This is a genomic window from Streptomyces sp. NPDC059002 (assembly GCF_042740435.1).
Lineage (GTDB): Bacteria > Actinomycetota > Actinomycetes > Streptomycetales > Streptomycetaceae > Streptomyces.
In genome coordinates, this window is record NZ_JBHYJI010000029.1 from 1 (window position 1) to 57,671 (window position 57,671).

The window sequence follows — 57,671 nt, forward strand, 5'->3', positions numbered from 1 at the left end:
ACCAAAAAACCCCGGGGGGGGGCCGGGGCCTTTCGGGCGCCCCCCCCCCCGGCGGCACGTTTCTGCTGAAGTCTGTGTCAGCGGGTTCAGACCTCTTCGTGGGCGACGGCGCGACGCGCGTCCGCGTCCAGGACGCCCCAGCTGATCAGCTGCTCGGTCAGCACCGAGGGGGACTGGTCGTAGATGACGGCGAGGGTGCGCAGGTCGTCCTGGCGGATCGACAGCACCTTGCCGTTGTAGTCGCCGCGCTGCGACTGGATCGTGGCCGCGTAGCGCTGCAGGGGGCCCGCCTTCTCCTGCGGGACGTGGGCAAGGCGCTCAAGGTCGAGGACGAGCTTGGGCGGCGGCTCGGCGGCACCGCCGGGCGCGGTGCCCGGGAGGAGCTCCTGCACGGGAACGCCGTAGAAGTCCGCCAACTCGGCGAGGCGCTGCACGGTCACGGCACGGTCGCCGCGCTCGTACGACCCGACGACGACCGCCTTCCAGCGTCCCTGGGACTTTTCCTCGACACCGTGGAGGGAAAGGCCCTGCTGGGTACGGATCGCGCGGAGCTTGGCCCCGAGCTGCTTGGCGTATTCGCTGGACATATAGCTCCCCGGACGCTGGAACATTTTGCGGCTCCGCCGCGTGGCTGGTAACTCACTGTGAGGTTACGCAGCGTTACTTGCTTGCGTCAAGCCGAATGGTCCGTACCGCCCCTTCGGTGGAGGGTGATGACGTGCCCGGTCATCAGTACTGGTACCGTGGATGGCGCAATTTCGACGTCCTTTAAAGTCCGTCCCGTGAGGCGGAGAAGGAGGTCCGTTTCATATGGACACGCAGGACCCAAAAGACTCCACCGTCGCGCGACCCGTGCTCGAAGGCCCGGACATCGCACGGGTGTTGACCCGTATCGCCCACGAGATCGTCGAACGCGCCAAGGGCGCCGACGACGTGGTTCTCCTCGGCATTCCGACCCGCGGCGTCTTCCTCGGCCGCCGGCTCGCCGAGAAGCTCGAAGAGATCACCGGCCGCAAGATCCCGGTCGGCTCCCTCGACATCACCATGTACCGCGACGACCTGCGCATGCACCCGCCGCGTGCGCTGGCCCGCACCGAGATTCCCGGTGACGGCATCGACGGCCGCCTGGTCGTCCTCGTCGACGACGTGCTCTTCTCCGGCCGCACCATCCGTGCCGCCCTCGACGCGCTGAACGACATCGGGCGCCCGCGCGCGGTGCAGCTCGCCGTCCTCGTCGACCGCGGCCACCGCGAACTGCCCATCCGTGCCGACTACGTCGGCAAGAACCTCCCCACGTCGCTGCGGGAGACGGTCAAGGTTCAGCTGGCGGAGGAGGACGGCCGCGACGCCGTGCTGCTCGGCGCCAAGCCCGCTTCCGCTTAGGACCGGCTTCCCCCCTCCACGGGCCCAGGGCACACCCCTGCGCGCCCGCGTGCCCGCAGACCTCCACACACCGGAGTACACCCAGATGATGCGACACCTCATCTCGGCCGCCGACCTCTCCCGCGACGACGCCGTCCTCATCCTCGACACGGCCGAGGAGATGGCCCGGGTCGCCGACCGGCCGATCAAGAAGCTGCCCGCCCTGCGCGGCCGCACGGTGGTCAACCTCTTCTTCGAGGACTCGACCCGCACCCGGATCTCCTTCGAGGCCGCCGAGAAGCGCCTCTCCGCCGACGTCATCAACTTCGCCGCCAAGGGCTCGTCGGTCTCCAAGGGCGAGTCCCTCAAGGACACCGCCCAGACCCTGGAGGCGATGGGCGTCGACGCCGTCGTCATCCGCCACGGCGCGTCCGGCGCGCCCTACCGCCTGGCCACGTCGGGCTGGATCGACGCCGCCGTCATCAACGCGGGCGACGGCACCCACCAGCACCCCACCCAGGCCCTGCTCGACGCCTTCACCATGCGCCGCCGCCTGGTCGGCCCCGACGCAGGCCTCGGCAAGGACCTGGCGGGCAAGCGCATCACGCTCGTCGGCGACGTCCTGCACAGCCGCGTGGCCCGCTCGAACGTCGACCTGCTGCACACCCTCGGCGCCGAGGTCACCCTCGTCGCGCCGCCCACGCTGGTGCCGGTCGGCGTCGGCAACTGGCCGTGCGAGGTCTCGTACGACCTGGACAGCGTGCTGCCGAAGTCCGACGCCGTGATGATGCTGCGGGTGCAGCGCGAGCGCATGAACGCCGCGTTCTTCCCCACCGAGCGCGAGTACTCGCGGCGCTACGGCCTGGACGGCGAGCGCATGGCGAAGATGCCCGAGCACGCCATCGTGATGCACCCGGGGCCGATGGTCCGCGGCATGGAGATCACCGCCGAGGTCGCCGACTCCGACCGCTGCACGGTCGTCGAACAGGTCGCCAACGGCGTCTCCATCCGCATGGCCGTCCTCTACCTGCTTCTGGGCGGCAACGAGCCCGCCGTCACCCACACCCGTACCGAGGAGAAGTAATAAACATGAGCAAGATTCTGATCCGTGGTGCGAAGGTGCTCGGCGGCGAGGCGCAGGACGTCCTGATCGACGGCGAGACCATCGAGGCCGTCGGCACGGGGCTCTCCGCCGAGGGCGCCACCGTCGTCGAGGCCGGCGGCAAGGTCCTCCTGCCGGGCCTCGTCGACCTGCACACCCATCTGCGCGAGCCGGGCCGCGAGGACTCCGAGACCGTCCTCACCGGCACCCGCGCGGCCGCCTCCGGCGGCTACACGTCCGTATTCGCCATGGCCAACACCTTCCCCGTCGCCGACACCGCGGGCGTCGTCGAGCAGGTCTACCGGCTCGGCCAGGAGTCCGGCTACTGCGACGTGCAGCCCATCGGCGCCGTCACCGTGGGCCTGGAGGGCAAGAAGCTCGCCGAGCTCGGCGCCATGCACGAGTCGGCCGCCGGGGTCACCGTCTTCTCCGACGACGGCAAGTGCGTCGACGACGCCGTGATCATGCGCCGCGCCCTGGAGTACGTGAAGGCCTTCGGCGGCGTCGTCGCGCAGCACGCGCAGGAGCCGCGGCTCACCGAGGGCGCCCAGATGAACGAGGGCGTCGTCTCCGCCGAGCTGGGCCTCGGCGGCTGGCCCGCCGTCGCCGAGGAGTCGATCATCGCGCGTGACGTGCTGCTCGCCGAGCACGTCGGCTCGCGGGTGCACATCTGCCACCTGTCGACCGCCGGGTCCGTCGAGATCGTGCGCTGGGCCAAGTCCCGCGGCATCGACGTGACCGCCGAGGTCACCCCGCACCACCTCCTCCTCACCGACGAGCTCGTCCGCTCGTACAACCCCGTCTACAAGGTCAACCCGCCGCTGCGCACCGAGCGCGACGTGCTGGCCCTGCGCGAGGCGCTCGCCGACGGCACCATCGACATCGTCGCCACCGACCACGCCCCGCACCCGCACGAGGACAAGGACTGCGAGTGGGCCGCGGCCGCCATGGGCATGGTCGGCCTGGAGACCGCGCTCTCCGTCGTCCAGCAGACGATGGTCGAGACGGGCCTGCTGACCTGGGCCGCGGTCGCCGACCGGATGTCGTTCAAGCCCGCCCGGATCGGCGGGGCCACCGGCCACGGCCGACCCGTCTCGGCAGGTGAGCCCGCGAACCTCGTCCTGGTCGATGCCGATTACCGTGGGGCAGTGGACCCCGCGGGCTTCGCCTCGCGCAGCCGCAACACTCCCTACGAGGGCCGTGAGCTGCCGGGCCGCGTCACGCACACGTGGCTCCGGGGTCGGGCCACGCTCGTCGACGGGAAGCTCGCGTGACATCTCTTCTGGAACTGGCCGCCGAGAAGGAATCGGCGGACGTGACCGACTGGGCCGCACGGATCGGCTGGGTCGTCGGACTGCTGCTCTTCATCGCGCTCGTCTACTGGCTCATGCGCGAGGGCTGGAAGTGGCGCGGCACGCTCCAGAGCGATCTGCCCGAGCTCCCCAGCGCGCCGAGCGAGCCGGGCCCGGCGAAACTTGAGCTGAGCGGCCGCTACCACGGCTCGACGACCGCGGGGCAGTGGCTCGACCGCATCGTGGCGCACGGTCTCGGCACCCGCAGCCGGGTCGACCTCACGCTCACCGACGCGGGGCTCGACGTCGTACGCCCCGGGGCGGCCGATTTCTTCATCCCGGCCGGTCAGCTGCGCGAGGCCCGCCTCGACAAGGGCATCGCGGGCAAGGTCCTCGCGGAGGGCGGTCTGCTGATCGTCACCTGGGAGCACGGCGGCAAGCTGCTCGACTCCGGATTCCGCTCGGACCACGCGGCCGAGCAGTCCGACTGGGTCGAGGCCATCAACAACATGATCAACACCAGCACTACGGAAGGCACCGCACGATGACGACCTCCAATCAGGGGCGCCCCTCGGAGAGGACAAAGGTGTCTCCCGCCGTACTCGTCCTGGAGGACGGCCGCATCTTCCGCGGTCACTCCTACGGGGCCGTGGGGGAGACCTTCGGCGAAGCGGTGTTCTCCACCGGCATGACCGGCTACCAGGAGACCCTGACCGACCCCTCGTACGACCGTCAGATCGTGGTCGCCACCGCCCCGCAGATCGGCAACACCGGCTGGAACGACGAGGACGACGAGTCGAGCCGGATCTGGGTGTCGGGCTATGTGGTCCGTGACCCCGCCCGCATCCCCTCCAACTGGCGCGCGAAGCGCTCGCTCGACGAGGAACTCGTCAAGCAGGGCATCGTCGGCATCTCCGGCATCGACACCCGCGCCCTCACCCGCCACCTGCGCGAGCGCGGCTCGATGCGCTCCGGAGTCTTCTCCGGCGAGGCGCTGGCTACCGACGCCGAGCTGGTCGCCCGCGTCCAGGCGCAGCCCCAGATGAAGGGCGCGAGCCTCTACGAGGAGGTCGCCACCAAGGAGGCGTACGTCGTCCCCGCGATCGGCACCAAGCGCTTCACCGTCGCCGCCATCGACCTCGGCATCAAGGGCATGACCCCGCACCGCATGGCCGAGCGCGGCATCGAGGTGCACGTGCTGCCCGCCACCGCCACCGAGGAGGACGTGTACGCCGTCGCCCCCGACGGTGTCTTCTTCTCCAACGGCCCGGGCGACCCGGCCACCGCCGAGGGCCCGGTCGCGCTGATGACCGCCGTCCTGGGCCGCAAGACGCCGCTGTTCGGCATCTGCTTCGGCAACCAGATCCTCGGCCGCGCGCTCGGCTTCGGCACGTACAAGCTGAAGTACGGCCACCGCGGCATCAACCAGCCGGTGCAGGACCGCACCACCGGCAAGGTCGAGGTCACCGCGCACAACCACGGCTTCGCCGTGGACGCGCCGCTCGACAAGGTCAGCGAGACGCCCTTCGGCCGCGCCGAGGTCTCCCACGTCTGCCTGAACGACGACGTCGTCGAAGGCCTCCAGCTGCTCGACCAGCCGGCCTTCTCCGTCCAGTACCACCCCGAGGCGGCCGCCGGCCCGCACGACGCCGCGTACCTCTTCGACCGCTTCGTATCCCTGATGGAGGGCCAGCGTGCCTAAGCGCTCCGATATCCAGTCCGTCCTGGTCATCGGCTCCGGCCCGATCGTCATCGGCCAGGCCGCCGAGTTCGACTACTCCGGTACGCAGGCGTGCCGCGTCCTCAAGGCCGAGGGCCTGCGCGTCATCCTCGTCAACTCCAACCCGGCGACGATCATGACCGACCCGGAGATCGCCGACGCCACGTACGTCGAGCCGATCACCCCGGAGTTCGTCGAGAAGATCATCGCCAAGGAGCGCCCCGACGCGCTCCTGCCCACCCTCGGCGGCCAGACCGCGCTCAACACCGCGATCTCCATGCACGAGCAGGGCGTCCTCGAGCAGTACGGCGTCGAGCTCATCGGCGCCAATGTCGAGGCCATCAACAAGGGAGAGGACCGCGACCTCTTCAAGGGCGTCGTCGAAGAGGTCCGCAAGAAGATCGGCCACGGCGAGTCCGCCCGCTCGTACATTTGCCACTCCATGGACGACGTCCTCAAGGGCGTCGACGAGCTCGGCGGCTACCCCGTCGTCGTGCGTCCCTCCTTCACCATGGGCGGCGCCGGTTCCGGCTTCGCGCACGACGAGGAGGAGCTGCGCCGCATCGCGGGCCAGGGCCTGACGCTCTCGCCGACCACCGAGGTGCTCCTCGAGGAGTCCATCCTCGGCTGGAAGGAGTACGAGCTGGAGCTGATGCGCGACAAGCACGACAACGTCGTGGTCGTCTGCTCCATCGAGAACTTCGACCCGATGGGCGTGCACACCGGCGACTCGATCACCGTCGCGCCCGCGATGACGCTGACCGACCGCGAGTACCAGATCCTGCGGGACGTCGGCATCGCGATCATCCGCGAGGTCGGCGTCGACACCGGCGGCTGCAACATCCAGTTCGCGGTCAACCCCGACGACGGCCGCGTCATCGTCATCGAGATGAACCCGCGCGTCTCGCGGTCCTCCGCGCTCGCCTCCAAGGCCACCGGCTTCCCGATCGCGAAGATCGCCGCCAAGCTGGCCGTCGGCTACACGCTGGACGAGATCCCGAACGACATCACGGAGAAGACCCCGGCGTCCTTCGAGCCGACGCTCGACTACGTCGTCGTCAAGGCCCCGCGCTTCGCCTTCGAGAAGTTCCCGTCGGCGGACTCGACCCTGACGACCACCATGAAGTCGGTCGGCGAGGCCATGGCGATCGGCCGCAACTTCACCGAGGCGCTGCAGAAGGCGCTGCGGTCCCTGGAGAAGAAGGGCTCGCAGTTCACGTTCGTCGGCGAGCCCGGCGACAAGGACCAGCTCCTCGCGGAGGCCGTCCGGCCCACCGACGGCCGTATCAACTCCGTCATGCAGGCCATCCGCGCGGGCGCCACCCCGCAGGAGGTCTTCGACGCCACGAAGATCGACCCGTGGTTCGTCGACCAGCTCTTCCTGATCAAGGAGATCGCGGACGGTCTTGCCGCCGCCGAGAAGCTGGCCCCCGAGCTGCTCGCCGAGGCCAAGCGGCACGGCTTCTCCGACGCCCAGATCGCCGAGATCCGCGGCCTGCGCGAGGACGTCGTCCGCGAGGTGCGCCACGCGCTCGGCGTGCGTCCGGTCTACAAGACGGTCGACACCTGCGCGGCCGAGTTCGCCGCGAAGACGCCGTACTTCTACTCCTCGTACGACGAGGAGAACGAGGTCGCCCGGCGCGAGAAGCCCGCAGTGATCATCCTGGGCTCGGGCCCGAACCGCATCGGCCAGGGCATCGAGTTCGACTACTCCTGCGTCCACGCCTCCTTCGCGCTGAGCGACGCGGGCTACGAGACCGTGATGGTCAACTGCAACCCCGAGACCGTCTCCACGGACTACGACACCTCGGACCGCCTGTACTTCGAGCCGCTCACGCTCGAAGACGTCCTGGAGATCGTCAACGCCGAGGCGCAGGCCGGGCCGATCGCGGGCGTCATCGTCCAGCTCGGCGGCCAGACCCCGCTGGGTCTCTCGCAGGCGCTCAAGGACAACGGCGTGCCGGTCGTGGGCACCTCGCCCGAGGCCATCCACGCCGCCGAGGACCGCGGCGCCTTCGGCCGCGTGCTCGCCGAGGCCGGTCTCCCCGCGCCCAAGCACGGCACCGCCACGACCTTCTCCGAGGCCAAGGCCATCGCCGACGAGATCGGCTACCCCGTGCTCGTCCGCCCGTCGTACGTGCTCGGCGGCCGCGGCATGGAGATCGTGTACGACGAGGCCCGCCTCTCCGCGTACATCGACGAGTCGACCGAGATCAGCCCCTCGCGTCCGGTCCTCGTCGACCGCTTCCTCGACGACGCCATCGAGATCGACGTGGACGCGCTCTACGACGGCACCGAGCTCTACCTCGGTGGCGTCATGGAGCACATCGAGGAGGCCGGCATCCACTCCGGCGACTCGGCGTGCGCGCTGCCCCCGATCACGCTCGGCGGCCACGACATCAAGCGCCTGCGCGCCTCCACGGAGGCCATCGCCAAGGGCGTCGGCGTGCGCGGACTCATCAACATCCAGTTCGCGATGGCCGGGGACATCCTGTACGTCCTGGAGGCCAACCCGCGCGCCTCGCGCACCGTCCCCTTCACCTCGAAGGCGACCGCGGTGCCGCTCGCCAAGGCCGCCGCGCGCATCTCGCTCGGCACGACCATCGCCGAGCTGCGCGCCGAGGGCATGCTGCCCGCGACCGGCGACGGCGGCACGCTGCCGATGGACGCGCCGATCTCGGTCAAGGAAGCCGTCATGCCGTGGTCGCGCTTCCGCGACATCCACGGGCGCGGCGTCGACACCGTGCTCGGCCCGGAGATGCGCTCCACCGGTGAAGTCATGGGCATCGACTCGGTGTTCGGCACCGCGTACGCCAAGTCGCAGGCGGGCGCGTACGGTCCGCTGCCGACCAAGGGCCGCGCCTTCGTGTCCGTCGCCAACCGCGACAAGCGCACGATGATCTTCCCGGCACGCGAACTGGTCGCCCACGGCTTCGAGTTGCTCGCCACGTCCGGCACGGCCGAGGTGCTCAAGCGCAACGGCATCAACGCCACGGTCGTGCGCAAGCAGTCCGAGGGCGAGGGCCCCGACGGCGAGAAGACCATCGTCCAGCTGATCCACGACGGCGCGGTCGACCTCATCGTCAACACGCCCTACGGCACCGGCGGCCGCCTCGACGGCTACGAGATCCGTACGGCCGCCGTGGCCCGCTCCGTGCCGTGCCTGACCACGGTCCAGGCGCTCGCCGCGGCCGTCCAGGGCATCGACGCGCTCAACCGCGGGGACGTGGGCGTCCGTTCGCTCCAGGAACACGCGGAACACCTGACCGCGGCCCGCGACTAGCAGCCCACAAGGGGGACACCGGACACGGTGTCCCCCTTCTGGTGAGGACACCCGAGGACACTCATGTACAAGCTCTTCTTCCAGCTCGTCTTCAAGCGCATGGACCCGGAGCAGGCCCACTACCTGGCCTTCCGCTGGATCCGCCTCGCGGCCCGCGTCCCGGTCCTGCGCACCTTCGTCGCGGCCGTCCTTGCGCCCCGCCACAAGGAACTGCGCACCGAGGCCCTCGGCCTGCGGATGCACGGACCCTTCGGGCTCGCCGCGGGCTTCGACAAGAACGCGGTCGCGATCGACGGCATGTCGATGCTCGGCTTCGACCACATCGAGATCGGCACCGTCACCGGCGAGCCGCAGCCCGGCAACCCCAAGAAGCGGCTCTTCCGCCTGATCCTGGACCGCGCGCTGATCAACCGCATGGGCTTCAACAACGAGGGCTCGGCGGCCGTCGCGGAGCGCCTCGCCTCACGTACGCCCGTCTTCAAGACCGTCGTGGGCGTGAACATCGGCAAGACCAAGGTCGTGCCCGAGGAGGAGGCCGCCGCCGACTACGTGAAGTCGACCGAGCGGCTCGCCCGGCACGCCGACTACCTCGTGGTCAACGTCTCGTCCCCGAACACCCCCGGCCTGCGCAACCTCCAGGCCACCGAGTCCCTGCGGCCCCTGCTCACCGCCGTGCGCGAGGCCGCCGACCGCAGCGTCACCGACCGCCGCGTACCGCTGCTCGTCAAGATCGCCCCCGACCTCGCGGACGAGGACGTCGACGCCGTCGCGGACCTCGCCGTCGAACTCGGCCTGGACGGCATCATCGCCACGAACACCACCATCGCGCGCGAGGGACTCGGTCTGCATTCCGAACCCTCCCTCTACGGAGAGACCGGCGGACTGTCCGGCGCTCCGCTCAAGGAGCGCTCCCTGGAGGTCCTGCGCCGCCTCTACGCGCGCGTGGGCGACCGCATCACGCTCGTGGGCGTCGGCGGCATCGAGAACGCCGAGGACGCCTGGCAGCGCATCCTCGCGGGTGCCACCCTGATCCAGGGCTACAGCGCCTTCATCTACGAAGGACCCTTCTGGGGCCGCGCGATCCACAAGGGCCTCGCCGCACGCCTGCGCACCAGCCCGTACGCCACCCTCGCCGACGCCGTCGGCGCCGACGTGAGGAAGCCCGCATGAGCGCCCTGGAACCCTTCGGCACCCGCCTGCGCCACGCCATGGACACGCGCGGCCCGCTCTGCGTCGGCATCGACCCGCACGCCTCGCTGCTGTCCGCGTGGGGCCTGAACGACGACATCGCGGGCCTGGAGCGGTTCACCCGGACCGTCGTCGACGCGCTCGCGGGCACCGTCGCCGTGTTCAAGCCGCAGAGCGCGTTCTTCGAGCGCTTCGGCTCGCGCGGCATCGCGGTACTGGAGAAGGCGGTCGAGGAGCTGCGGGCGGCGGGCGCCCTGGTCGTCATGGACGCCAAGCGCGGCGACATCGGCTCGACCATGGCCGCGTACGCCGAGACCTTCCTGCACAAGGACTCGCCGCTGTTCAGCGACGCCCTGACCGTCTCGCCCTACCTCGGATACGGGTCCCTGAAGCCGGCCGTCGACCTGGCACGCGAGAACGGCGCCGGGCTCTTCGTGCTCGCGCTCACCTCCAACCCCGAGGGCGCCGAGGTGCAGCACGCGGTGCGCGAGGACGGCCGTACGGTCGGCGCCACGGTCCTCGGGCACCTCGCCGCCGAGAACGCGGGAGCGGCGCCCCTGGGGTCCTTCGGAGCGGTCGTCGGGGCCACGCTGGGCGACCTGTCCTCGTACGACCTGGCGATCAACGGCCCGCTGCTCGCCCCCGGCATCGGGGCACAGGGAGCCACCCCCGCCGATCTGCCGGGCGTCTTCGGCGCCGCGGTGCGCGACGTCGTGCCGAACGTCAGCCGTGGTGTGCTGCGGTACGGCCCCGACGCCGCCGCGCTGCGCGAGTCCGCCGAGCGCTTCGCGGAGGAGATCCGTCAGGCGGTGGCCGCCGCCTGACGCGGGGCGCCGCCGTGTGACGCATGTGCCCGCTGCCCCGGTTCCGGACTTCCGGAACCGGGGCAGCGGCGTTCTCGCGTTGCCGCGGCACGGATGTCGGGTTCCTCCGGAACCGTTTCGCGTTTCTCCGGAGCCGCCGCGGAGCAGATTCTGCGGCTTCGGACGACGCGGCAGGTCGTACGCATGTCGTCCGTTGATGGTCCGTTGATGGCTCACCAGGCCAAATCCGAGGCGAAATGCCCGATATGTACGGCTCGACAGAGGCTGACCAGGACTTTTCGTCTGTTCTCGCTGACTCCAGCGGCCATGGCCGCTAGTCTCCGACGAGTGGGGGCACCTCCCACACCCTTCGAGGTAGTGGGGGACAACGGGCAAGCGCGTTGCACGTTGCTCCCCAGGTGTGGGGCGACTAGGTTCCTCACCGGTCCGTATCCGACAGTTCGACATCCGAGGTGACGTAGGCGTGGCTCTTCCGCCCCTTACCCCTGAACAGCGCGCAGCCGCGCTCGAAAAGGCCGCCGCGGCTCGCCGGGAGCGGGCCGAGGTCAAGAATCGACTCAAGCACTCCGGCGCCTCCCTTCACGAGGTCATCAAGCAGGGCCAGGAGAACGACGTCATCGGCAAGATGAAGGTCTCCGCCCTCCTGGAGTCCCTGCCGGGCGTGGGCAAGGTCCGCGCCAAGCAGATCATGGAGCGTCTTGGCATCTCCGAGAGCCGCCGTGTGCGCGGTCTCGGCTCCAACCAGATCGCGTCACTTGAGCGTGAGTTCGGCGGTGGCGCCGCCTGACGTTCTCAGGCACTCCTGAGAACCTGGATAATCGCTGCATGAGTGAACGTCCGCGGCTGACCGTGCTCTCCGGCCCCTCTGGGGTCGGCAAGAGCACGGTCGTCGCCCATATGCGCAAGGAACACCCCGAGGTCTGGCTCTCCGTCTCGGCCACCACTCGCAAGCCGCGCCCCGGTGAGAAGCACGGCGTCCAGTACTTCTTCGTCTCCGACGACGAGATGGACAAGCTGATCGCCAACGGCGAGCTGCTGGAGTGGGCCGAGTTCGCGGGCAATCGCTACGGCACCCCGCGTCGCGCGGTGCTCGACCGCCTCGAGGCGGGCGAGCCCGTCCTCCTGGAGATCGATCTGCAGGGTGCGCGCCTGGTGCGCGAGTCGATGCCCGAGGCGCAGCTGGTCTTCCTCGCCCCGCCGAGCTGGGACGAGCTGGTCCGTCGGCTCACCGGCCGCGGGACCGAGGCGCCCGAGGTCATCGAGCGCAGGCTCGCTGCCGCCAAGGTCGAGCTCGCCGCGGAGGCCGAGTTCGATACGACCCTGGTCAACACCTCCGTCGAGGACGTGGCCCGTGAGCTGCTAGCCTTGATGAAGGTTCTTTGATCTTCACCTAAGTTTGATCTTCAATCCCCATCGGAAGGCAGAGAGTGTCCTCTTCCATCACCGCGCCCGAGGGCATCATCAACCCGCCGATTGATGAGCTGCTCGAAGCCACCGACTCGAAGTACAGCCTCGTGATCTACGCCGCCAAGCGCGCGCGCCAGATCAACGCGTACTACTCGCAGCTCGGTGAGGGCCTCCTGGAGTACGTCGGCCCGCTGGTGGACACGCACGTCCACGAGAAGCCCCTGTCGATCGCGCTCCGCGAGATCAACGCCGGCCTGCTGACCTCCGAGGCCATCGAGGGCCCGGCTCAGTAAGCGGTTCGTACCCTTCACCACAGGCCCGGCAGCACGGCTGCCGGGCCTGTGGTGTGTCATGGAGTAGTACGCATACTCGGGTGCAGCCGAGTGCGGAGACGAGCGCGGGGAGACAGAAGCAGTGGCCGAGAAGCCGAAGGTAGTCCTGGGGGTCAGCGGTGGCATCGCCGCCTACAAGGCGTGCGAGCTGCTGCGGCGCCTCACCGAGTCGGGCCACGACGTACGCGTCGTACCGACCGAATCGGCGCTCCACTTCGTCGGCGCGGCCACCTGGTCCGCGCTCTCCGGCAACCCGGTCTCCACCGAGGTCTGGTCCGACGTCCACGAGGTGCCGCACGTCCGCATCGGACAGCACGCCGACCTGGTGATCGTCGCCCCCGCCACCGCCGACATGCTCGCCAAGGCGGCCCACGGCCTGGCCGACGACCTGCTCACCAACACGCTCCTGACCGCCCGCTGTCCGGTCGTCTTCGCCCCGGCCATGCACACGGAGATGTGGGAGCACCCGGCCACCCAGGAGAACGTCGCCACGCTGCGCCGCCGCGGCGCCCTGGTCGTCGAGCCCGCCGTCGGCCGCCTCACCGGCGTCGACACCGGCAAGGGCCGCTTCCCCGACCCGGTCGAGCTCTTCGAGGTCGTACGCCGTGTCCTCGCGCGCGGCGATCTCGCGCAGGACCTCGCGGGGCGCCATGTCGTCGTGAGCGCGGGCGGCACCCGCGAGCCGCTCGACCCGGTCCGCTTCCTCGGCAACCGCTCCTCCGGCAAGCAGGGCTACGCGCTGGCCCGCAGCGCCGCGGCGCGTGGTGCCCGCGTCACACTCGTCGCGGCGAACGCGGCGCTGCCCGACCCGGCCGGTGTGGACGTCGTGCCCGTCGGCACCGCCGTGCAGCTGCGCGAGGCCGTCCTGAAGGCAGCGGCCGACGCCGACGCCGTCGTGATGGCGGCCGCCGTCGCCGATTTCCGACCGGAGACGTATGCGACGGGAAAGATCAAGAAGAAGGACGGCCAGGAGCCCGCGCCCATCGCGCTCGTCCGCAATCCGGACATCCTCGCGGAGATCTCGGGGGGCCGGCCGCGCCCCGGTCAGGTGATCGTCGGCTTCGCCGCCGAGACGGACGACGTTCTCGCCAACGGCCGGGCCAAGCTCGAACGCAAGGGGTGCGACCTTCTCGTCGTGAACGAGGTCGGGGAGCGCAAGACCTTCGGATCCGAGGAGAACGAGGCCGTGGTGCTCGGAGCCGACGGGAGCGAGACCCCGGTGCCGTACGGTCCGAAGGAGGCGCTCGCGGACACGGTGTGGGACTTGGTGGCCGCTCGTCTCACCTGATGAGACGAGCGGGGGGCTCGGGGGCGCCGAACCCCGTCCTCCCCGCCTCTCTGTCCCATCTCTTTCATTTCTTTCGCCTCTCGGCGGAACTTGGCCACATTCCGACGTATGTCTTGACGTGGTCTCCATCGCCAAGGCTGAATGTCATTTTCGCCCCACCGGGCGCCTCAAATCCGGGAAAAACGGACGAGAGGCACCCTGGCGGGGACTGATCGTCGTACCGCACAATGCTAGTGCCGCAGGTCACAGGGCTCCCAAGTGGCGAGACATGTGGTCCGGCGGACGAGTGTGACCGATAAACTGGTCACGGACGACGCCGAGCGCAGCTCTCGGCCCGTCCACCAATGATCAGCCAGCAGCCGCTGCAACCACAGGGAGCGATGTGTCCCGGCGCCTCTTTACCTCGGAGTCTGTGACCGAGGGTCACCCCGACAAGATCGCTGACCAGATCAGCGACACCATTCTCGACGCGCTTCTGCGAGAGGACCCGACGTCCCGGGTCGCCGTGGAAACGCTGATCACCACCGGCCTGGTCCACGTGGCCGGCGAGGTCACGACGAAGGCGTACGCGCCGATCGCGCAGCTCGTGCGCGAGAAGATCCTCGAGATCGGTTACGACTCCTCGAAGAAGGGCTTCGACGGCGCCTCCTGCGGCGTCTCGGTGTCCATCGGCTCGCAGTCCCCCGACATCGCGCAGGGCGTCGACACGGCGTACGAGAAGCGTGTCGAGGGCGACGAGGACGAGCTCGACAAGCAGGGCGCGGGCGACCAGGGCCTGATGTTCGGCTACGCCTGCGACGAGACCCCGGAGCTGATGCCGCTCCCGATCCACCTCGCGCACCGCCTCTCGCGCCGCCTCTCCGAGGTCCGCAAGAACGGCACGATCCCCTACCTGCGCCCCGACGGCAAGACCCAGGTCACCATCGAGTACGACGGCGACAAGGCCGTCCGCCTCGACACGGTCGTCGTGTCCTCCCAGCACGCCTCGGACATCGACCTGGACTCGCTCCTGGCCCCCGACATCCGGGAGTTCGTGGTCGAGCCCGAGCTGAAGGCCCTCCTCGAGGACGGCATCAAGCTGGAGACCGAGGGCTACCGCCTCCTGGTCAACCCCACCGGCCGCTTCGAGATCGGCGGCCCGATGGGCGACGCGGGCCTGACCGGCCGCAAGATCATCATCGACACCTACGGCGGCATGGCCCGCCACGGCGGCGGCGCCTTCTCCGGCAAGGACCCGTCCAAGGTCGACCGCTCCGCGGCGTACGCGATGCGCTGGGTCGCCAAGAACGTCGTCGCGGCGGGCCTCGCGGCCCGCTGCGAGGTCCAGGTCGCCTACGCGATCGGCAAGGCCGAGCCCGTCGGTCTCTTCGTCGAGACCTTCGGCACCGCCACGATCGACACGGACAAGATCGAGACGGCCATCAGCGAGGTCTTCGACCTCCGCCCCGCCGCGATCATCCGCGACCTCGACCTGCTCCGCCCCATCTACTCGCAGACCGCCGCGTACGGCCACTTCGGCCGCGCGATTCCCGACTTCACGTGGGAGCGGACGGATCGGGTGGAGGCGTTGCGGAAGGCTGCGGGGCTGTAAGTCTCCGCTTCCGGCCTCGGGCCCGGCTCTCCCCTTGGGAGGGCCGGGCTTTGCCGTATCACAGGGTGTGGTCCGGTGGTGCTGACTCATCGCCGTTGGGCTGGGAGGACTGGAAGCGCCGCCTCACCTCGTCGATGACGTCTGTTTTGCCGTGAGCCCGCGCCAGGTCGATGAACCTCTTGGCGAACAGCTCCAGGTCTTCGTCGTCGGCGGAGAAGCCGAACCAGGACAACAGGGAGTCGAGCGGCGAATCCTGTGCCTCGTCGTCGGGCAGCGCCGACAAACCGATGTCGGGCGACGGTTCCCACGTGGGTGTTGAACGGTAGCCACCTTCCTGAACGGAAGAGACGAACGCCGGCATCGTCGGGGTCACCAGGTGTTCGAAAGCGGGCGCGACACGTTCGTTGTTGGCTGCGGCGGACAACCGGGCCAGGAGTCCGATGCGATCGACTGCCCCTTCGACCTTGTCGTCGTTCCGGGCGAGCCACCACACCACAGCGCTTCCGGGGTCCTTGAGGACGTCATCGCCCAGATAGGCGCGCTTACTCCGCTCGTAGTTGCGTTCATGCTCCCAAACGTCCTCGTCCTTCCGGACGTTGGAGAGTTTGGTCAGGCGCTCGCGGTCGATGTCCGGGAGATCGAGCGAGACGTCCTGGGCCATGGCGAGGATGCGCCCGGTCGCGTCGGCCCGCATCGTGCCCAGCGCCCCGTCGAGCTGATGCTGCACGAACGCGGCTTGGTGGGGTGGCTGTTGAGCTGTCACCGCCCGTGCGCGCTGAAGCACGGCATCGATCGCCAGCCCCGCGGGATTGATGTACGGGGCGTCGTCCGGCGCGTCCAAGAACGTCCAGCGGACCGTGGCGGAGAAGGAGAAGTCGTAGTCCGCGACGGAGCTGGGGAGTGCGACATACGCGACGCGTTGCTCCTGACGCTGTGGCGTCGGCAGAGGCTCGTCGGGATCCGGAAGGAAGAACTGGGCGGAGGTGTCCGGTCCCTGACCGAGGATCCTGTTCGTCACCACCGCGATGACGAGGAGCAGCGCGGCCATGGCAGGCCAGGCCCATAGTGGCCAGGTGGTGCTCAAACCGAGTATGACGAGGATCAGTCCGAGAATGACGGTGACGAAGGCGGTCATGGTCTTCTGACCAGAACTCATGGTGGCCCCCCGGATTCGGTGTCAGACGGCGTGCTTGTAGGGCTCGATGCCCTGAGCGGCATTGATCTTCAGGAGCAGGTCGGAGACGGTCTGCTCGCGCCTGGCCGTGTCGCCCGCATCGGCACGCACCCAGTCGAGAGCGACGCGATACAGGCGGCCCGACGTACGGACGTCGGTTGCCGATGCCGCGACCAGAATGTCCAGCGCCGCATCACGGTGGCGGATATCGCGGCAAGCATTGAGCCAATAGACGGTTGGAGTGGTCCAGTAGGCGACAGGGCGGCTGAGGATCCCGGTCCAGCCCAGGACCAGGCTGCCGCTCACGCTGTGGGATCGGATGAGACGAACCGGATCGGCGAGGGTCAGGAACAGGTCGAAATCGGCGTCCCATTGGCCTTGCGTGATCCCTGTGCTCAGACGGTCCAGCATCCGCCGATAGAGCCGATTGTCGGTTCGGGCCAGGTCGAGCACCGCCTGCCGGGCAGCCATTCCCACCGATCCCGAGGTTCGTCGGGCCAGGTGGTGCAGGCGAACCAGCGCTTGATCCGGGTGCGAGCGTGCCATGGCCTCGGAACACACCAGGACGAGAACCCGTCGTAAACCGTGAGTCGTCGCCGTGTCCATCGACCAGTCATAGATCTGCTGGCGGAAGAACCGGCCGTGTTGGTCGTCCGCAAGGCCGAGAGCGAGTACCTGCGAGGCATCCGGCAGCAGATCGGCCCGAGCGGTGTGGAGTGTCCACTGCTTTGCCAGCCACGTCAGGTCTTCGGGACGATTGCTGCGCAAGACCTGCTCGGCGAACCTGGCGACCGCCTCGCTGTGCTCCGACGGCTCGGCTCCGGTCTGCATGCGACAGGTGCTGAACCAATCCCGCAGCTGTCGGCGGATGTCGGGCAGATACGTCCAGAAGTGATTACGGACGGCCTGGTCGTACCCCTGGATACGGAACTGGACGCGGCCGTCCGGCAGAGTCTCGGCGCCGATCTCTGAGAGCTCCGCGTGGAGGTCGCTGTGCTCCAGTCGCGGAGTGGTGTCCGGTGGGTGACCGAGCACGGTCAGGAGGCTGTTCGCTGCGTGGAGGACCTTGCCCGGAGCGGTGCCATGGAACATCGCGAGAGAGAGCAGCAGCGCCTTCCTGCGACCGTTCTGTTCCGCCGAGATGTCCGCGGCCACCCGCGCAGTGTGATCCGCGGCGCCGGCCAGAGAATCGGAGAGCCAGTGAGGGAAACCCTGGTCCGCTCCCGCACCGTCCCGACAGCGCCTGATGCGGTCGGCCAGGTCCGCCACGTCGCGCAGCGGTGCCCGGGCCAAGTGAGCGGCCAATTCCGGACCGCCCAGCTCGGCCGCCGGGGGCAAGATGTTCTCCTGGCGCAGATGGCGGACGAACACTCTCTTCGCCGAGGGGCGGCCCATGTCCACGGTGAGATGGCGCAGGTCGCCCCGGAGGAGATAGCCGAGGTGATGGGGGAGTACCACCACGAGATGGGCCCCCTGCCCGACAAGGTGGCTGCGGAAGTCGGAGAACGCTTCCTGGATCCCCAGATATCGGGACTCCTCCACCTCGGACAGGTCGAGCAGCAGTCGGTCTCCGCGGTTGATGTCGCGTACGTCGAGTGGCGACGCAGTCCTGTCGTCGGAGGTGTCCGGGAGTTCGTGGAAACTCCCCGCGGTATCGGAGAGTTCGTGGAGCAGTATCAAGGCCGCAGTGCGTCGACCGCTGCCCGGGAGCCCGTCGATCAGGACCGTGCATGAATTGCGCAGCAGCTGCCGCGCTTGCTGCAGGCGAGGAGGAGGTACGAACCGACGGTGGAGATGTTCACGGTCGGCCTGCGCGATCACCAGTGGGCGCCTGCTGGCCTGCTCCCGCAGCCGGGACGCGGCGGCCTGGAGATAGAAGTTGTACTGCGGCCCCTCACCGCTGTGCACAGCACTCCGGGCCTCGTGGACGTACGAGCCCCCGAACTCATTCACCGCTCGTCATCCTTCTGCGGGCGGTTCGATCCGAAGCGCTGCCGTATCGCGCCACTGTTGTCCCCGGCGATGTAGTTGGTGCCGTCGCCGCTGATGTGAGGGCCGTCGTACTGGTTGCCGCTTCCGGTGTGCAGCGGTCCGTGGGCCTCGTTCACGAAGCTCCCCACGGAGCCACCGACCTGCCCGATCCCCCCGCTTTGGTGGTCCATGCGGGTGCTCGGTTCCGGCGCGGGATCCGCTGGTGCGTCCGGTTGCCCCTGGCTGTCGAGCCTCGCGAGTTCGGGGACCTGACGCGCCAGACGGTCACCGAGCCGGGCCAGGTCGGTGTCCTTGCTGTGCAACTCGACGCGCGCGTACTGGTGCTCCGCCAATTCCGCCAACGGCTTGGGGAGGCGATTCGGATCGAGCTGTTCCACTCGCCGGCCGATGAAGAGCGGAACCACCAGCACGCCGGAGTCGAGGGCTTCCTCGATCTCTCGTCGGACCCAGTCCTGGGGGTTGTCGAGGGCCCTTCTGCCGGGGCGGCGCAGATCGGGCGCGTCGAGCCAGTGTTCGTCGATCAACGCGAGCAGAACGTGACAGCGGTGTACGGCTTCGATGATGTCCTCTGCGTACTTGCGGCCGGGTTCCAGGGACTTCTTGGCAAGGAACACACTCTTGGTGCCAAACCTGGCCGACAGCACGGCGTCACACATGTACCCGACCTCTTTGCCGCCCTGCGTACGGTAGTTGATGAAGATCTCGTGCACGTCTGAGTCCTCTCTAGGAAGCTGTGGTGCGTACGACGACGGCTGTGAGGTCCGGGGCAAGGGTGCGCACAGCGGCGTTGCGGGAGTGACGCCCCAACGTGTGGGACAGCCGACGGAGGTCGGCGGCGATCGTCGCGGAGTGGGTGAGCCGCACTGAAGGAAGAATCTCCTTGGTCACCTCGCAGGCCTGCTCGATCTCGCCTGCGGCGGCGTGAGCCAGCGCCTGCCGAACGCCGTAACGTGCTCGCGTCCGGAAGGCGTGCTGGGGAATCTGCTCCGTCTCCACGCCGAGCATCGCGGCGGCCTGGCGCGGGTGACCGAGGTCGTACATGCACCAGCCTCTGAACATCGAGACCACGTCCGGCACATGGGAGGCGCCGAGCACGGGCCGGTCAGGTTCGGCCGCGTCCCGAGCGAGGAGTTCGCGCGCTTGGTCGAGACTGCGCATGCACGTGTTGTAGTCCCCGTCGACTGCTGCGCTCTGTGCGAGATGTTGAGCAGCCAATCCACGGACGCGCAAGGGCGCGTCGCTCTCAAGAGCACGCGAAGCGAGTTGGAGAGCGTGGGAGACGTCTCCGCGGTACAGGCTGATCAGCGAATGCCGGACGTATGCGTAGGCCGCGAGCCCTTTGTCCGCGCCGGCCTCCGCCAGCTGGACCGCGCGCTCGGTCCACCAGAGGGCTGCCGCGTCGTCGCCGCATTCCTGAGCCATCCATCCCGTGTACTCGGCGTAGCGCGAGGCGAGCAGGAGAAGCTCGCGCCGCGTACGGAAGTCGGCGCGAACGGCCATCTGCTCCAGGCTGTGCGTCTGCGCGATCAGCGGAGGGAGCACACTGCCCGGGCCTGAGGCTTGCCCCAGGCGACGGAACTGGTCGAAGAGCAGACGTGAGGCATCCACTGCTGTCGACGCTCCTTCGTCGAACGACGGCTGGGGGAGCACTTCGCCGACACGCATGGTCAGCGCCGAGGCCCCGGCGGCGATGACGCTGCGTCGTGTCACGGTCTGGAATGAGCTGGATCCGTCCTTGCTCAGATGCATTAACCACACCTCATCGTTGTGACCGGGGTCGGGGAGTGGCGAAGGCGAACGGTGGGCGGGCACGAGTCGGGTGAGGGCACCCCCGGCATCCAGCTGCGCGTCGCACAGCCGGGCCAGCTCGGTGGTCGGCCGCTTGATGCCACGCTCCACCTTGCTGAGCTGACTCTTGCTGTAGTGCACACGCTGCCCGAGCTGTACGAGGGAGAGCCCGGCGGCCAGGCGCCTTGCGCGCAGCTCCTGCCCGAAGTCGATCGATGTCTCCAGCACTGCAACCTCCGTCACCCCCGGCCAACGGTCGGTGAGCGCCGCGCATCAGCGTGCGGCAGCCGATGGGGCCGAGCAAGGTGGATAGTGGGGTTTCCCGTTTCCTCATCCGGAGCGAATCCGACCGGGGGGAGGGTGTCCAGAAAGCGATATCGGCCATCGTCGCGGGTGCAGGGGCTGATCATGGACCCGCGGCGGTGTCAGTGCGGTCTGGTAGGAATGCAGCTGTGAGCAGCGAGAACGAGCAGGAGAACGGTGGTGCGGAGGTCGCGCCACCTGAGCAGCTCGCGCTGATTCGGGACAGTGTGCGCAAGGCCAAGGTGCCGCGGGCCAAGCCGCGGACGTGGCGGGGGGCCGCTGTGGCCAAGGAGTTGCCGGTTGCGCGGGTGCTTGTCGACAAGGGGGTGCTGCATCTGGATCGGTATTTCGACTATGCGGTGCCCGAGGAGTTGGATGCGGCGGCGCAGCCCGGGGTGCGGGTTCGGGTGCGGTTCGGGGCCGGGGCGCGGAATGTGCGGGAAGGGCGGCGTGAGGGGGGCGGGCTGATCGACGGGTTCATCGTCGAGCGGTGCGCGGAGAGTGAGTACAGCGGGCCGTTGGCGGCTCTTGCCCAGGTGGTGTCCCCTGAGCCGGTGTTGGACTCGGGGTTGCTCGAGCTGGCCCGGGCTGTTGCCGATCGGTATGCCGGGAGCCTTGCGGATGTGCTGCAGTTGGCCGTTCCGCCTCGGCATGCGCGGGCCGAGGCGCGTGCGTCGGGGGAGCCGCCGGCGCCTCCTGCCGTGCCGGACGCGGGGAGTTGGCGCCGGTATGGGCATGGGGCCGAGTTTCTGGGGGCGTTGGCTTCGGGGGGTGCGCCGCGGGCCGTGTGGACCGCGCTGCCGGGGCCGGAGTGGGCTCAGGAGATCGCGCGTGCCGTGCAGGCCACGCTCGCCTCGGGGCGGGGCGCGCTCGTCGTCGTGCCGACCGGGCGGCCCGCCGCGCGCGTGGACGCCGCGCTCACCGAGCTGCTCGGCGAGGGACAGCATGCGGTGCTGACCGCCGACGCCGGGCAGGAGAAGCGGTACGGGGAGTGGCTCGCGGTGCGGCGCGGGGCAGTGCGGGCCGTCGTCGGGACGCGGGCCGCCATGTTCGCGCCCGTGCGGGACCTGGGGCTCGTCGTCATCTGGGACGACGGGGACTCCAGCCACAGCGACGACCACGCGCCCTTTCCGCATGTGCGGGAGGTGCTCGAACTGCGGGCCTCGCGGGACAAGTGCGGGTTCTTGCTGGGGAGTTGGAGTTGTACCGTCGAGGCCGCCCAGCTCGTGGAGAGCGGCTGGGCCGCGCCGCTCGTCGCCGAGCGTGAGCAGGTGCGGGGGGCGGCGCCGCTGGTGCGCACCGTGGGGGACGGGGATCTCGCGCGGGACGAGGCGGCGCGGGCCGCGCGGCTGCCGACGCTGGCCTGGCAGGTCGTACGGGAAGGGCTGAAGCACGGGCCCGTGCTCGTGCAGGTGCCGCGGCGCGGCTATGTGCCCCGGCTCGCCTGCGAGCGGTGCCGTGAGCCCGCGCGGTGCAGGCACTGTGCCGGGCCGCTGGAGGCGCGGGAGAGTACCGGCGCGCTGTGCTGCGGGTGGTGCGGGCGGGACGAGGCCGCCTGGCACTGCGGTGCGTGCGGCGGGTTCCGGCTGCGCGCGCAGGTCGTCGGGGCGCGGCGGACCGCCGAGGAGCTGGGGCGGGCGTTTCCCGCCGTGCCGGTGCGGACGTCGGGGCGCGAGCAGGTGCTCGACACCGTGCCGGGGGCGCCCGCGCTGGTGGTGAGCACGCCGGGGGCCGAGCCCGTCGCCGAGGGGGGCTACGCGGCCGCCCTGCTGCTCGACGGGTGGGCCATGCTCGGGCGGCCCGACCTGCGCGCCGGTGAGGACGCCTTGCGGCGGTGGATCGGGGCTGCCTCGCTCGTCCGTCCGCAGGGCGCGGGCGGCACGGTCGTGGTCGTCGCCGAGCCGACGCTGCGGCCCGTGCAGGCCCTGGTGCGGTGGGATCCCGTGGGGCACGCGGTGCGTGAGCTCGCCGAGCGGGCCGAGCTGAACTTTCCTCCCGTGTCGCGGATGGCGGCGGTGTCGGGGACCGCGGAGGCGCTCTCCGGGTTCCTCGCCGGGGCCGAACTTCCGCCGGACGCCGTGGTGTTGGGGCCCGTCCCGGTGGCGGAGGCGGCGCCCGGGCCCTCGCGCAGGCCCGGGGCCGCGCCGCCCGGTGAGCAGTGGGAGCGCGTCCTGGTCCGGGTTCCGCCGGGGAGCGGCGCCGCGCTCGCCGCTTCACTCAAGGCGGCGCAGGCCGCGCGGATGGCGCGGGGCGCCAGGGGGGCGGGGAGTGGCAGGGGTGCCGGAGCCGGAGGCGCTGGAGGTGGCAGGGGGGCGCGTGAGGCCGGGGGTGCGGCTGAGGCGGTGCGGATTCGGGTGGATCCGTTGGACATCGGCTGAGGACGGGGGAGGGGGCGTACGCCCGGACGTACAGCCCTCGCGCACGTGAGCGTGCACACCTGCCCACCCCCCCCACACACACACAACCGCCCCCTGACCCATGGCAAGCAGGGTGGCAGGGGGCGGTTGTGGGGTGCGGGTGGGTTAGCCGTTGCGGGGGCCGGGGAAGGCGCTTGGCCTTGGGTCCTCGCGGAGGGCGGGGCTCCCCGCTGTCGGCTGGGTGGGCATGGCGCGGGCCGCGGGGACGGACGGCAGGGGGGCGCCGACCGGGACCGGGCGGGTGGCGGGCGGTGCGGTTTCCGTGGCGCGCTCCGCATCGGCCGCCGCCTGGGTGGTGGCGCGGCGTGCGCCGTATCGGCGGTGCACCGCCTGCTTGGTGACCCCGAGGGCCGAGCCCACCGCGTCCCACGAGAACCCGAGCGAGCGGTCGAAGTCCACCGCCGCGGTGACCAGTGTCTCGACGCTGTCCCGCAGTTCCTGGGCGAGACGGACGGTCGGGGCGGGGGCCCGCCCGTACACGACGAAGCCCGCGGACGGGCTGGAGCGGCGCGGGCGGTAGACGTTACCGAGCTGGGCGGTGAGCGTACGCAGTGCGTCCACCTGCCGGCGGACCCGCTCGATGTCCCGCACCAGGAGGTGCAGGCTGGCCCGTGCCTGGGCGTCGTGGGTTGCGTGGTCGGCCATGAACAAGCCTCTCGAACCGGCGTTGAAAAGGATCGGGCCGCAACCGCGGCCCATTGTGGTCAACTCTTTCTTGACCAACGCGCTAGTTCGTGTGGGGTCACGGTGCAGGGGCGTATGCGCATATGCACAGGGCGCGCGGAAGTTCGTACGCCCCCGAGGCGGTCCGGGAGAGGCATCGGGAAGACCGTCCTGAGCGGGGTCGGAGAGTGGCCCATAGACTGGTGCGCTGCCGTGGCGGCCGCCCGACGCAGTCGAAGTGGACCGTCGTCGGCAGCCGCCGCAGACCGCCGTCGCCGCCCACCAGAGATCCGAGGTACCCCCCAGTGAAGCTCGTCTTCGCAGGCACCCCCGAGGTCGCCGTCCCCGCGCTGGACGCCCTGATCGCCTCCGACCGGCACGAGGTGGCCGCCGTCGTCACCCGCCCCGACGCGCCCGCGGGCCGTGGCCGCAGGCTCGTCGCGAGCCCGGTCGCCGAGCGCGCGGAGGAGGCGGGCATCGAGGTGCTCAAGCCCGCGAAGCCGCGGGACGAGGAGTTCCTGGCGCGGCTGCGGGAGATCGGGCCCGACTGCTGCCCCGTCGTCGCGTACGGCGCGCTGCTTCCCAAGGTCGCCCTCGACGTACCGGCGCATGGCTGGGTCAATCTGCACTTCTCGCTGCTGCCCGCCTGGCGCGGTGCCGCGCCCGTGCAGCACGCGGTCATGGCGGGTGACGCGATCACCGGCGCCTCCACCTTCCTGATCGAGCAGGGGCTCGACTCGGGGCCGGTGTACGGGACGGTCACCGAGGAGGTCCGCTCGACCGACACCAGCGGGGATCTGCTGACCAGGCTGGCCTTCGCGGGTTCGGGGCTGCTCGTCGCGACCATGGACGGCATCGAGGACGGCAGCCTGAAGGCGGTGCCGCAGCCCGCCGACGGCGTCACCCTCGCCCCGAAGATCACCGTCGAGGACGCGCAGGTGGACTGGGCGGCGCCCGCGCTCCGTGTCGACCGCGTGGTGCGCGGCTGCACGCCCGCGCCCGGGGCGTGGACCGTCTTCCGCGGCGAGCGGCTGAAGATCATCCAGGCGGCGCTCGTCACGGACCGCACGGATCTCGCGCCCGGTGAGCTGTCCGCCGCCAAGAACAATGTGTACGTGGGGTCCGGCTCGCACGCCGTGGAGCTGCTCTGGGTCCAGCCGCAGGGCAAGAAGCCGATGCGCGGCGCGGACTGGGCGCGCGGGGTGCGGATTGCCCCCGGCGAGCGAGTGGGCGACGGCGACGTACGCTGAGTAGCGAGTCTGTTCGACCTTTTCCTTGAGTTCTGACCCAGTCCCCTTGGGTTCTGACCGATTTCAGCAGCGGAGCACCTTTGAACGACCAGCCGAACCGGCGTCCCCGCAAGCCCGGCAAGCCCAAGTCGGGCAAGCCCTACCGCCGGCCCCAGAAGGACCCCGTCCGCATCCTCGCCTTCGAGGCGCTGCGGGCCGTGGACGAGCGCGACGCGTACGCGAACCTCGTCCTGCCGCCCCTGCTGCGCAAGGCCAGGGAGAAGGGCGAGGGCTTCGACGCGCGCGACGCGGCGCTCGCCACCGAGCTGGTCTACGGGACGCTGCGCCGCCAGGGGACGTACGACGCGATCGTGGCGGCCTGCATCGACCGGCCGCTGCGCGAGGTGGACCCGCCGGTCCTCGACGTGCTGAACCTGGGCGTGCACCAGCTGCTCGGCACCCGCATCCCGACGCACGCCGCCGTGTCCGCCTCGGTGGAGCTGGCGCGCGTCGTGCTCGGCGACGGCCGGGCCAAGTTCGTCAACGCCGTGCTGCGCAAGGTCGCGCAGGACGATCTGGACGGCTGGGTGGAGAAGGTCGCGCCGCCCTACGACGAGGACGCCGAGGACCACCTCGCCGTCGTGCACGCCCACCCCCGCTGGGTCGTCTCCGCGCTCTGGGACTCGCTCGGCGGCGGCCGCGCCGGCATCGAGGACCTGCTGGAGGCGGACAACGAACGGCCCGAGGTCACCCTGGTGGCCAGGCCGGGACGCGCCACCGCCGACGAGCTCCTCGACTCCGTGGGGGAGGACTCGGCGCTGCCCGGGCGCTGGTCGCCCTATGCCGTACGGCTCAGCGAGGGCGGCGAACCCGGATCCCTCGATGCCGTGCGCGAGGGGCGCGCGGGCGTGCAGGACGAGGGCAGCCAGCTCGTCGCGCTTGCACTCGCGAACGCCCCGCTCGACGGCGGACCCGACGCGAAGTGGCTGGACGGCTGTGCGGGACCCGGCGGCAAGGCCGCGCTGCTCGCCGGGCTCGCCGCGCAGCGCGATGCCGTCCTGCTCGCCTCCGAGAAGCAGCCGCACCGGGCGGGTCTCGTCGCGCAGGCGCTCGCCGGGAACCCCGGCCCCTACCAGGTCATCGCGGCCGACGGGACCCGGCCGCCGTGGCGGCCCGGCACCTTCGACCGGGTCCTGATGGACGTGCCCTGCACGGGACTCGGCGCGCTGCGCCGCCGCCCCGAGGCCCGCTGGCGCCGCCGCCCGCAGGACCTGGACGGCTTCGCGCCGCTCCAACGCGCCCTGCTGCGTACGGCGTTGGAGTCCGTGCGGGTGGGCGGCGTCGTCGGCTACGCCACCTGCTCGCCGCATCTGGCGGAGACCCGCGCGGTCGTCGACGACGTGCTCAAGCACACCGGGGGCGCCGAACTGATCGACGCCCGCCCGCTGATGCCGGGTGTTCCGGCGCTGGGCGACGGACCCGACGTACAGCTGTGGCCGCATCTGCACGGGACGGACGCCATGTATCTGGCGCTCATCCGGCGGACTGCCTGACCCTCGCCGGGTGCCGGGGGCCTCACACGGGGGCGTCCCCGGCACCGAGCGCCCGCTGCAGCCGTTCGACGGTTCCCGACAGAGCGGTGCGGCGTGCCTCGAAGTGGTCGGGGGAAGGGGGCGCGCAGGCCGCAAGGGCGGCGTGGGCCCGGGTGATCGCGTCGCTCCAGCCCGGGGCGTCCTCCGTGCCGTTGAGGATGTCCCGCACCACGTCGTCGGTGCGTTCCAGGAGGGTGTCGCGCAGTCGGGCCCGTGCCTCGGCCGCCTGCTTCTCCTGGCGCCGCTGGAGCAGGCCGCCGCCGACCGTGCCGAGGACCTGGAGGGCCGCCGCGCCCCGCTTGAGCCACTTCAGGGTCTCCAGGCTGTCGATGGCCTCGTTCAACTTCTCCTCGCCGTCGAGGAGTTGGGTCATGTACTGGCGGCCCGTCGGGTGGCCGATCGCCGTACTGACCACCTCGGGACCCACCTTGTAGCGGTGCCGGAAGGCGAAGTCGGCCGCCTGGGAGAGCGCGGGGCCCGCGCCCTTGAGGAGGCCCTGCACCAGGTGCGGCGGTACGAGTCCCTGGAGGCCCGGCGTCGTCCTCAGCGCATCGGTGACCGGGCCCAGCGCGTCGGCCGGTGAGCCGGACTCGGGCGTGGGCGCGACGGCCTGTGCCTCCGCCAGCAGACGCCTGAGCCGTTCGATGTGGGAGGCGAGCCATACGTCGACGGGCGTGCGCAGCGCCGCGAGGAGCTGGGCCGTCACGGCTTCCTCGTCGCTGTCCAGCGGCACGCTCCGCGCAACCGAGGCGAGGGCGTCGGTGACGCCTGCACGGAGGTTGCCCGTGGCCCTCTGGTCCAGCCCGTCCAGGCGGTGGGCGAGTCCGTCGAGGCGGTCGCGCTCCGCGTCGGCGGCGTCGGACTCGGCGGCCAGGTCCTTCAGCTGCTGGTCGGCCCGCAGGAGAGCGGCCGTGCCCAACTGCTCCCAGAACCGCGTGCACGCCCGTGCGCGCAGCTCCGCGCGGCGCGGGGCCAGGGAGCGCAGCGCGGCACGCAGACCGTCGATCCCGTCGACCTCGCGGTGGGCATCGGGCGCGTCGGGGAAGAAGGCGTAGGAGTCCGGCCGGGCGCCGGGCCGGTCGCCGACCATGCCGCTGTGATCCGCGACGACCGTGTGCACGGGCGGCACCGCGTCCCCCGCGCCGCGGGACCTGAGCGCCTCGGCCAGCTCGGCCGCCTTGCCGTCGGCGGCCGCACGGAAACCGGCCGGGGAGTGGCAGGGGTCCCGCATCAGGTCGGCGCGGCCGATGACGAGGAGCAGGGCGCCGTCGGCCGGTGGGCGGGGACGGTGCGGGCTGAACGCCGAACCGTCGACGAGACCCAGCAGGCGCTCCAGGTCCGCGCTGTCGAGCAGTCCGGGGTGGACGACGAAGACCACGGCGTCGTACGCCCCGAGGGCCTGCCAGGTCTCCTGCTCCTGGTCTCCGCGTCCGGTGCCGAGCCCCGGGAAGTCGATGAACACGAGGTCCCCGGCCGCGACTTCGGTGCGGCGGTCCGTGGTGGGCAGCGCGCCCACGGCGAGATGGCCGGGGACGGGCAGGCCCTCCTCGACGAGGAGCCGCCGGATCAGGGTGGTCTTCCCCGTGTCGTAGGGACCGATGAAGGCGACGGCGGTCGTGGGGCGGCGCTCGGCCTGTGACCATGTCGCGTCGGCCTCGTCGAGCCACTCCTGCCCGGCGATCTCCCTGAGGGCGCCGCGCAGATCATCCAGTGGGGTCATGTCGCTTCCTCCTCGTCGGCGACGGCTTCGAGCGCCGGTTCGTCCGGGATCCGCAGGCGGCGACGTGCGTCGCTCAGGAGCCGCTGGTAGGTCCGCACCTTGGTGTGGAGGCCGTCGCGTTGCGCGCGCAGCCGCACCGCGTCCTCCTGCTGTCGGCGGACGAACGCGTCGAGGGCGTCGATGCGGGCGTTCCACACGGTGTGCAGGCCGGGGTCCGCGCTCGGATGGCGGAGGATGCGCCGTACCCAGTCGGCGGCATCCTGGTCGAGGGACCGCAGCTGCGCACGGCGCTGCTTGGCGGCCTTGCGGTCCGCGGCCTGGTCCTGGACGACCCCGACCACGGAAAGACCGACCGCGGCGGGGCCCGCGAACCGTGCCGCCGCGGCCAGCGCGCCCGACGCCCCCTGGATCTCCGGGGCCGCCCGCGACAGACCGGCAAGACTGGTCTGCAGGATGTCGCGGGCCTCGCCGAGGGTGGGGTCGAAGGGCCGTACGGAGCCGGCGGCAGCGGCATCGGCGCTCAACGCCCCCGCGATGCGGGGGGATCCGGCCACCAGATCCGCCAGGAAGCGGGAGGCCGCGCCGCCCCAGGCCAGGAAGGACTCCTGGGACCGCTCGATGAAGTCGTCCACCAGCGCCACGAGTTCCTCGTCGCGGGACCAGGCGCTCAGCCGCCGGGCGGTCGCAGGGCCGAGGTCCGGGTCGCACGCGGGGGCGTCGACGAGGCCACGCAGGAACGTCCGCACCTTCGTGGTGAGCTCCGCCTCGATCGCCCGGAGCCGGCCGCGCCCCTCGCGCACCGCGCTCTCGACCTCGCCGGTGAGCTGCAGCACCGCGGTGAGCCGGTCGTCGAGCAGGTCCGCCTCGGCCCGCCGCTCGCCGAGCAGCCGGCTGATCCGGCTGTGGCCGCCGTGCAGTACGGCGATGGCCGTGCCGTTGCGGGCCAGGCCGTCCGCGATGTCGCTCAGGACCCGGGCGAGGTCCGCCATGCCGTCCCAGTCGCGGTCGTCGTCGGGCGGGTGGTCCACGTCGACGGGGATGCCGTCCGGTGCGCTCGCGACACACAGGATGCGCTCGGGCGGGACGTCCACGTCCACGTATCGCCTGCCTCCGGCGGCGCCGCGCAGGACGTCGGACAGCTCGCGCTGCTTGCCGGTCACCTTGGCCTGCGCGGTCGGCCTGGACACCCACGCGTACGAGACGAACAGGTCCATGCGGTTGATGACGTAGAGCGTGTCCGGCGCGCGCCCCAGGGACCGGGTGCCGGCGTCGCCGCGCAGGATCCGCCGCAGCACGTCGCGGTCGCCGCCGACCGACACGGGCCCGAACACGTACAGGACCGCGCTCGCATCGCACACGGCCGCCATCGCCTGCTCCGTGTGACCCGGCAGTCCGCTCTGGAAGCCCGGGGTGTCCACGAGCACCAGGTCGCCGTACGCGTACTCGGCGACCGCTGCCGTGGTGGGCGCCGCGCCCACCGCGAGACATTCGGGCTCCGCGAGGCCGGCGTCGACGAGCAGTCGCCTGATCAGCGAGGACTTGCCGGAGTTGTAGTCGCCGCAGACGACGACCCGTGAGCGCCGCCGGGCGGCCAGGGCGCGCAGCGTGTCCACGACCTCGCGCTCGCGCTCGTCGCCCTGCGGATCCAGCGCGTCGGCGACCCGCTTCAGCCAGGCCCTGCCGTCTCCGGCGCCGGGGCGGTCACGGTGGAAGGCGGCGCGCACGACACCGCGGACACGCCGCAGGAAGTGCGGATCGGCCGTCGCCGGTTCGCGCGGCACTCGGCGGGCGACGGGGGCCGCGTCCTGCTCCGGGGGCGTACGGCGGTCCCCTTCTTCCAGCCAGCCGTCCCGCTCCGTGCACCATGCGTGCCCCAGCCACCAGCCGTCCGGGGCCCGCGCCGCGCCGGCCCGTTTCCGGCAGTGCGCCGCGGCCGCGGTGACGATGCGGTCGGGAGACTGCTCGGGAACCCGGACGCCCGCCCGGACCTTGTCGACGTCCTCGCGGGACCGGACGGCGGAGGTCGCCACGCGGCGCAGGACCCGCGCCTCGCGCACCGACGGGCCGACGCGGTCGAGGAGTTGACCGGCGAGGATCTCGTCGATGGCCGTCAGGAGCTGCTTCTCGTACTGCGCGAAGGCATCCGTGACCGCGGTGCGCGCGTTCTTGTGGGCCTCGCGCAGTTGGGCGGCGCGGGCCTCCTTCGCCTTGCGCCGCTGCCACACGGCCGCGAAGGCCAGCACCACCGCGCCGACCACGAGGCCGCCGACGACGAGAGCCGGGTTCCACACGGTGACGGCGGTGATCTCCGCGGCCAGGTCGACCGCGAACGCGCCGATCCCCGCCGAGGTGACCGAACCCACGCCGGACACGACGCGGCGCGCCCGCCCGGCCGTGCCGTGCACGCCGCCCAGCTCACCGGTGAACGCGCTCACCCTCTCCTTGAAGTCGTCGGCGATGATCGCCTGGCGCCTGTCGACGAAGGAGTTGATCTCCGCCACGATGTCCTCGGCGGCCTGCTCCAGGGCCTTCTTGTCGAACACCTGCTTCTCGAAGGCGTTGTTGTCGAGGTTCTTCTTCGTGCCGAACGCGTCCTCGACCGCCGTCTGTGCGCGGGACAGCGCCTCGGAGCGCAGCAGGCGCAGCCGGTCCGAGATCACGGTGGCGGCGTGCTCGTGCGCGCTGCCGCTCTCCGGGATCTCCAGGGGGCAGCGGCTCTCCGCCGACAGGGCCCGGACGTCGGCCGCGAGCCGGTCGAACTCCGGGCGTCCGCGCGCCACGGGGACTCCGAACATCTCCAACTCGCGCCGGATCGTCTCCTCCACCGCCTCCGCGTCCGCCACCGCGGGCTCCTCCAGTGCGCTGCGCAGCCGGTCGGAGGCGTGCTGCAGCGCACCGCGCACCTCAAGGGCGAGGGCGCCGAGCCGCAGGCCCACCGGGTCCCTTTCGATGACCGTCACCAGGAGGTCCTCAAGGACGCGCAGCCGCGACCAGGCCAGGAGCGCGTCGCGCCCGTACAAGCCGACGAGCTCGGAGCACAGCTCCGGGTCGGGGCCTTGGTACGGGGTGCAGCGGGACAGGACCGCGCGCAGTGCGCTCACCGCGACCACCGGGATCCACGGCAGTCCGAGGGCCTCCAACTGGGCGCGGATACGGGACGCATGGTCGCCCACGGCCTTCGACAGCCGCTCACGCGCGTCGCGGGTGGTGACCCGCGGGGACAGGTGCCATGCGGAGGTGTGGACGTTCAGGGCGGCGACCGTCGGCTTGCCGTAGTCGCGGATCCACTCGGCGACCTTCTGGAACTCCGACTCCTGCTGGCTGTGGTCGGAGAAGCAGAGGATCACGAGGTCCGCCGCGATCACCACGTCCTGGGCGGCGCGTTCGAGTTCCTCCCTGGGGCGTGTGCGGCCGTACCCGCAGGTGCCCGGGGTGTCGAGGAGCCGGCAGTCGGCCCACCGCGTGACGCGCACCTCGGTGGTCCAGTCGGCCGCCCCGTCCGACACCGTCACGCCGGAACCGCTGGTGAGCGCCTCGACGAGGCTGCTCTTGCCGGTTCCTGTGCGGCCGAAGAGCGCGATGGTGAACGTGTCGAAGTCCTGGCGCCGCCGCTCCAGCAGATCGCCCGCCCGCCGCCTCGTCCGCTCGACGATGGCGCGCCTGCACTCCAGGAGCTCTTCGCCCCGGCTGCTGATCCCGGTCGGCGGCCCGTAGTCCTCGGCGCCCAGGCGGTCCAGGAGCTCGCCGACCTGGCCGTGCAGGTCGTCCATGGCGGAACGGGTGCTCCGCACGGCCTGGCCGAGGGCGTCCTCGAGGGATGTCGGGCGTGTCGGGTCGTCGGTCATGTCTGTGTTCCTCGGGTGGGGCGCCGTCACGAACGGGGGTGCGGAGGCTGCCTGTTGGGCAGGGGCCGGGTGGCGGCCCGCTGCGCCGCGGCCGCCCGGAAGGACTCCGCGAACGCCGCCGCGCCGGCCGGGTCCCGTTGCTCCGCCAGGCCGGCGGCCACCAGGGAGGCGAGCCGCTCGCCGTCGGGGTGTGTCGCGACGAACCCGCCGATCCCGCCCAGGGCGTTGGCCCGCACGAGACCCGATGTGATCGCCGTGGAGATCCGGCAGGCTTCGACGAGCCGCGTGACCGCCTTGGAGTCGTCGCCCGCCAGGAGTTCGAGCCGGGCCGCGTAGACGACCAGCTGTGCGTGCTTGTCCCTGCCGAAGTCCGTCCCCAGGCCGCTCGCCTCGTGGGACGACACCCGGATCGCGTCGGCCAGCGCCTCGCGGTACCGGGTCGTGTCGTCGGGGGAGCCGCGCCTGCAGTAGAAGTGGGCCAGCGCCCCCTTGAGGCGTACGAGAGGTTCACCGGCGATGACGCCGCGGTCCGCGTCCGCCTGCAGCGAGTTCCAATAGCGCGCCGCTCGCCGGGGGTCCAAGGTGTTGCTGAAGGCGAGGGCGAGGTTCATGCGCTGGAGCCAGTCGAGTTCGATCCGCGCCCCCACGGCCAGGTTCTCGGCCTGCAGGGCGAGCCGGTACACCGCCTCCACCTGGGCGGGGTCGTGTTCCGCGGCGGCATGCGCCCAGGGCAGCCGATCCGCGCCTCCCTCGACGAGCCCCTGGTGAATGCGGTCGAACAGGCTCCACAACTGCTGCTCGTGGGAGATGACGAGGGCGCGGCCCTCCACCCGGTGGGTGGTGAACGCGACCGCCAGCGCGGCGACGGCCACCAGGGCGCTCCCGAGTGCGATCCATGTGTCCATGGGGTGTCCCATCGCCGGGTCGTCGTGCCTCGGGGGCGAGGCGTCGAGTGTGCCGTGCGGAGCCGTCGGCGCACCCGCGGATGCGCCAACGGCCCGTCCCCCACCGGTCATTGTCGAGCCCGGGCCCGACGCCCCACCATCCACTGGGCGCGCCTCCTGTACGGCATGCGCGGTGCCGACGGATCACCGTCGGCGCTGCAGCGGCACCGACCGATCACGTCAGTGCTTCAGCGTCACCGACGGCAGTTCACCAAACCGCTCGCGGTACATCGCCGCGAAGCGGCCGGGGTGGTCGAAGCACCAGTTCCTGGCGACCGTGGTCACCGATGTGGCGGTCGGATCGGCCAGGGCGAGTTCCTCCCGCGCTCTCCGGAGCCGCACTTCGCGCAGATAGCCGCTCGGCGTGTGGTCCTTGAACCGCCGGAAGCCCTCCTGCAGCGCGCGGACGCTGATGCCCAGGGCGACGGCGACGTCCTCGACACCGAGACGTTCGGCGGCGTGGTCCTCGATGAGTTCGACGGCGTGCCGGATCACCTTGGGCGTCGTGCTTCTCGGCTGCTCGTGGAGCCGGGCGGAGTAGTTGTTGGGCTGTGCGAGCAGCAACCGGCCCAGGAGCAGCCGCTCCAGGTCCGGCATGGCCAGCGGCGGGTCCGGCGGCGGGCCGCCGCTGCCGCTCGCGCCGTCGAGTTCGTGGAGCAGCAGGTCGACCACGTTGCGCCAGGACCGGACCGCGGGCACCGTCATGTCCATCCTGAGGGCGAACCGCACCGGTGCACGGACCGAGTCCGCCAGCATCAGGCGCAGCCGCTCCTCCAGACGGTCCCGCGCGATCCACACCACGAGATGCGGGCTGCCCGCGTCCACCCGGATGGTGTACCCGCGGTCCACCGGGGGCACGGACGCGGCGGTGCAGTCGTAGTGCGCCTGTTCGCGGCCGTGGCCGAGTTCCGCCCGCCCGGCCAGCGGGATCAGCACCAGATAGAACTCCTCCTGGGCTTCGGGCGCGATGTGCACGCTGCCGCCGTAGTCCAGGTAGCACAGGCTCACTTCACTGGTGCGTACCGAGTGGAACCTGGTCTCGAACTCCCGTGCGCGGTCCAGGGGGGTCAGCCGGTGCGGACAGAAGGCATCGGCCACGACGTGCCGGGCCTGGTCCACGTCCTGGGTGTGCAGTCGTGCGAAGTGCGCGAGGGGCAGATGCGCGGCGATCGGAGACGGGTTCATGGGCGTTACCTCGAACGGCCTGCGCCGCGTCCCGCGAGGGACGAAGCTGACGCGATGAGCCTGAAGTCCAGTGCGGGGCACGCACATTGACGCCCCGTCACCGATCCGGCTCGGCTGAACCGGGGGCCACCTCGCGGGGGTATCCAGTGTGGCCCGTCGCCGGGCGTGATCGCCACAGTGTCCTGCGGCCCCGTGCCACGCCGGGGCCTTCCCCTCGCGGGCCTACACCGGTTCCGTACGCTCCGGTTCGGCGCGCCGGGACAGCGCGTGCGGCCACCACACCTTCGGGCCCACGTCCAGGAACAACGACGTGACCAGGACGGACCGTACGACGAAGGTGTCGAGGAGCACGCCGAGCGCGACCGCGAAGCCGATCTCGGCGAACGCCACCATCGGGAGCGTGCCGAGCGCCGCGAACGTGCCCGCGAGGACCAGACCGGCCGAGGTGATCACCGCGCCGGTCGCGGCGAGACCGGTCCGGACGCCCGCACGGGTGCCCTGGCGGGCCGCCTCCTCACGGACGCGGGTCGACAGGAAGATGTTGTAGTCGATGCCGAGCGCCACCAGGAACACGAAGACGAAGAGCGGGAAGTCGGTGGATTCGCCCGCGTAGTCGAAGAGATGGCGGAAGGCGAGCGCGCTCAGGCCGAGGGCGGTGGCGAACGACAGGGCCACCGTCGCGATCAGGAGCAGCGGGGCGACCACCGCGCGCAGCAGGACGGCGAGGGTCAGCAGGACCACGACCAGGACCAGCGGGATGACCAGCTTGTTGTCGTGGGCCGTGGCGTGGTCCATGTCGAGCAGCGCCGCGGTGCCGCCGCCCACCTTCGCGTCCGCGTCGGGGACGGCGTGCACGGCGTCGCGCACCCGCTCCACGGTCCGCTTGGCGGCCGGGCTGTCGGCCGGGTCGGCGGGCGTCGCCTCGATGAGGACCATGCCGTCGTGCTCGTCCTTCGTGCCCGGCGGCCGGGCGACGCTGTCGGGCACCACGCCCCGGGTGCCCCGGACGGCCCGGGCGACCGCGTCGTGCCGCGCCTTGTCCGCAACGATCACCAGCGGGTCGCCGGAACCCGCAGGGAAGTACTTCGCCTGCACCTCCTGGCCGGTGATCGAGTCCGGCTTGTCGGTGAAGGCGTCGGCGTTGCTGAGCCCCTCGGCCCGCAGCTGGAACAGGCCGAGCGAGAGCAGGGCGAGGACCGCCGCGGTGACGCCCCACACGAGGCGCGGGCGGCGGGCGATGCGCCGGCCCGTGCGGGCCCACACGCCGCGCTCGGTCGGCTCGGGGGAGCCGAGGTGCGGGATGAGCGGCCAGAAGAACCACCGGCCGAAGATCACCAGGAGGGCGGGGAAGAGCGACAGCATCGCGAGCAGCCCGACGGCGACGCCGATCGCGGCGACCGGACCGAGGCCCCGGGTGGAGTTCATCTCGGCGGCCAGGAGCACGAGCATGCTCAGGACGACCGTCGCGCCCGACGCGAGCACCGCGGGCCCCGCCCGGTGCAGGGCGAGGGCCATCGCCTCGTGTCGGTCCTCGTGGCGGCGCAGCTCTTCGCGATAGCGAGCGACCAGGAGCAGGGCATAGTCCGTCCCCGCGCCGAAGACGAGCACCGTGAGGATGCCCGCGCTCTGGCCGTTGACGGTGAGGTCGGCGTGCGTGGCGAGCAGATAGATGAGGGCCTGCGCCGTGAACAGCGCGGTGATCACGGCGACCAGCGGGGCGAGCAGCAGGGTGGGGCTGCGGTAGGTGAACAGCAGGATCACCACGACGATGCCCGCCGCCGAGAACAGCAGCGTCGAGTCGATGCCCTCGAATGCCTCGGCGGAGTCCGCGGCCGTCCCGCCGGGGCCGGTGATGTGCACGCTCAGTCCGTCACCGCCGTCGCCCACCCGCGCCCTGATGGAGTCGACGGCGGGCCCGATCCGCTCCCAGCCCTCCGCGTCCATCGTGATCGGCACGAAGACCTGGGCGGCCCGCGCGCCCGCCTTCTTGTCGTACACGGGACCGCGGGTCTGCGCGCCGCGGATCCCGTGGTCGCGCAGCTGCTTGGCCTGGCGTACGTCGTCGGAGATCTGGGCGCGGTCCCGTGCGGTGAGGCCGCCTTCGCGGGCGTACACGACGACGGCCGGGATCGTCTCCGGCCTGAACCCGTCCGCGAGATCGAGGACTTGGGTGGATTCGGCGGAGCCGGGCAGCCATGACTCGGCGTCGTTCTCCTGGGCGTCGGTGAGCTTCTGGGCGAGCGGCGCCGCGACCACGATCACCACCAGCCAGAACAGCACTACCAGCCACTTGGAGCGGCGCCCGCACACCAGCCACGCGATTCCGCGCCGGCTCTCCCGCTGTACGTCCCCCATGGCTTCCCCCCGCCTGCCGTGCGCGGTGCCGTTCGGACCGACCAGCATGACACGCGGTGTGCGGCCGCGGGAGCCGCTGTGCCCATGGCTTGGACTGCGGTCAGCAACCGGCGCCAGGCATGGCAGGCTTGGGGCATGGCCGTGCAGATCAACCCCAGCATCCTGTCCGCGGACTTCGCCCATCTTGCCGAGGAGGCAAAGGCCGTCGAAGGCGCCGACTGGCTCCATGTCGACGTGATGGACAACCACTTCGTCCCGAACCTCACCCTCGGGGTGCCGGTCGTAGAGTCGCTGGCGCGCGCGACGGACACGCCGCTGGACTGCCATCTGATGATCGAGGACCCCGATCGCTGGGCACCGCAGTACGTCGAAGCGGGCGCGGGATCGGTCACCTTCCACGCGGAGGCCGCGGCCGCACCCGTCCGCCTCGCGCGCGAGATCCGCGCCAAGGGCGCCCGCGCCTCCATGGCGCTGAAGCCGGCGACGCCCATCGAGCCGTACGAGGACCTGCTCCCCGAGCTCGACATGCTGCTGATCATGACGGTCGAGCCGGGCTTCGGCGGCCAGGCCTTCCTGGACATCATGCTGCCCAAGATCCGCCGCACCCGGGAGCTGATCGGCAAGCACGGCCTCGAACTCTGGCTGCAGGTCGACGGCGGTGTCTCGGCCTCCACCATCGAGCGCTGCGCCGAGGCGGGCGCCGATGTCTTCGTCGCGGGCTCCGCCGTCTACGGCGCCGAGGATCCCGCGGAGGCGGTACGTTCATTGCGCAGCCAAGCCGAGGCAAAGACGGCGTCAAGCGCCTGGGCATGCGGCCACTGAGCCAAGGGAACGTGAACGCAGTCCTTCAGGGCTGATCAACTAGGCCGGATCTGCAAGGATGAACGGCGAACCCAGTTTGTGAACAGCAGTGAGGAGAGCGCCGTGTCGGCCATGTCGGCGGGTCGGTCAGCCATGCGGATGGGACCCGCGGAGCTGGTGCAGGCGGCGGCCATGGCCCGCCGCTTCTACCTCGAGGGCAAGTCCAAGATCCAGATCGCCGAGGAGTTCGGCGTCAGCCGCTTCAAGGTGGCCCGGGTCCTGGAGACCGCCCTCGAGCGGGATCTCGTACGCATCGAGATCCGGGTCCCTGCGGAGCTGGACGCCGAGCGTTCGGACGCGCTGCGCGCCCGCTACGGCCTGCGGCACGCGGTCGTCGTGGAGTCGCCCGCGCCCACCGACGAGATCGACGAGTCGCCCGACCCGGAGAACCTCGGCGAGGTCGCGGCCGGACTGCTCGGCGAACTCGTGAACGAGGGCGATGTGCTCGGCCTCGCCTGGGGGCGCTCCACGATCCACATGGCGGCGGCGCTCGACGCGCTGCCGCCGTGCACCGTCGTGCAGCTGACCGGCGTGTACGACGCGGGCACCGCGGAGCGCGGCTCCGTCGAGGCCGTGCGGCGTGCCGCGCAGGTCTCCGGCGGCGAGGCGCACCCCATCTACGCGCCGATGCTGCTGCCCGACCCCGCGACGGCGGCGGCGCTGCGCAACCAGACCGGGATCGCGCGGGCCTTCGAGTACTTCGACAAGGTCACCGTCGCCGCGGTGTCCATCGGCTCCTGGGAGCCGGGCATCTCCACGGTCCACGACATGCTCAGCGACGAGGAGCGTGCGCATTACGCCTCGCTGGGAGTGGCCGCCGAGATGTCCGCGCATCTCTTCGACGCCGAGGGGCGTCGGGTGGGGCGGGATCTCGGGGAGCGGTGCATCACCGTCGAGGCGGATCGGCTTCGGCGGATTCCTGAGGTGGTCGCCATCGCCGGTGGGCAGCGGAAGGCTGCCGCGATTGACGCGGTGCTGCGGTCCGGCCTTGTCACCAGTCTGGTGACGGACACTGCTGCGGCTGATCAGCTTCTTGTGGCTGGGCCTGCGCCTCGGCCCGCGCTCAATCGGGCGGACCCGGACGGGAACTGAGTCCCCGCGGGGCGGTGGATGAGTCCCTGCGGGTGCGTGGGGGCTTGTCGCGCCCACGCGGCGGAGCCGCAAATCGACACAGCCCCGCGCCCCTGACGGGGCTTCCCCCCCGCACCCCCTACGGGGCCTGGGATCCGCGTGCCCGCTTCAGGGTGGTGTGGCAGCATCTTTCACATGATCGCCCGGTTCTTCCCCCGTGCCCTGGGGGCGCTGCTGTTCTGCTTCGCCGTTCTGGTGACCGGGTGTTCCTCGGGCGGCGAGGGAGGTTCGTCCGCTTCGGCCTCTGCCTCTGCCTCCGTGCCCGGCTGGGCCCGTGGCATGGCGACCGTGGAGGCCGGGCGGCTGCCTGCTGAGGCGCGGCAGACTCTGCGGCGCATCGATGACGGGGGGCCGTATCCGTACGCCAAGGACGGCAGCGTCTTCAGCAACTTCGAGCGGGAGCTGCCGCAGCGCAAGCGCGGGTACTACCACGAGTACACCGTTCGTACGCCGGGTGAGCGCGACCGCGGGGCCCGGCGGATCGTCACCGGGAGCGGTGACGAGGTCTACTACACCGATGACCACTACGCGTCCTTCAAGGCGGTGCTGAGGCCATGACCGAGCAGACGCCCGATCCGCTCGCGCCCGTGCTCGACGCGGCGCGGGGCGCGGGCTGGACCACCGCGGCGCTGTCCCTGGCGGGGGTGCGGGACAAGGCCGCCTTCATGGAGCGGTGTGCCCGCGGGCTCGGGCTTCCCGAGTGGTTCGGGCACAACTGGGACGCCCTCGCCGACTGCCTCACCGATCTGTCGTGGGCGCCCCGCGCGCGGGGGCGGCTGCTGGTCGTCTCCGGGTGGCAGGAGTACGCGCGGGCCGAGCCGGGGGAGTGGGAGATCGCGCAGGAGGTGTTCTCCTCGGCGGTCGAGCACTGGCGGGGCGCGGAGACCGGTCTGGAGATCGTCCTCGCGCTCGGGCCCGCCGCCACGGACAGTCGTGGCGGGTGAACCGACGGTGGCCCCCGGGGCCCCTGCTTGGACGATCCGACCAGCGGGTCCGTGACCTGCCTGGGTGATCGTCCCAGGCGGCGCAACCCTCGCGGCATGGGACACTGAAGTACGTGCTTTTCCCTCGGGCTAACTGTCCGGGGGCCACCTCTGATCGACTGGGATGAGCAGCACGTGCGCTTCCTCAATGACATCCAGCCTGCGTACGACCTGACGTACGACGACGTCTTCATGGTCCCGAGGCGCTCCGCCGTCGGTTCCCGCCAGGGCGTGGACCTCTCCTCGCCCGACGGCACCGGCACCACGATCCCGCTGGTCGTCGCCAACATGACCGCGATCGCGGGCCGCCGCATGGCCGAGACCGTGGCCCGCCGCGGCGGCATCGTGGTCATCCCCCAGGACATCCCGATCGAGGTCGTCACCGAGGTCATCTCCTGGGTCAAGACGCGCCACCACGTGCTCGACACCCCGATCGTGCTCGCCCCCACGCAGACCGTCGCCGACGCGCTGGCCCTGCTGCCCAAGCGCGCGCACAACGCCGGTGTGGTCGTCGACGCCGACCAGAAGCCGATCGGTGTCGTCACGGACGCCGACCTGAGCGGTGTCGACCGCTTCACGCAGCTCTCCGAGGTCATGTCCAAGGACCTGCTGCTCCTGGACGCCGACATCGAGCCGCGCGACGCCTTCAACAAGCTGGACGGCGCCAACCGCCGCTACGCCCCCGCCGTGGACAAGGACGGCCGCCTCGCCGGCATCCTCACCCGCACGGGTGCCCTGCGCGCGACCCTGTACACCCCGGCCGTGGACGCCAAGGGCGGCCTGCGCATCGCCGCCGCCGTCGGCATCAACGGCGACGTGGCGGGCAAGGCCAAGCAGCTCCTCGACGCGGGTGCGGACACGATCGTCGTGGACACCGCGCACGGCCACCAGGAGTCGATGATCTCGGCGATCAAGGCCGTCCGCGGTCTCGACCCGCAGGTGCCGATCGTCGCGGGCAACATCGTCGCCGCCGAGGGCGTGCGCGACCTGATCGAGGCCGGTGCCGACATCATCAAGGTCGGCGTCGGACCCGGCGCCATGTGCACCACCCGCATGATGACCGGCGTCGGCAGGCCGCAGTTCTCCGCGGTCCTCGAATGTGCCGCCGAGGCCAAGAAGTTCGGCAAGCACGTCTGGGCCGACGGCGGTGTCCGTCACCCGCGCGACGTCGCCATGGCGCTGGCCGCCGGTGCGTCGAACGTGATGATCGGCTCGTGGTTCGCCGGGACGTACGAGTCCCCGGGCGACCTCCAGCAGGACGCCAACGGCCGCCTCTACAAGGAGTCGTTCGGCATGGCGTCCGCCCGCGCGGTGAAGAACCGCACGAGCGACGAGTCGGCCTACGACCGTGCCCGCAAGGCGCTCTTCGAGGAGGGCATCTCGACCTCCCGCATGTTCCTCGACCCGGCCCGTCCCGGCGTCGAGGACCTGATCGACTCGATCATCGCGGGCGTCCGCTCCTCCTGCACGTACGCCGGTGCAGGCTCCCTCGAAGAGTTCGCCGAGAAGGCGACGGTCGGCATCCAGAGCGCGGCGGGCTACGCCGAGGGCAAGCCGCTGCACGCCAGCTGGAGCTAGGCGCTCCGCCGGGTCTCGGCGGTCCTTCTTCTGCGGGGCCGCCGCCGTCCCTCACCGCGGGTCGCCCGGTGTCGGGTAGGGAAACTTCACGCCGACCCCGCCGTCCACGACGAGCGTCTGCCCGGTGACGTACGACGAGAGTGGCGAGGCGAGGAAGAGGAGCGCCGAGGCGATGTCCGAGGTCTCGGCGACGCGGGCCAGCGGCGCGTTGCGGGCGTTGCGTTCGCGGCCCTCTTCGCCGAGCAGGGCCGCCACCCGTGGGGTCCGGACGACGCCGGGTGCGACCGCGTTGACCCGGACGCCGCGCGGGCCGTACTCCACCGCCGCCGAGCGGACCAGGGAGACCAGGCCCGCCTTGGCCGCGCCGTATGCCGCGTGCAGCGGGGCCGCCGTCAGGCCCGACACCGACGCGACGAACACCATCGGGCCGCCGCCCGCGTCGGCGAGTGCCTCGGCGCCGTACCGCACGGCGAGCACGGCGTGCCGCAGGACCATCGAGAAGTGCCAGTCCCACGCCTCGTCGTCCAGCTCGGCGAGGGGCGCGTAGCGGGCCATGCCGACGATGTCGACGACGCCGCCGAGCGGGCCCGACTCCCTTTGTGCGTACGCGAAGAGCTCACGCACCTCGGTACGCCGGGTCACGTCGGCCGGGTACGCGGTGCCGCCCGTCTCGGCGGCGACCGCCGCCGCGCGCCCCTCGTCGATGTCCACGCACAGCACCCGGGCGCCCGCCGCCGTGAGCGCGTGGGCGGTCTGGCGGCCGATGCCGTTGCCCGCGCCGAGCAGGACGAAGGTCCGGCCGTCCAGGCGGTGCAGGGCGGCGTAGTCGGGGACGGGGGAGTGGTCGAGGGGCTCGGTCACGCGGGGGTCCTCCTCGGCACGTACGACGCCAGTTCCGGGATGACTTCCTTGCCCAGGATCTCGATGGTCCGCAGGATCTCCCGGTGTTCCAGATAGCCCCACTGGACGTAGCAGATGAGCTGGTCGACGCCGAGGTCGGCATAGCGCTTGGCCTTGCGGACGATGGTCTCCGCGTCGCCGATGAGGATCATGTCGCCGTCGCTGAACTCCCGTACGGGGACGCTCCCTTCGATGATTGGTGTGAGATAGGGGAAGGTCCGCTCGCGCTCCTCGGGGGACAGGTGCGGCAGCTCCCAGTCGAGCGTGAACTGGGCGAGGTTGCGGTACCACCAGGCGACCGAGTCCCAGACGCGGGGCGAGGGGCGGTCCGTCGCATGGACGAGGGTGTACGCGCTGACGCGGTCGGTCGTGACGTCCGTGATGGGGGTCGGTGTGCGGGCGGCCTCGCGGTAGGCGGTCACCTGCCGTGCCATCGCGTCGAGGGGCTGCATGATCGAGAACGAGAGCAGCCCGAGGCCCGTCGCGCCCGCCACCTCCGCCGAGCCCGGTGAGGTGGCCGCCATCCAGCACGGCGGGTGGGGATCCTGGACCGGCTTCGGGGTGACCATCCGGCGCGGGAACGTGAAGCGTTCCGACTCGTACGCGAAGTACTCCTCGCGCCACATGCCGGTGACGATCCGGATCGCCTCGCGCCAGTCGGCCCGCGACTGCTCCTTGTCGACGCCGAAGGCCGTCTGTTCCATGGGGGTCGACCGCCCGGTGCCCCATTCGACCCGGCCGTCGGAGAGCACGTCCACGGCCGCGACCTTCTCCGCGATGCGCTGGGGCGGGGTGAAGCCGAAGGGGGTGAGCGTGACGCCGAAGCCGAGGCGGATGCGTTCGGTCAGGGCCGCGAGATGGCCGAGCAGGACCTCCGGCGCCGGGCAGTGCGAGCGGCCCTCGCGGAAGTGGTGCTCGACTGCCCACACGGTGCGGAAGCCGACCCGGTCCGCCAGGCGGATCTGCTCGACGGCCTCGCGGTAGGCGCGCTGCTCGGCGGTGCGCTGACCGTGCGGGTGGGGCGCGTTCCAGGGTTTCGGTACGTCGATCTCGTACAGGACGTCGAGGTCCATGCGGTGCCTCCGTCTCCACCGGGAGGCGTGCACGATGCGGCAGATCTGACGAAGTGTCAACCATGCGCGAAGGGCCGTGGAACGCAACGGACGAAACGGACCGCGCAACGAAGGCACGTATATGACGGAAGTGCGCAATGATCATCCGGGGTTGCGCAAGGTTGCTGCATTACGGTCGGGAAGGCGCTGACTCTAGAGTCATCCGCTGTACGTGGTGTGGCGGGGACTGCCTGCTCGGTGGTCCCCGTTGTCGCGGGCGACTGCCGCGGTCCTCGCCGCCCTGACCGGCAGCGATGAAGGAGCCAGCGCGTGCTCGACCAAGGCGCACCCCCGCAGAACCGCCCGAGTCCTCAGGGCGGCACCGGCCTCGGCAGCCGTCTCATGCGGCGCAAGCCGGTGGAACGCCTGGTCGCGGAGGGTGGCCACGGCGAGGGCGGCCAGCTGCGGCGCTCCCTCGGCATGTGGCAGCTGACCATGATCAGCATCGGCGCCACGCTAGGCACCGGCATCTTCGTCGTCCTCGGCGAGAGCGTCCCCAAGGCCGGGCCCGCCGTGACGATCTCCTTCGTGATCGCCGGACTCACCGCGCTCTTCTCGGCCCTCTCGTACGCCGAACTGGCCGGCTCCATACCGGTCGCCGGATCCTCGTACTCATACGCGTACGCAACGATGGGTGAACTCATCGCCTGGGTCTGCGGCTGGTGCCTGGTCCTGGAGTACGGCGTCTCCGTCGCGGCCGTCGCGGTCGGCTGGGGCGAGTACCTCAACGAACTCCTCGACGGGACCATCGGCGTCACCATCCCCGATGTGCTCTCCTCGGCGCCCGGCGAGGGCGGCGTGATCAACCTGCCGGGTCTGATCGTCGTGCTGCTCGCCATGGTGTTCCTGCTCGGCGGCGCCAAGGAGTCGGCGACGGCCAACACGATCATGGTCATCGTGAAGATCGCCGCGCTCGTGCTCTTCTGCACCATCGGCTTCATGGGCTTCAAGTCCGGCAACTACTCGGACTTCATGCCGCTCGGCACCGCCGGTGTCAGCGCCGCCGCGGCCAGCCTCTTCTTCTCGTACATCGGCTTCGACGCCGCCTCCACCGCCGGCGAGGAGGCCAAGAACCCGCAGCGCGACCTGCCCCGCGCGATCATGCTCTCGCTGGTCATCGTCACGGCGCTCTACGTCCTGGTCGCGGCCGTCGCGGTCGGCGCCTGGAACTGGAAGGACTTCGAGGGCTCCGAGGCCACGCTCGCCGCGATCATGAACGACGTCACCGGGCAGAGCATGTGGGGCACGATCCTCGCCGCCGGTGCCGTCATCTCCATCGCGTCCGTCGTCCTGACCGTCCTCTACGGCCAGACCCGCGTCCTGTTCGCGATGTCCCGCGACGGACTGGTCCCCAAGGCGTTCGGCAAGGTCAGCAAGAAGACCGGCACGCCCCGCGTGAACACCGTCATCGTCTCCCTGTTCTGCGCCGCGCTCGCCTCGGTCATCCCGCTCGGCAAGCTCGTCGACGCCACCAGCATCGGCACGCTCTTCGCCTTCGGACTGGTCAACATCGCCGTCATCGTGCTGCGCAGGACCCGCCCCGACATGCCGCGCACCTTCCGGGTGCCGCTCGGCTGGCTCTTCCCGGTCCTCGGCTTCGGCTTCTGCGCGTACAACATGTTCAGCCTCGACTCCATCACCTGGGTCGTGTTCGGTGTCTGGATGGCCGTCGGCCTCGTGTTCTACTTCCTGTACGGCATGCGCCGCTCCCGATTGGCCACAGCAGAGAAGTGATCCACCCCCCGTGCGACTGAACGATCTCGACGAACGCATCGTGCACGCCCTCGCCGAGGACGCCCGCCGCTCCTATGCCGACATCGGCCAGCTGGTCGGGCTCTCCGCGCCCGCCGTGAAACGGCGCGTGGACCGGCTGCGGGCCACCGGAGCGATCACGGGGTTCACGGTGCGGGTCGATCCCGCGGCCCTCGGGTGGGAGACCGAGGGGTTCATCGAGATCTACTGTCGCCGCAATACCTCGCCGGAGGCGATTCAGCGGGGGCTTGAGCGGTATCCGGAGATCGCGTCCGCGTCCACCGTGACCGGTGACGCGGACGCGATCGTCCAGGTCTTCGCCGCGGACATGCGGCATTTCGAGCGGGTCCTCGAGCGTATTGCGGGGGAGCCGTTCGTGGAGCGGACCAAGTCCGTGCTGGTGCTTTCGCCGCTCATGCGGCGATTCTCTTCGGGGTCCCCGGCCTAGTCCCTATGGGGCGCTCCTTATGAGCGGTCCTTCATCGGGAGTACGTGGAACGTGCCCGAGCCCGGCCTCGTCTTCTCGAACGGGGCCGCGCTCACGCACTTGGGCATGTCGTCCGGGAGTTCGCTGGGCAGGCCGACCATGGCCCAGCTGTAGCCGAAGCGGTCCTGCTTGCCCTGGTCGTGGATGGTCAGGCCGACGCGCTTGCCGACCGTGTTCTTGAGGTCGCCGTCCGCTCTGGTGATCACCGCGGAGACCGTGGCGACCTTTCCGCCGGTCATCAGGCAGTCCACCTTCGCCTCGCCGGCGCCGCCCCACTGGGGCTGCTCCATGTAGTGGCTGAACTTGATGGTGCCGTGGGCCTTGCCCGGGTCCTTCTCGTCCTTGGCGTCCAGATGGGCGTCGAAGGTGAACGTGATCTCGTCGCCCTTCGGCCGGTCGATCATCGCGGTGCCGGTCAGGGCGGCCGCCTCGCGTTCCTTGGACGGGTGGGGCCCGGAGCCGTCCCACCCCGACTCGGACGCCGTCGCGGAGCCCGCGGCACCCGCGGCGAGCAGGAGTGCGGCGCCCGTGGCGGCGAGGCGGTTCATGCGGTTCATGGGAGATCCTCCGTCTGCGGTGTCCGCGCCCGGTTCCTCCGGGCGGGATCAACACTCCCGTGAACCGGGGCCCCGCACATCGCGCGAGAGGCGGTGACCGCCTCCGCCGCGCGGCGGGGGCGCCGGTCCTGCGGCCCACCCGGGGGAGGAGCCGCCCGACCCCCGTCCGGGCGACTCCCGCTCAGGGGCGGTCCCGGGTCAGTCCGTCGGGTACGGGACCTGCCACGGCACCACCCGGAAGTCGCCGGTGCCCGCCCTGACCTTCTCGTGCGGTGCCGAGCTGGTGCACTTGGTCAGCTTCTTGGTGCCGTCGGGGGCGCCCGTCGCGGCCCAGCTGTAGCCGACGCGGTCCTGCTTGCCCTGGTCGTGGACGCTGAAGCCGACGCGGCCGCCCTTGATCTCCTTCACATTGGTCTCGGTGATGACCCCGGTCGCCGTGGCCACCTTGCCGCCGGTCATCAGGCAGTCGATGCGGCCCTTCGCCCAGCCGCCGTCGCCGCCCGGCCGGTCGAGGTGGACGAAGCGGAAGGTGCCGGTCGCCTTGGTCGGGTCGTTGTTGTTCTCCGCCGCGAGGTGGGCGTCGAAGGTGAACGTCACGTCCTCGGTGGTCTTGCGGTACAGCTTCGCCGAGCCGGTGAGGGCGGCGGCCTCGCGGGACTTCGCGTGCTCGCCGGTCGCGGCGCCCGTCGCGGCGGCGGCAGCGGACGCCGCCGCGCCCCGGAGGGGATGCGCCGCGTCGTCGCCGGACGCCACGGCCGCTCCCGCCGCACCGGCGGTCAGCAGGAGTGCGGCGCCCACGGCCAGGGCGCGGGTGTGGCTGCGGGTGATCGTCGTGCGGGTCATCGGAGGCCCTCCGTCTGCGAGGCGTTCGCCCGGCCTTTCCGGGTGGGATCACGCTCTCGCGGAAGGGGGGTGCGGCACGTCCGGCCACGGGCGGCACCGCGCTTCCGCCGCGCGGCGGGGGCCGTCCCGTCCGCCCTGCGCCTCAGGGTGGACGCCCCCCCGATACCCAGGGCGCACGGCACCGCACACCAGGGCCCCGCGCGGCGCGCAACGAATCGCCGCTCCGGGCCCCCCACGCGCAACGGATCATGTGTCTGCCCGCAACGCTCGCGCCTTGTCCGGGCCGGGCCGCCGACCGTACCGTCTAACGGACCCCCGCCTGTCCCTTCGCACGCCCCGAGGATCCGCCATGCCTGCGCTGCGCACCGCCCTGCTCCAGAGTTCCGGGCAGCTCGGATCCGTCGCCGAGAACCTCAAGGCCATCGACGACGCCGCGGGCCGTGCCGCCGCCGGGGGGGCCGGGCTCCTCGTGACGCCCGAGCTCTTCCTCACCGGGTACGCGATCGGCGACGACGTGGCCCGCCTCGCCGAGCCCGCCGACGGCGCGTCCGCCACCGCGATCGCCGCGATCGCCGTGCGCCACGGGGTCGGTGTCGTCTACGGCTACCCGGAGCGCGAGGGCGAGACCGTCTTCAACTCCGCCCAGCTGATCGGCCCGGACGGCGCCCATCTCGCCAACTACCGCAAGACCCACCTCTTCGGCTGCTTCGAGCGCGACTCCTTCACCCCGGGCGAACGGCCGGTCGTGCAGGCCGAGTTGGGCGGCGTACGCATCGGTCTCATGATCTGCTACGACGTGGAGTTCCCGGAGAACGTCCGCGCGCACGCCCTCGCGGGCACCGACCTCCTGGTCGTCCCGACCGCGCAGATGCACCCCTTCCAGTTCGTCGCCGAGTCCGTCGTGCCGGTGCGCGCCTTCGAGAACCAGATGTACGTCGCGTACGTCAACCGGGTCGGCCAGGAAGGGGAGTTCGAGTTCGTCGGGCTCTCCACGCTCGCCGGGCCCGACGGTGTGGCGCGCGCCCGCGCGGGCCGCGGCGACGAACTCGTCCTCGGCGACGTCGACCCGGAGTTCCTGAGCGCCTCGCGCGAGGACAACCCGTATCTGCGCGACCGCCGCCCCGGCCTGTACGCCTCCCTCGTCTGAGCCCTCCCCCTCCAGCTCCCCCTCTTTCTGAGTTCCCCGCAAGGAGTCCGTACCTCATGACGTCCACGGTGCCCACCGCCGTCCAGCACACCGACGCTCAGCCGCCGATCACCATGTTCGGGCCGGACTTCCCCTACGCGTACGACGACTTCCTCGCGCACCCCGCGGGCCTCGGCCAGATACCCGCCGGTGAGCACGGCACCGAGGTCGCGGTCATCGGCGGCGGCCTGTCCGGCATCATCGCCGCGTACGAGCTGATGAAGATGGGCCTCAAGCCCGTCATCTACGAGGCCGACCAGATCGGCGGGCGCCTTCGCACCGTCGGGTTCGAGGGCACCGGCACGGACGAGCTGACCGCCGAGATGGGCGCGATGCGCTTCCCGCCGTCCTCGACGGCGCTCCAGCACTACATCGACCTGGTGGGCCTGGAGACCAAGGCGTTCCCCAACCCCCTGGCGGAGTCCACCCCTTCGACGGTCGTGGACCTCAAGGGCGAGTCGCACTACGCCACCACCGTCGACGACCTGCCGCAGGTCTACCGCGACGTGATGAACGCCTGGAACGCCTGCCTGGAGGAGGGCGCGGACTTCTCCGACATGAACCGCGCCCTGCGCGAGCGCGACGTGCCGAAGATCCGCGAGATCTGGTCGAGGCTCGTCGAGAAGCTCGACAACCAGACCTTCTACGGCTTCCTCTGCGAGTCCGAGGCCTTCAAGTCCTTCCGGCACCGCGAGATCTTCGGCCAGGTCGGCTTCGGCACCGGCGGCTGGGACACCGACTTCCCGAACTCCATCCTGGAGATCCTGCGCGTCGTCTACACCGAGGCCGACGACCACCACCGCGGCATCGTCGGCGGCAGCCAGCAGCTGCCGCTCCGCCTGTGGGAGCGCGAGCCGCGGAAGATCGTGCACTGGGAGCCGGGCACGTCCCTGAAGTCGCTGCACGAGGGCGGCGTGCCCAAGCCCGCCGTGACCCGCCTCAACCGCACCGCGGGCAACCGCGTCACGGTCACCGACGCGTCCGGCGACATCCGCACCTACCAGGCGGCGATCTTCACGGCGCAGTCCTGGCTGCTGCTCTCCAAGATCGACTGCGACGACTCGCTCTTCCCCATCGACCACTGGACGGCGATGGAGCGCACCCACTACATGGAGAGCTCCAAGCTCTTCGTGCCGGTGGACCGGCCGTTCTGGCTGGACAAGGACGAGACGACGGGGCGTGACGTGATGTCCATGACCCTCACCGACCGCATGACGCGCGGCACTTACCTGCTCGACGACGGGCCGGACAAGCCCGCCGTCATCTGCCTCTCCTACACCTGGTGCGACGACAGCCTGAAGTGGCTGCCGCTCTCGGCGAACGAGCGCATGGAGGTCATGCTCAAGTCGCTCGGCGAGATCTACCCGAACGTCGACATCCGGAAGCACATCATCGGCAACCCGGTGACCGTGTCCTGGGAGAACGAGCCCTACTTCATGGGGGCGTTCAAGGCGAACCTGCCGGGTCACTACCGCTACCAGCGGCGCCTGTTCACGCACTTCATGCAGGAGCAGCTGCCCGCCGACAAGCGGGGGATCTTCCTCGCGGGCGACGACATCTCGTGGACGGCCGGGTGGGCCGAGGGTGCGGTGCAGACCGCTCTGAACGCGGTGTGGGGCGTCATGCGGCACTTCGGCGGGGCCACGGACGCGACCAACCCCGGTCCCGGGGATGTGTACGACGAGATCGCGCCCGTCGAGCTGCCGGAGGACTGACTCGGTCGCGTCGTGGCCCCGCGGGCGCGGGGGAGTCTGCGGGTGCTTCGTGGCTGGTCGCGCAGTTCCCCGCGCCCCTGACGGGGCGTTGCTCAGATTCCTGCCGCTCGTGCCGTCTCGTACACCTGGGCCGCCACGTCCTTGAGTTCCTGCGCGTCGCGCGTCGACCCGGCGAGTTCGATGATGATCTCGTCGACGCCCACCTCGGCGTGGGCCGCGAGGTCCTCGGTGATCTGGGCGACGTTGCCCTGGAACGGGGCGCGGTCCGCGCCGTCGTACGCCGCGGGTGTGTAGCGCGTGTTGGCCCGCAGCACGCTCTGCACCGGGCGCTCGCGGCCCTGTTCGGCGGCCGCCTCGCGGATCTTGGCCCACTGTTCGGTGAGGGCCGCGGCGCCGGTGGCCACCGGCATCCAGCCGTCGGCGCGGTCCACCAGCCTGCGCAGTGCGCGCGGGCTGTTGGCGGGGAGCAGGATCGGGATCTGACCCGCGGGCTTGGGGCCGACCACGGACGGCGCGATGGTGGTCAGTTCCCCTTCGTACGTCACCGGGTCCGGGCCCCAGACCGCGTGGCAGACGTCGATCAGCTCGTCGAGGACCTTGCCGCGCTGCTTGAAGGGGGCCACCGACGCGGCCGCGTACTCGTCGTGGGACCAGCCCGTGCCGAGGCCCGCGACGACCCGGCCGCCGCTCGCCGCGTCCAACGAGGCCAGCGAGCGCGCGAGTTGGAACGGCACGTGCAGCGGGGCGATCAGCACGCTGGTGCCGAGGCGGGCCGTGTCGGTGGCCGCCGCGGCGAGCGTCAGGGTGACCAGCGGGTCGGCGACCGAGCGGTAGTAGTCGGGCCAGGGGAGGCCGGGGACGCCGTACAGGCCCTGGGTGGCGGGCTCGGGGAAGAGGATCCGCTCGAACACCCACAGACTCTCGTAGCCGATGTCCTCGGCGGCCCGGGCCACCGCGGGGACGTCGCGTCCGATGGCGTAGTGACTGCCCTGCGGAAGACTCAGTCCGAGTCTGGTCGCCATGCCGGTGCTCCTTCGGGTCGGGATCGGTCATTTCAACGTACAACGATCGTCGGAGACTTCCAGGCGGCAGGCCGTGGGGTGGCCGAAATGCTCGGGCAGCGGGGGTGGTTGGGGTCCGTCGGTGCCGGTCGGTTCCGGCGGTCGGGGGCTTGTCAGTCCGGCAGCGGCGTCAGCAGGATCCGGCCCACCAGGCCCACCGCCCCGTCGAGCCGCTCGCCGAACTCCTCGGCGACGCCCGGCAGATCGCGCAGCGCCCACAGTGTGCGCGCCGCCGCCCACGCGCCGTCCCTGGCGCGCTCAAGACTCCAGGAACCGGCCAGATGCGTGAGGGGATCGGCGACCTGGAGGAGGTCGGGGCCCGGCATCAGTTCCTCGCGGATGCGCTCCTCCAGCGAGACGAGGACGTCGCCCACGTGGTCGAACTCGTCCTCCAGGTCGGCCGGTTCGCAACGGAGCGTACGACAGGTGTCCACGACGGCCAGCGCGAGGTCGTGCCCGATGTGCGCGTTGATGCCCGCGAGCGCGAACTGCAGCGGGCGTACGCCGGGATGGCGGCGGTACTGGAACAGCGGGCGCCAGCAGGCGGGTGTGCGGCGCCCGGTCGTCGCCGCGTGGACGGCCCGCAGATAGCGCTCGGCGAACCGGACGTCCAGGGTGGCCGCGGCCGTCGCGTCGGGGAAGGCGCCGACGTCGATGCGCCTGCCGACCTCTTCGGTGACCGAGAGATAGACGCGGTTGAAGACGGCGACGCCGTCGCGCGGCGGCAGGTCGGCGCCCAGTGCGCGCATCCGCGCCAGCACGCCGTGGACTCCGTGCGCCGGGGTCGTGAACTCTGCGAACCGCTCCAACTGCGCCATGGGGGCAGCGTCCCAGTCCTAGGCTGGCCCGGGCGTCAGCGCACCGGAGGCTTCCCCGAAACGAGGGAACGGCGCTCGGGCGGGGCGCGCGCCGAGGCGACGCACCACCGCCGTGCCGGGGGGGGGAGACACGGGGGAGTAGCGAGGCGCGGGGGAGGGAGTGACACGGTGTCAGGCTTCCGTGCACAGCGCAGGGCCGAGCGGCGCGCCGAGCGCAGACGGGCCGCCCGCAGGGGCGTGATGGTCGCGGTGGCGTCGGTGGTCGCGGCCGTCGGCACCGTCGCGGGCGTGGTGTCCGCGCTCGACGACCGGGCGGGCGGGGCACAGGCACGCCCGAAGGCGACCGGGTCGCCGACGCTGGAGCCGCTGCCCGCCGTGCCGACACCGGCGCCGTCCCCCGCGACGCCGACTCCTGCGACGCCGACTCCCGCGCCGCCGTCCCCTTCGGCGACCTCCTCCGAGGAGTCGTCCGCGCGCCCCTCGCCGACGCAACCGGCACCGCGCCCGAAGCCGTCCCCGCCCGCTGCCGGGCGGCTCTACCGGCACGGCGATTCGCAGGTGCTCGACTGGGTCAGGGCGCACCGCGGCGACCCGCGGCGCCCGCTCATCGAGTCCCGCATCGCCGACCGGCCCGCCGCCGTGTGGTTCGCCGACCCCTCGCCGGAGACCATCAGGTCCAGGGTCAGGGCGGTGACGTCCGCGGCGGGTGACCGGGTACCGGTGCTCGTGCCGTACGCGATACCGGACCGGGACTGCGCAGGGGCCTCGCGGGGCGGCGCGCCCGACCTCGCCGCGTACGACGCGTGGATCGACCGCTTCGCCGCGGGACTCGGCACCGGAGAGGTCATCGTGATCCTGGAACCCGACGCCATCGCGCTGTCCGAGTGTCTCTCCGCCGGTCAACGGGGAGAGCGGTACGCGTCGTTGGCCCGCGCGGGCCGCGTCCTGAAGGCCGCCGACCCCAAGGCCCGGGTCTACTACGACGCCGGGCACTCCGGCTGGAACGCCCCGCGCCGACAGGCCGCCCGGCTGCGGCAGGCGGGCGCCGCGTCCGCCGCCTCGTCGGACGGCGTCTTCACCAACGTGTCCAACTTCCACCGCACCGCGGACGAGGCCGCCTACGCCCGCCGCGTCCTTGCCGCGCTCGGCGGGCCGCGGGAGCTGGGCGCCGTCATCGACACCAGCCGCAACGGCAACGGCGCCCCGGCCGACGGCGCGTGGTGCGATCCCGACGGAAGGAAACTGGGGCGGGCGCCGACCCTGCGTACCGGAGAGGCACGGATCGACGCCTACCTGTGGATCAAGCTGCCGGGCGAGTCCGACGGCTGCAAGGGCTCGCCCGGCACCTTCTCTCCTGGCTACGCCTACGAACTGGCGCGGGACTGAGCCACGGCCGGTGCGGGCGCCGTGCGGCGCAGGCCGAGTGCCGCGCCGCCGACGGCGAGCGCCAGCGCCACGAGCAGCGCGCTGACCCAGAGCGGCGCGCGGTAGCCGAGCCCCGCGGAGATCGCGAGGCCGCCGCACCAGGGGCCGAGCGCGGCACCCACGTTGAAGGCGGCCGTCGCGAAGCCGCCCGCCAGGTTCGGGGCGCCCGAAGCGGCGTACAGGACCTGGGAGATGAGCGTGGAGCCGACGCCGAACGACAGCGCGCCCTGGACGAGGACCAGCACGACCGTCGCCACCGGGTGCGCGGCGGTCGCCGCGAAGAGGACCCAGCCGCCGAGCAGCGTGAGCGAGCCGAACACCAGGAGCGGCATGGGCCGTACGTCGGCCACGCGTCCTGCCGCGCCGACGCCGAGGAACGACCCGACGCCGAACAGCGCGAGCATCACCGGCACCCAACCGGAGCCCAGATCCGTGACGTTGGTGACCAGCGGCGCCAGATAGGTGAAGGAGCAGAACGTCGCGCCGTTCACCAGGGCGCCGAGCAGCAGGGTCACCAGGAGCCGGGGCTCACGGAGGGCACGCAGTTCACCGCGCACGCCCGGTCCCGCCGCGGCCGTCCCGCCCGCGGCCGGGGCGCCCGGCGGCACGGCCCGCGCGATGGCGAAGACGGCGGGCACGGAGATCAGGGCCACGGCCCAGAACGCCGAGCGCCAGCCCCACACTTCGCCGAGCAGGGCGCCCGCGGGCACGCCCGCGACACAGGCGATGGTCACGCCGCCGAGCAGCGCCGACGTGGCCCGCCCCTTGGCGTCGGGGCCGACCATGGAGGTGGCGGTCACCAGGGCGACCGCGAGGAACCCGGCGTTGGCGAGGGCGCCGACGACGCGGGTCGCGAGCAGCACGGGGAAGCTCGTGGTGAGCGCGCCGATGACGTGGACGAGCAGGAAGGTGAGCAGGAAGACGAGGAGCGCGCTCCGGCGCGAGAAGCGGCGGCTCAGGACGGCCATCAGCGGCGCGCCGACGACCATGCCCACGGCGAACGCCGAGGTGAGATGGCCGGCCGCCGGGATGGACACGTCCAGGTCCCGGGCGATGTCCGACACCAGGCCGGACAGCATGAACTCGGAGGTGCCTTGCGCGAACACGGCAAGTCCGAGGAGGTAGAGGGCAAAGGGCACAGCGAAACTCCGCAACCACGGTGTGGATCGAAAGATCAGGACACGGGAGCGGTGATCCGGCGGTGGCGGTGCCACGGTCGCGGACGGCTGCGAAAGCGCAGCGAGAGCGTCAGTGCGAGCGCACGAAAGGCCACCGGACGACCGGTGGCCGGAGTCTGTCGGACTCGGGAGTGGACATGGTGCGCACCTTAAGCAGCGGCCGCGCACCACGTCCAGCTGATTAACGTCCCCGTCACTTCCCCTTGCGCGGCTCGCCGTCCTCGGCGCCCTCTTCGTCGTACGTCGACGTGCCCGAATCGAGCAGCGGTGCCTGGGACTTGAGGTGCGGCGGGGCGAAGGCGCGCAGCACGTGGTAGCCGGTGATGACGACGATGGTGCCGAGCGCGATGCCGCTCAGCTCGAAGTTGTCGGTGAACTTCAGCGAGACGCCGCCGACGCCGATGATGATGCCCGCGGCGGCGGGGACCAGGTTCAGCGGATTGCGCAGATCCACCTTGGCGTTGATCCAGATCTGGGCGCCGAGCAGGCCGATCATGCCGTACAGGATGACGGTGATGCCGCCGAGCACGCCGCCGGGGATCGCGGCCACGACCGCGCCGAACTTGGGGCAGAGGCCGAAGAGCAGCGCGAAGCAGGCCGCCGTCCAGTACGCGGCCGTCGAGTAGACGCGGGTCGCGGCCATCACGCCGATGTTCTCGGAGTACGTGGTGTTGGGCGGGCCGCCGACCGCGGTGGAGAGCATCGAGGCGGCGCCGTCGGCGGAGATCGCGGTGCCGAGCTTGTCGTCGAGGTTGTCGCCGGTCATCTCGCCGACGGCCTTGACGTGGCCCGCGTTCTCCGCGATCAGCGCGATGACGACGGGCAGCGCGACGAGGATCGCCGACCACTCGAAGCTCGGCGCGTGGAAGGAGGGCAGGCCGATCCAGTCGGCGTTGCCGACGGCGGACAGGTCGAGGCGCCAGTGGTCGACGACCTTGCCCGAGGCGTCCGCCGAGTGGATCTTGCCGAAGACCTGGTCGAGGAGCCAGGAGACGGCGTAGCCGAAGACGAGGCCGAGGAAGATCGCGATGCGCGACCAGAAGCCGCGCAGGCACACCACGGCCAGACCGGTGAACAGCATTACCAGGAGCGCCGTCCACTGGTCCTGCGGCCAGTACGTCGACGCGGTGACCGGCGCGAGGTTGAAGCCGATCAGCATGACGACCGCGCCGGTGACGATCGGCGGCATCACGGCATGGATGATCCGCGCCCCGAACTTCCGTACCGCGAGGCCCACGAGGAACAGCGCGGCACCGACCACGAAGACCGCGCCGGTCACGGTCGCGCTGGAGCCGCCCTGCGCGCGGATGACGGCGGCGACGCCCACGAAGGAGAGCGAGCAGCCCAGGTAACTGGGCACCCGGCCGCGGGTGGCGAGCAGGAAGATGGCGGTCGCGACGCCCGACATCATGATGGCGAGGTTCGGGTCGAGACCCATGAGCAGAGGGGCGACAAAAGACGCCCCGAACATGGCGACCACGTGCTGGGCGCCGAGCCCGAAGGTGCGCGGCCAGGAGAGCCGCTCGTCGGGGCGGACGACGGCTCCGGGGGCGGGGGTGCGCCCGTCGCCGTGCAGTTTCCAGCGCACGCCGAGATCCATGGTGAGTTTGTCGCTTTCTGTGCGCCGAACCGGGCCCGTGCCGGGTGGCCGGAAATGATCGACGCCATGTTAATGCGACGTAAGTGCGCCTTCTCCCCGGTGCCGGGCGACCGTCCTCAGGTCGGGACGGTCGCCCCGCCGGGTCAGGACCTCGGTCCGGGCGCCGCCGCGTCCGTGGTCCTGGCCTGCGCGGCCTTGCGGCCGCCCGTGCGCAGGACGCCCGCGAAGACCGTGAGGCCGCAGGCGAGCAGCGTCACCAGGCCGAAGGAGGTCACCAGGCTGGTGGCCTGGGCCAGGGCACCGATCGCCGAGGGGGCGATCAGGCTGGAGGTGTACGTGATGGTGGCGACGCCCGCGATGGCCTGGCTGGGGTTGGGGCCGCTGTGCCCGGCCGCGGCGAAGGCGAGCGGCACCACGACCGCGATGCCGAGGCCCATCAGCGCGAAGCCGCCCATGGCCATCGCCGGATGCGAGGCGAGGACCACGAGCAGCCCGCCGAGCGCCGCGAGGACACCGCCCATCCGCACCGTGCGCACCGCGCCGAACCGGTTCACCACCGCGTCGCCCACGAGCCGCGCGATCGCCATGGTGAGGGTGAAGCCGGTGGTGCAGGCGGCGGCGACCCCGGCCGAGCTGTCCAGGATGTCGCGCAGATAGACCGCCGACCAGTCCAGGCTCGCGCCCTCCGCGAAGACCGCGCAGAAGCCGACGGCGCCGATGAGCAGCGCCGACTTGGGCGGCAGCGAGAACCGCGGCGGCGCCTCCTCGTCGGCCTCCGCCTGCAGGTCGAGGACGCCCTGGCAGACGGTGAGGCCGATCGCGGTGAGCGCCGCTGCGGCGAGTGCGTGGTGCAGCCGGGCGTCCGAGCCCAGGTGGGCGGCGACCGTGCCTGCCGCGGAGCCGATCAGGGCGCCGACGCTCCACATGCCGTGCAGGCCCGACATGATCGACTTGCCGATCCGGGTCTCGGTCTCGACGCCGATCGCGTTCATCGTCACGTCCGACATGCCCGATGTCGCGCCGTACACGAAGAGCGCGAGACAGAGCGTGGGCAGGTTCGGTGCGAGCGACGGCAGGATCAGGGCGAGCGTCCACATCGCGAGCAGCCCGCGCAGCGCGTTGCGGGCGCCGAAGCGGTGGCTGATGCGGCTCGCGAGCGGCATCGCGACGGAGGCGCCGATCGCGGGGAAGGCGAGGGCGAGGCCGAGCATGCCCGCGCTGACGTCGGCGTGCTCCTGGATCCAGGGCACCCGGGTCGCGAAGGATCCGGCGACCGCGCCGTGCACGCAGAACACGGTCGCCACGGCGATCCGCGCCCTCCTCAACCGGTGCTTGTCGTAGACCACTTCACTCATTCCGCTCCGCCCCTCCCGAGTGCTGCGCGATACGGCGACGTAAACTATCAGGAACCCTGCCTGATAAATAGAAGAGATTCTGTGGGAGGATCCGGACATGCCCCTCTCGCCCGCCTCACCGAGCACCGCCCGGGCCATCAACGACCGGCTCGCGCTGGGCCTCCTGCAGAGCGAAGGGCCCCTGACCGCCAATCAGTTGAAGCAGCTCACCGGCCTGTCCAGGCCCTCGGTGGCCGACCTCGTCGAGCGGCTCCAGGGGTCCGGGCTCATCACCGTCGTCGGGGAGGCGGGCGCCCGGCGGCGCGGCCCGAACGCCCGGCTCTACGGCATAGTGGCCGACCGCGCCCACCTCGCCGCGCTCGACGTGCGCACCGAGAGCGTCTCCGTCGTCGTCACCGATCTGCTCGGCGCGGTGCTCGCCGAGGACTCCGCGCCCATCGGCGGCGACACCGGACCCGCGGTGGAGCGCGCCGTCGCCCTCGTCGAGCGCACGGCGCGGGAAGGCGGCGTCCAGCGGCTGCACACCGTCGGCA

General features: G+C 71.3%; 47 protein-coding genes (1 of these 47 running past the window's edge). 27 read left to right on the plus strand and 20 right to left on the minus strand.

Translation table 11 applies throughout. The annotated features are described in order from the left end of the window. Positions 1–86: 86 nt before the first annotated feature. Positions 87–587 (minus strand): transcriptional regulator BldD, encoded by a 501-nt coding sequence (bldD, locus tag ACFWZ2_RS24660; RefSeq protein ID WP_030787240.1) that lies wholly within the window; start codon positions 585–587, stop codon positions 87–89. Between the two features lie 223 nt (positions 588–810). Between bldD and pyrR the strand changes: the two genes are divergently transcribed. The 13 genes from pyrR (at position 811) to metK (ending at position 15,389) form a co-directional block, all read left to right on the plus strand. Then, a complete protein-coding gene (gene pyrR, locus ACFWZ2_RS24665) occupies positions 811–1,383 on the plus strand; it encodes a bifunctional pyr operon transcriptional regulator/uracil phosphoribosyltransferase PyrR (RefSeq protein WP_384549080.1) in 573 nt (190 codons plus the stop codon). Positions 1,384–1,468: 85 nt separating this feature from the next. Then, complete coding sequence (locus tag ACFWZ2_RS24670; RefSeq protein ID WP_384549194.1) at positions 1,469–2,446, plus strand: aspartate carbamoyltransferase catalytic subunit; 978 nt, start codon at positions 1,469–1,471, stop codon at positions 2,444–2,446. A 5-nt stretch (positions 2,447–2,451) separates the two neighbouring features. Continuing rightward, complete coding sequence (locus ACFWZ2_RS24675) at positions 2,452–3,738, plus strand: dihydroorotase (protein ID WP_384549082.1); 1,287 nt, start codon at positions 2,452–2,454, stop codon at positions 3,736–3,738. Further along, entirely contained in the window at positions 3,735–4,304 is a 570-nt protein-coding gene (locus ACFWZ2_RS24680) for a hypothetical protein (protein WP_384549083.1), read from the plus strand. The genes ACFWZ2_RS24675 and ACFWZ2_RS24680 overlap by 4 nt, the downstream gene beginning before the upstream one ends. After that, a complete protein-coding gene (gene carA, locus ACFWZ2_RS24685) occupies positions 4,301–5,458 on the plus strand; it encodes a glutamine-hydrolyzing carbamoyl-phosphate synthase small subunit (protein WP_384549084.1) in 1,158 nt (385 codons plus the stop codon). The genes ACFWZ2_RS24680 and carA overlap by 4 nt, the downstream gene beginning before the upstream one ends. Further along, entirely contained in the window at positions 5,451–8,759 is a 3,309-nt protein-coding gene (gene carB / locus ACFWZ2_RS24690) for a carbamoyl-phosphate synthase large subunit (protein WP_384549086.1), read from the plus strand. The genes carA and carB overlap by 8 nt, the downstream gene beginning before the upstream one ends. Before the next feature lie 63 nt (positions 8,760–8,822). Then, positions 8,823–9,929, plus strand: coding sequence for a quinone-dependent dihydroorotate dehydrogenase (locus ACFWZ2_RS24695; RefSeq protein WP_384549087.1), 1,107 nt, complete (start codon positions 8,823–8,825; stop codon positions 9,927–9,929). Then, entirely contained in the window at positions 9,926–10,771 is an 846-nt protein-coding gene (gene pyrF / locus ACFWZ2_RS24700) for an orotidine-5'-phosphate decarboxylase (protein ID WP_384549088.1), read from the plus strand. The genes ACFWZ2_RS24695 and pyrF overlap by 4 nt, the downstream gene beginning before the upstream one ends. A 463-nt stretch (positions 10,772–11,234) precedes the next feature. After that, positions 11,235–11,558: an integration host factor gene (locus tag ACFWZ2_RS24705; protein ID WP_005319887.1), complete on the plus strand. Its 324-nt coding sequence runs from the start codon at positions 11,235–11,237 to the stop codon at positions 11,556–11,558. 38 nt (positions 11,559–11,596) lie between these two features. Next, positions 11,597–12,154 (plus strand): guanylate kinase, encoded by a 558-nt coding sequence (gene gmk, locus ACFWZ2_RS24710; protein ID WP_384549090.1) that lies wholly within the window; start codon positions 11,597–11,599, stop codon positions 12,152–12,154. A 44-nt stretch (positions 12,155–12,198) separates the two neighbouring features. Beyond that, positions 12,199–12,471: a DNA-directed RNA polymerase subunit omega gene (rpoZ, locus tag ACFWZ2_RS24715; protein ID WP_005319902.1), complete on the plus strand. Its 273-nt coding sequence runs from the start codon at positions 12,199–12,201 to the stop codon at positions 12,469–12,471. Between the two features lie 121 nt (positions 12,472–12,592). Then, positions 12,593–13,798 carry a bifunctional phosphopantothenoylcysteine decarboxylase/phosphopantothenate--cysteine ligase CoaBC gene (gene coaBC / locus ACFWZ2_RS24720; protein WP_384549092.1) on the plus strand — a complete coding sequence of 402 codons (1,206 nt, stop codon included), beginning with the start codon at positions 12,593–12,595 and terminating at the stop codon, positions 13,796–13,798. A gap of 382 nt (positions 13,799–14,180) precedes the next feature. After that, on the plus strand, positions 14,181–15,389 hold the full coding sequence (gene metK / locus ACFWZ2_RS24725) for a methionine adenosyltransferase (RefSeq protein WP_384549094.1): 1,209 nt from the start codon (positions 14,181–14,183) through the stop codon (positions 15,387–15,389). A gap of 58 nt (positions 15,390–15,447) precedes the next feature. Here metK and ACFWZ2_RS24730 read toward each other — a convergent pair whose 3' ends face one another. Genes ACFWZ2_RS24730 through ACFWZ2_RS24745 form a run of 4 tightly spaced genes read right to left on the minus strand, consistent with a single transcriptional unit; the run spans position 15,448 to position 20,571 of the window. After that, complete coding sequence (locus tag ACFWZ2_RS24730; RefSeq protein ID WP_384549095.1) at positions 15,448–16,545, minus strand: hypothetical protein; 1,098 nt, start codon at positions 16,543–16,545, stop codon at positions 15,448–15,450. 21 nt (positions 16,546–16,566) lie between these two features. Next, on the minus strand, positions 16,567–18,516 hold the full coding sequence (locus tag ACFWZ2_RS24735) for a hypothetical protein (protein WP_384549096.1): 1,950 nt from the start codon (positions 18,514–18,516) through the stop codon (positions 16,567–16,569). After that, complete coding sequence (locus ACFWZ2_RS24740) at positions 18,513–19,265, minus strand: TIR domain-containing protein (protein WP_384549097.1); 753 nt, start codon at positions 19,263–19,265, stop codon at positions 18,513–18,515. Before ACFWZ2_RS24740 ends, ACFWZ2_RS24735 begins: the two co-directional genes overlap by 4 nt. A 13-nt stretch (positions 19,266–19,278) precedes the next feature. After that, positions 19,279–20,571: a helix-turn-helix domain-containing protein gene (locus ACFWZ2_RS24745; RefSeq protein ID WP_384549099.1), complete on the minus strand. Its 1,293-nt coding sequence runs from the start codon at positions 20,569–20,571 to the stop codon at positions 19,279–19,281. Between the two features lie 224 nt (positions 20,572–20,795). On the opposite strand from ACFWZ2_RS24745, the gene ACFWZ2_RS24750 reads away from it, so the two are divergent. Continuing rightward, positions 20,796–23,024: a primosomal protein N' gene (locus tag ACFWZ2_RS24750; protein WP_384549101.1), complete on the plus strand. Its 2,229-nt coding sequence runs from the start codon at positions 20,796–20,798 to the stop codon at positions 23,022–23,024. A 144-nt stretch (positions 23,025–23,168) separates the two neighbouring features. Here ACFWZ2_RS24750 and ACFWZ2_RS24755 read toward each other — a convergent pair whose 3' ends face one another. After that, entirely contained in the window at positions 23,169–23,708 is a 540-nt protein-coding gene (locus ACFWZ2_RS24755; RefSeq protein WP_384549103.1) for a hypothetical protein, read from the minus strand. Between the two features lie 323 nt (positions 23,709–24,031). Here ACFWZ2_RS24755 and fmt point away from each other — a divergent pair, with 323 nt between their 5' ends. Beyond that, positions 24,032–24,976, plus strand: coding sequence for a methionyl-tRNA formyltransferase (gene fmt, locus ACFWZ2_RS24760; protein ID WP_384549104.1), 945 nt, complete (start codon positions 24,032–24,034; stop codon positions 24,974–24,976). 80 nt (positions 24,977–25,056) lie between these two features. Continuing rightward, entirely contained in the window at positions 25,057–26,508 is a 1,452-nt protein-coding gene (locus tag ACFWZ2_RS24765) for an RsmB/NOP family class I SAM-dependent RNA methyltransferase (RefSeq protein WP_384549105.1), read from the plus strand. Positions 26,509–26,530: 22 nt separating this feature from the next. Here ACFWZ2_RS24765 and ACFWZ2_RS24770 read toward each other — a convergent pair whose 3' ends face one another. The 5 genes from ACFWZ2_RS24770 to ACFWZ2_RS24790 all read right to left on the minus strand — a co-directional run bounded on the left by ACFWZ2_RS24770 (position 26,531) and on the right by ACFWZ2_RS24790 (position 36,596). Next, complete coding sequence (locus tag ACFWZ2_RS24770; protein WP_384549107.1) at positions 26,531–28,267, minus strand: GTPase; 1,737 nt, start codon at positions 28,265–28,267, stop codon at positions 26,531–26,533. After that, on the minus strand, positions 28,264–32,112 hold the full coding sequence (locus ACFWZ2_RS24775; protein ID WP_384549109.1) for a GTPase: 3,849 nt from the start codon (positions 32,110–32,112) through the stop codon (positions 28,264–28,266). Before ACFWZ2_RS24775 ends, ACFWZ2_RS24770 begins: the two co-directional genes overlap by 4 nt. 26 nt (positions 32,113–32,138) lie before the next feature. Beyond that, on the minus strand, positions 32,139–33,017 hold the full coding sequence (locus ACFWZ2_RS24780) for a hypothetical protein (RefSeq protein WP_384549110.1): 879 nt from the start codon (positions 33,015–33,017) through the stop codon (positions 32,139–32,141). Positions 33,018–33,236: 219 nt separating this feature from the next. Next, positions 33,237–34,241: an AraC family transcriptional regulator gene (locus tag ACFWZ2_RS24785; protein ID WP_384549112.1), complete on the minus strand. Its 1,005-nt coding sequence runs from the start codon at positions 34,239–34,241 to the stop codon at positions 33,237–33,239. Positions 34,242–34,463: 222 nt separating this feature from the next. Next, a complete protein-coding gene (locus ACFWZ2_RS24790) occupies positions 34,464–36,596 on the minus strand; it encodes an MMPL family transporter (protein WP_384549196.1) in 2,133 nt (710 codons plus the stop codon). Positions 36,597–36,731: 135 nt separating this feature from the next. On the opposite strand from ACFWZ2_RS24790, the gene rpe reads away from it, so the two are divergent. The 5 genes from rpe (at position 36,732) to ACFWZ2_RS24815 (ending at position 41,149) form a co-directional block, all read left to right on the plus strand. Further along, the gene (gene rpe / locus ACFWZ2_RS24795) at positions 36,732–37,418 is read left to right on the plus strand and encodes a ribulose-phosphate 3-epimerase (protein WP_384549113.1); all 687 of its coding nucleotides are present in this window, start codon (positions 36,732–36,734) and stop codon (positions 37,416–37,418) included. A 78-nt stretch (positions 37,419–37,496) separates the two neighbouring features. Continuing rightward, the gene (locus ACFWZ2_RS24800; protein ID WP_384549115.1) at positions 37,497–38,549 is read left to right on the plus strand and encodes a sugar-binding transcriptional regulator; all 1,053 of its coding nucleotides are present in this window, start codon (positions 37,497–37,499) and stop codon (positions 38,547–38,549) included. A 174-nt stretch (positions 38,550–38,723) separates the two neighbouring features. Next, positions 38,724–39,146: a ribonuclease domain-containing protein gene (locus tag ACFWZ2_RS24805; RefSeq protein WP_384549117.1), complete on the plus strand. Its 423-nt coding sequence runs from the start codon at positions 38,724–38,726 to the stop codon at positions 39,144–39,146. After that, positions 39,143–39,532, plus strand: coding sequence for a barstar family protein (locus ACFWZ2_RS24810; RefSeq protein ID WP_384549119.1), 390 nt, complete (start codon positions 39,143–39,145; stop codon positions 39,530–39,532). Before ACFWZ2_RS24805 ends, ACFWZ2_RS24810 begins: the two co-directional genes overlap by 4 nt. Positions 39,533–39,706: 174 nt before the next feature. Continuing rightward, positions 39,707–41,149, plus strand: a complete 1,443-nt coding sequence (locus tag ACFWZ2_RS24815; RefSeq protein ID WP_384549121.1) for a GuaB1 family IMP dehydrogenase-related protein — start codon at positions 39,707–39,709, stop codon at positions 41,147–41,149. 51 nt (positions 41,150–41,200) lie between these two features. On the opposite strand, the gene ACFWZ2_RS24820 is transcribed toward ACFWZ2_RS24815, so the two are convergent. Further along, positions 41,201–42,010: an SDR family NAD(P)-dependent oxidoreductase gene (locus ACFWZ2_RS24820; RefSeq protein WP_384549123.1), complete on the minus strand. Its 810-nt coding sequence runs from the start codon at positions 42,008–42,010 to the stop codon at positions 41,201–41,203. Next, positions 42,007–43,122 (minus strand): LLM class flavin-dependent oxidoreductase, encoded by a 1,116-nt coding sequence (locus ACFWZ2_RS24825; protein WP_384549125.1) that lies wholly within the window; start codon positions 43,120–43,122, stop codon positions 42,007–42,009. Before ACFWZ2_RS24825 ends, ACFWZ2_RS24820 begins: the two co-directional genes overlap by 4 nt. Positions 43,123–43,431: 309 nt before the next feature. Between ACFWZ2_RS24825 and ACFWZ2_RS24830 the strand changes: the two genes are divergently transcribed. Then, positions 43,432–44,895, plus strand: a complete 1,464-nt coding sequence (locus ACFWZ2_RS24830) for an amino acid permease (protein ID WP_384549127.1) — start codon at positions 43,432–43,434, stop codon at positions 44,893–44,895. 10 nt (positions 44,896–44,905) lie between these two features. Beyond that, the gene (locus tag ACFWZ2_RS24835; protein ID WP_055564807.1) at positions 44,906–45,361 is read left to right on the plus strand and encodes an Lrp/AsnC family transcriptional regulator; all 456 of its coding nucleotides are present in this window, start codon (positions 44,906–44,908) and stop codon (positions 45,359–45,361) included. 17 nt (positions 45,362–45,378) lie between these two features. Here the strand turns inward: ACFWZ2_RS24835 and ACFWZ2_RS24840 are convergent, their stop codons facing one another. Beyond that, positions 45,379–45,957: a Repetin gene (locus tag ACFWZ2_RS24840; RefSeq protein WP_384549130.1), complete on the minus strand. Its 579-nt coding sequence runs from the start codon at positions 45,955–45,957 to the stop codon at positions 45,379–45,381. 198 nt (positions 45,958–46,155) lie between these two features. After that, entirely contained in the window at positions 46,156–46,800 is a 645-nt protein-coding gene (locus ACFWZ2_RS24845) for a Repetin (protein ID WP_384549131.1), read from the minus strand. 349 nt (positions 46,801–47,149) lie between these two features. Here ACFWZ2_RS24845 and ACFWZ2_RS24850 point away from each other — a divergent pair, with 349 nt between their 5' ends. Together ACFWZ2_RS24850 and ACFWZ2_RS24855 are read left to right on the plus strand one after the other, a co-directional pair. Further along, the gene (locus tag ACFWZ2_RS24850) at positions 47,150–47,947 is read left to right on the plus strand and encodes a carbon-nitrogen hydrolase family protein (RefSeq protein ID WP_384549133.1); all 798 of its coding nucleotides are present in this window, start codon (positions 47,150–47,152) and stop codon (positions 47,945–47,947) included. A gap of 56 nt (positions 47,948–48,003) precedes the next feature. After that, entirely contained in the window at positions 48,004–49,701 is a 1,698-nt protein-coding gene (locus ACFWZ2_RS24855; RefSeq protein WP_384549135.1) for a flavin monoamine oxidase family protein, read from the plus strand. A 92-nt stretch (positions 49,702–49,793) separates the two neighbouring features. Here the strand turns inward: ACFWZ2_RS24855 and ACFWZ2_RS24860 are convergent, their stop codons facing one another. Next, positions 49,794–50,723, minus strand: coding sequence for a TIGR03619 family F420-dependent LLM class oxidoreductase (locus ACFWZ2_RS24860; RefSeq protein WP_384549137.1), 930 nt, complete (start codon positions 50,721–50,723; stop codon positions 49,794–49,796). 152 nt (positions 50,724–50,875) lie between these two features. Further along, the gene (locus ACFWZ2_RS24865) at positions 50,876–51,580 is read right to left on the minus strand and encodes a DUF5995 family protein (protein WP_384549139.1); all 705 of its coding nucleotides are present in this window, start codon (positions 51,578–51,580) and stop codon (positions 50,876–50,878) included. A gap of 240 nt (positions 51,581–51,820) precedes the next feature. Between ACFWZ2_RS24865 and ACFWZ2_RS24870 the strand changes: the two genes are divergently transcribed. Then, positions 51,821–52,966, plus strand: a complete 1,146-nt coding sequence (locus ACFWZ2_RS24870) for a glycoside hydrolase family 6 protein (RefSeq protein ID WP_384549198.1) — start codon at positions 51,821–51,823, stop codon at positions 52,964–52,966. Here the strand turns inward: ACFWZ2_RS24870 and ACFWZ2_RS24875 are convergent. The 3 genes from ACFWZ2_RS24875 to ACFWZ2_RS24885 all read right to left on the minus strand — a co-directional run bounded on the left by ACFWZ2_RS24875 (position 52,945) and on the right by ACFWZ2_RS24885 (position 57,138). After that, positions 52,945–54,144, minus strand: coding sequence for a Cmx/CmrA family chloramphenicol efflux MFS transporter (locus tag ACFWZ2_RS24875; RefSeq protein WP_384549141.1), 1,200 nt, complete (start codon positions 54,142–54,144; stop codon positions 52,945–52,947). The genes ACFWZ2_RS24870 and ACFWZ2_RS24875 overlap by 22 nt on opposite strands. A 232-nt stretch (positions 54,145–54,376) precedes the next feature. Continuing rightward, positions 54,377–55,783 carry a uracil-xanthine permease family protein gene (locus tag ACFWZ2_RS24880; protein ID WP_384549143.1) on the minus strand — a complete coding sequence of 469 codons (1,407 nt, stop codon included), beginning with the start codon at positions 55,781–55,783 and terminating at the stop codon, positions 54,377–54,379. Between the two features lie 143 nt (positions 55,784–55,926). After that, positions 55,927–57,138 (minus strand): MFS transporter, encoded by a 1,212-nt coding sequence (locus ACFWZ2_RS24885; protein ID WP_384549145.1) that lies wholly within the window; start codon positions 57,136–57,138, stop codon positions 55,927–55,929. 97 nt (positions 57,139–57,235) lie between these two features. On the opposite strand from ACFWZ2_RS24885, the gene ACFWZ2_RS24890 reads away from it, so the two are divergent. Beyond that, a protein-coding gene (locus tag ACFWZ2_RS24890; protein WP_384549147.1) for an ROK family transcriptional regulator crosses the window boundary here: on the plus strand, positions 57,236–57,671 show its 5' end (the start). 728 nt of this gene lie beyond the right edge of the window; only the first 436 of its 1,164 coding nucleotides appear in the window; the start codon lies at positions 57,236–57,238; its stop codon lies off the right edge, out of view.

Bases quoted from the DNA above. Each gene is read 5' to 3' on its own strand.
- bldD (WP_030787240.1), bottom strand. From the start codon at position 587: ATGTCCAGCGAATACGCCAAGCAGCTCGGGGCCAAGCTCCGCGCGATC.
- pyrR (WP_384549080.1), top strand. From the start codon at position 811: ATGGACACGCAGGACCCAAAAGACTCCACCGTCGCGCGACCCGTGCTC.
- ACFWZ2_RS24670 (WP_384549194.1), top strand. From the start codon at position 1,469: ATGATGCGACACCTCATCTCGGCCGCCGACCTCTCCCGCGACGACGCC.
- ACFWZ2_RS24675 (WP_384549082.1), top strand. From the start codon at position 2,452: ATGAGCAAGATTCTGATCCGTGGTGCGAAGGTGCTCGGCGGCGAGGCG.
- carA (WP_384549084.1), top strand. From the start codon at position 4,301: ATGACGACCTCCAATCAGGGGCGCCCCTCGGAGAGGACAAAGGTGTCT.
- ACFWZ2_RS24695 (WP_384549087.1), top strand. From the start codon at position 8,823: ATGTACAAGCTCTTCTTCCAGCTCGTCTTCAAGCGCATGGACCCGGAG.
- pyrF (WP_384549088.1), top strand. From the start codon at position 9,926: ATGAGCGCCCTGGAACCCTTCGGCACCCGCCTGCGCCACGCCATGGAC.
- gmk (WP_384549090.1), top strand. From the start codon at position 11,597: ATGAGTGAACGTCCGCGGCTGACCGTGCTCTCCGGCCCCTCTGGGGTC.
- ACFWZ2_RS24730 (WP_384549095.1), bottom strand. From the start codon at position 16,545: ATGAGTTCTGGTCAGAAGACCATGACCGCCTTCGTCACCGTCATTCTC.
- ACFWZ2_RS24755 (WP_384549103.1), bottom strand. From the start codon at position 23,708: ATGGCCGACCACGCAACCCACGACGCCCAGGCACGGGCCAGCCTGCAC.
- ACFWZ2_RS24770 (WP_384549107.1), bottom strand. From the start codon at position 28,267: ATGACCCCACTGGATGATCTGCGCGGCGCCCTCAGGGAGATCGCCGGG.
- ACFWZ2_RS24775 (WP_384549109.1), bottom strand. From the start codon at position 32,112: ATGACCGACGACCCGACACGCCCGACATCCCTCGAGGACGCCCTCGGC.
- ACFWZ2_RS24780 (WP_384549110.1), bottom strand. From the start codon at position 33,017: ATGGACACATGGATCGCACTCGGGAGCGCCCTGGTGGCCGTCGCCGCG.
- ACFWZ2_RS24785 (WP_384549112.1), bottom strand. From the start codon at position 34,241: ATGAACCCGTCTCCGATCGCCGCGCATCTGCCCCTCGCGCACTTCGCA.
- ACFWZ2_RS24790 (WP_384549196.1), bottom strand. From the start codon at position 36,596: ATGGGGGACGTACAGCGGGAGAGCCGGCGCGGAATCGCGTGGCTGGTG.
- rpe (WP_384549113.1), top strand. From the start codon at position 36,732: ATGGCCGTGCAGATCAACCCCAGCATCCTGTCCGCGGACTTCGCCCAT.
- ACFWZ2_RS24805 (WP_384549117.1), top strand. From the start codon at position 38,724: ATGATCGCCCGGTTCTTCCCCCGTGCCCTGGGGGCGCTGCTGTTCTGC.
- ACFWZ2_RS24810 (WP_384549119.1), top strand. From the start codon at position 39,143: ATGACCGAGCAGACGCCCGATCCGCTCGCGCCCGTGCTCGACGCGGCG.
- ACFWZ2_RS24825 (WP_384549125.1), bottom strand. From the start codon at position 43,122: ATGGACCTCGACGTCCTGTACGAGATCGACGTACCGAAACCCTGGAAC.
- ACFWZ2_RS24840 (WP_384549130.1), bottom strand. From the start codon at position 45,957: ATGAACCGCATGAACCGCCTCGCCGCCACGGGCGCCGCACTCCTGCTC.
- ACFWZ2_RS24845 (WP_384549131.1), bottom strand. From the start codon at position 46,800: ATGACCCGCACGACGATCACCCGCAGCCACACCCGCGCCCTGGCCGTG.
- ACFWZ2_RS24850 (WP_384549133.1), top strand. From the start codon at position 47,150: ATGCCTGCGCTGCGCACCGCCCTGCTCCAGAGTTCCGGGCAGCTCGGA.
- ACFWZ2_RS24855 (WP_384549135.1), top strand. From the start codon at position 48,004: ATGACGTCCACGGTGCCCACCGCCGTCCAGCACACCGACGCTCAGCCG.
- ACFWZ2_RS24860 (WP_384549137.1), bottom strand. From the start codon at position 50,723: ATGGCGACCAGACTCGGACTGAGTCTTCCGCAGGGCAGTCACTACGCC.
- ACFWZ2_RS24865 (WP_384549139.1), bottom strand. From the start codon at position 51,580: ATGGCGCAGTTGGAGCGGTTCGCAGAGTTCACGACCCCGGCGCACGGA.
- ACFWZ2_RS24870 (WP_384549198.1), top strand. From the start codon at position 51,821: ATGGTCGCGGTGGCGTCGGTGGTCGCGGCCGTCGGCACCGTCGCGGGC.
- ACFWZ2_RS24880 (WP_384549143.1), bottom strand. From the start codon at position 55,783: ATGGATCTCGGCGTGCGCTGGAAACTGCACGGCGACGGGCGCACCCCC.
- ACFWZ2_RS24885 (WP_384549145.1), bottom strand. From the start codon at position 57,138: ATGAGTGAAGTGGTCTACGACAAGCACCGGTTGAGGAGGGCGCGGATC.